43 protein-coding genes, 2 tRNA genes, 2 rRNA genes and 1 riboswitch are annotated in these 47248 nt (G+C 30.5%); of the genes, 4 read left to right on the plus strand and 43 right to left on the minus strand.

What is annotated here, in order from left to right:
* Positions 1–115: 115 nt before the first annotated feature.
* From kamE to C4R78_RS06775, 19 genes are all read right to left on the minus strand, one after another.
* A complete protein-coding gene (kamE, locus tag C4R78_RS06685) occupies positions 116–913 on the minus strand; it encodes a lysine 5,6-aminomutase subunit beta (RefSeq protein ID WP_103896310.1) in 798 nt (265 codons plus the stop codon).
* Positions 913–2469 (minus strand): lysine 5,6-aminomutase subunit alpha, encoded by a 1557-nt coding sequence (gene kamD, locus C4R78_RS06690; protein ID WP_103896311.1) that lies wholly within the window; start codon positions 2467–2469, stop codon positions 913–915. The genes kamE and kamD overlap by 1 nt, the downstream gene beginning before the upstream one ends.
* A complete protein-coding gene (gene kamC, locus C4R78_RS06695; RefSeq protein ID WP_103896312.1) occupies positions 2459–3922 on the minus strand; it encodes a lysine 5,6-aminomutase reactivase ATPase KamC in 1464 nt (487 codons plus the stop codon). The genes kamD and kamC overlap by 11 nt, the downstream gene beginning before the upstream one ends.
* Positions 3922–4950: a lysine 5,6-aminomutase reactivase subunit KamB gene (kamB, locus tag C4R78_RS06700; protein ID WP_103896313.1), complete on the minus strand. Its 1029-nt coding sequence runs from the start codon at positions 4948–4950 to the stop codon at positions 3922–3924. Before kamB ends, kamC begins: the two co-directional genes overlap by 1 nt.
* Positions 4943–6199, minus strand: a complete 1257-nt coding sequence (gene kamA / locus C4R78_RS06705) for a lysine 2,3-aminomutase (RefSeq protein WP_103896314.1) — start codon at positions 6197–6199, stop codon at positions 4943–4945. Before kamA ends, kamB begins: the two co-directional genes overlap by 8 nt.
* A 21-nt stretch (positions 6200–6220) precedes the next feature.
* A complete protein-coding gene (kdd, locus tag C4R78_RS06710; RefSeq protein WP_103896315.1) occupies positions 6221–7261 on the minus strand; it encodes an L-erythro-3,5-diaminohexanoate dehydrogenase in 1041 nt (346 codons plus the stop codon).
* A gap of 10 nt (positions 7262–7271) precedes the next feature.
* Positions 7272–7937 (minus strand): CoA transferase subunit B, encoded by a 666-nt coding sequence (locus C4R78_RS06715; protein WP_103896316.1) that lies wholly within the window; start codon positions 7935–7937, stop codon positions 7272–7274.
* A 1-nt stretch (position 7938) separates the two neighbouring features.
* Positions 7939–8592, minus strand: coding sequence for an acetate CoA-transferase subunit alpha (gene atoD, locus C4R78_RS06720; RefSeq protein ID WP_103896317.1), 654 nt, complete (start codon positions 8590–8592; stop codon positions 7939–7941).
* Between the two features lie 4 nt (positions 8593–8596).
* Positions 8597–9418: a 3-keto-5-aminohexanoate cleavage enzyme gene (kce, locus tag C4R78_RS06725; RefSeq protein ID WP_103896318.1), complete on the minus strand. Its 822-nt coding sequence runs from the start codon at positions 9416–9418 to the stop codon at positions 8597–8599.
* A gap of 10 nt (positions 9419–9428) precedes the next feature.
* On the minus strand, positions 9429–9815 hold the full coding sequence (kal, locus tag C4R78_RS06730) for a 3-aminobutyryl-CoA ammonia lyase (protein ID WP_103896319.1): 387 nt from the start codon (positions 9813–9815) through the stop codon (positions 9429–9431).
* A 57-nt stretch (positions 9816–9872) separates the two neighbouring features.
* Positions 9873–10051: riboswitch (Lysine riboswitch) on the minus strand.
* Positions 10052–10122: 71 nt separating this feature from the next.
* Entirely contained in the window at positions 10123–11307 is a 1185-nt protein-coding gene (locus tag C4R78_RS06735; RefSeq protein ID WP_103896320.1) for a thiolase family protein, read from the minus strand.
* Positions 11308–11432: 125 nt separating this feature from the next.
* A complete protein-coding gene (locus tag C4R78_RS06740; RefSeq protein ID WP_103896321.1) occupies positions 11433–12275 on the minus strand; it encodes a 3-hydroxybutyryl-CoA dehydrogenase in 843 nt (280 codons plus the stop codon).
* A 10-nt stretch (positions 12276–12285) separates the two neighbouring features.
* Positions 12286–13065, minus strand: coding sequence for a short-chain-enoyl-CoA hydratase (locus C4R78_RS06745; RefSeq protein WP_103896322.1), 780 nt, complete (start codon positions 13063–13065; stop codon positions 12286–12288).
* Positions 13066–13185: 120 nt separating this feature from the next.
* Positions 13186–13602 carry a secondary thiamine-phosphate synthase enzyme YjbQ gene (locus C4R78_RS06750; RefSeq protein ID WP_103896323.1) on the minus strand — a complete coding sequence of 139 codons (417 nt, stop codon included), beginning with the start codon at positions 13600–13602 and terminating at the stop codon, positions 13186–13188.
* Positions 13589–14065, minus strand: a complete 477-nt coding sequence (gene folK / locus C4R78_RS06755; protein WP_103896324.1) for a 2-amino-4-hydroxy-6-hydroxymethyldihydropteridine diphosphokinase — start codon at positions 14063–14065, stop codon at positions 13589–13591. Before folK ends, C4R78_RS06750 begins: the two co-directional genes overlap by 14 nt.
* On the minus strand, positions 14062–14898 hold the full coding sequence (gene folP / locus C4R78_RS06760; RefSeq protein WP_103896325.1) for a dihydropteroate synthase: 837 nt from the start codon (positions 14896–14898) through the stop codon (positions 14062–14064). The genes folK and folP overlap by 4 nt, the downstream gene beginning before the upstream one ends.
* Positions 14895–15665, minus strand: a complete 771-nt coding sequence (gene folE2, locus C4R78_RS06765) for a GTP cyclohydrolase FolE2 (protein ID WP_103896326.1) — start codon at positions 15663–15665, stop codon at positions 14895–14897. The genes folP and folE2 overlap by 4 nt, the downstream gene beginning before the upstream one ends.
* A gap of 3 nt (positions 15666–15668) precedes the next feature.
* Positions 15669–16022: a 6-carboxytetrahydropterin synthase QueD gene (gene queD / locus C4R78_RS06770; protein ID WP_103896327.1), complete on the minus strand. Its 354-nt coding sequence runs from the start codon at positions 16020–16022 to the stop codon at positions 15669–15671.
* Positions 16019–16648 (minus strand): NUDIX hydrolase, encoded by a 630-nt coding sequence (locus tag C4R78_RS06775; RefSeq protein ID WP_103896328.1) that lies wholly within the window; start codon positions 16646–16648, stop codon positions 16019–16021. Before C4R78_RS06775 ends, queD begins: the two co-directional genes overlap by 4 nt.
* Before the next feature lie 204 nt (positions 16649–16852).
* Between C4R78_RS06775 and C4R78_RS06780 the strand changes: the two genes are divergently transcribed.
* On the plus strand, positions 16853–17020 hold the full coding sequence (locus C4R78_RS06780; RefSeq protein ID WP_103896329.1) for a zinc-ribbon domain-containing protein: 168 nt from the start codon (positions 16853–16855) through the stop codon (positions 17018–17020).
* 23 nt (positions 17021–17043) lie between these two features.
* Here C4R78_RS06780 and C4R78_RS06785 read toward each other — a convergent pair whose 3' ends face one another.
* Both C4R78_RS06785 and C4R78_RS06790 read right to left on the minus strand, forming a co-directional pair.
* Positions 17044–18054, minus strand: a complete 1011-nt coding sequence (locus tag C4R78_RS06785) for a hypothetical protein (protein WP_103896330.1) — start codon at positions 18052–18054, stop codon at positions 17044–17046.
* A 13-nt stretch (positions 18055–18067) separates the two neighbouring features.
* The gene (locus C4R78_RS06790) at positions 18068–18649 is read right to left on the minus strand and encodes a metallophosphoesterase (RefSeq protein ID WP_103896331.1); all 582 of its coding nucleotides are present in this window, start codon (positions 18647–18649) and stop codon (positions 18068–18070) included.
* Between the two features lie 99 nt (positions 18650–18748).
* On the opposite strand from C4R78_RS06790, the gene C4R78_RS06795 reads away from it, so the two are divergent.
* Both C4R78_RS06795 and C4R78_RS06800 read left to right on the plus strand, forming a co-directional pair.
* Entirely contained in the window at positions 18749–21196 is a 2448-nt protein-coding gene (locus tag C4R78_RS06795) for a sugar phosphate nucleotidyltransferase (RefSeq protein WP_103896332.1), read from the plus strand.
* A 28-nt stretch (positions 21197–21224) separates the two neighbouring features.
* Positions 21225–29690 carry a glycoside hydrolase family 94 protein gene (locus C4R78_RS06800; RefSeq protein WP_103896333.1) on the plus strand — a complete coding sequence of 2822 codons (8466 nt, stop codon included), beginning with the start codon at positions 21225–21227 and terminating at the stop codon, positions 29688–29690.
* Between the two features lie 19 nt (positions 29691–29709).
* Here the strand turns inward: C4R78_RS06800 and C4R78_RS06805 are convergent, their stop codons facing one another.
* From C4R78_RS06805 to C4R78_RS06880, 16 genes are all read right to left on the minus strand, one after another.
* Positions 29710–31770 carry an alpha-amylase family glycosyl hydrolase gene (locus C4R78_RS06805; RefSeq protein ID WP_103896334.1) on the minus strand — a complete coding sequence of 687 codons (2061 nt, stop codon included), beginning with the start codon at positions 31768–31770 and terminating at the stop codon, positions 29710–29712.
* 78 nt (positions 31771–31848) lie between these two features.
* On the minus strand, positions 31849–33417 hold the full coding sequence (locus C4R78_RS06810; RefSeq protein ID WP_103896335.1) for an amidohydrolase: 1569 nt from the start codon (positions 33415–33417) through the stop codon (positions 31849–31851).
* Positions 33418–33498: 81 nt separating this feature from the next.
* On the minus strand, positions 33499–34092 hold the full coding sequence (locus C4R78_RS06815) for a biotin--[acetyl-CoA-carboxylase] ligase (protein WP_103896336.1): 594 nt from the start codon (positions 34090–34092) through the stop codon (positions 33499–33501).
* 13 nt (positions 34093–34105) lie between these two features.
* On the minus strand, positions 34106–35050 hold the full coding sequence (locus tag C4R78_RS06820; RefSeq protein ID WP_103896352.1) for an acetyl-CoA carboxylase carboxyltransferase subunit alpha: 945 nt from the start codon (positions 35048–35050) through the stop codon (positions 34106–34108).
* A 10-nt stretch (positions 35051–35060) separates the two neighbouring features.
* The gene (gene accD / locus C4R78_RS06825) at positions 35061–35915 is read right to left on the minus strand and encodes an acetyl-CoA carboxylase, carboxyltransferase subunit beta (protein WP_173689751.1); all 855 of its coding nucleotides are present in this window, start codon (positions 35913–35915) and stop codon (positions 35061–35063) included.
* 18 nt (positions 35916–35933) lie between these two features.
* Complete coding sequence (locus tag C4R78_RS06830; protein ID WP_103896338.1) at positions 35934–37277, minus strand: acetyl-CoA carboxylase biotin carboxylase subunit; 1344 nt, start codon at positions 37275–37277, stop codon at positions 35934–35936.
* Between the two features lie 4 nt (positions 37278–37281).
* Positions 37282–37713, minus strand: a complete 432-nt coding sequence (gene fabZ / locus C4R78_RS06835) for a 3-hydroxyacyl-ACP dehydratase FabZ (RefSeq protein WP_103896339.1) — start codon at positions 37711–37713, stop codon at positions 37282–37284.
* On the minus strand, positions 37706–38143 hold the full coding sequence (gene accB / locus C4R78_RS06840) for an acetyl-CoA carboxylase biotin carboxyl carrier protein (protein WP_103896340.1): 438 nt from the start codon (positions 38141–38143) through the stop codon (positions 37706–37708). The genes fabZ and accB overlap by 8 nt, the downstream gene beginning before the upstream one ends.
* Positions 38144–38158: 15 nt before the next feature.
* Positions 38159–39391, minus strand: coding sequence for a beta-ketoacyl-ACP synthase II (gene fabF, locus C4R78_RS06845; protein ID WP_103896341.1), 1233 nt, complete (start codon positions 39389–39391; stop codon positions 38159–38161).
* 11 nt (positions 39392–39402) lie between these two features.
* Entirely contained in the window at positions 39403–40143 is a 741-nt protein-coding gene (fabG, locus tag C4R78_RS06850) for a 3-oxoacyl-[acyl-carrier-protein] reductase (protein WP_103896342.1), read from the minus strand.
* Positions 40137–41069 carry an ACP S-malonyltransferase gene (gene fabD, locus C4R78_RS06855; RefSeq protein WP_103896343.1) on the minus strand — a complete coding sequence of 311 codons (933 nt, stop codon included), beginning with the start codon at positions 41067–41069 and terminating at the stop codon, positions 40137–40139. Before fabD ends, fabG begins: the two co-directional genes overlap by 7 nt.
* Before the next feature lie 10 nt (positions 41070–41079).
* Complete coding sequence (fabK, locus tag C4R78_RS06860) at positions 41080–42018, minus strand: enoyl-[acyl-carrier-protein] reductase FabK (RefSeq protein WP_103896344.1); 939 nt, start codon at positions 42016–42018, stop codon at positions 41080–41082.
* Positions 42019–42022: 4 nt separating this feature from the next.
* The gene (gene acpP / locus C4R78_RS06865) at positions 42023–42244 is read right to left on the minus strand and encodes an acyl carrier protein (protein WP_103896345.1); all 222 of its coding nucleotides are present in this window, start codon (positions 42242–42244) and stop codon (positions 42023–42025) included.
* 62 nt (positions 42245–42306) lie between these two features.
* A complete protein-coding gene (locus C4R78_RS06870; RefSeq protein WP_103896346.1) occupies positions 42307–43275 on the minus strand; it encodes a beta-ketoacyl-ACP synthase III in 969 nt (322 codons plus the stop codon).
* Between the two features lie 5 nt (positions 43276–43280).
* Complete coding sequence (locus C4R78_RS06875; RefSeq protein ID WP_103896347.1) at positions 43281–43739, minus strand: MarR family winged helix-turn-helix transcriptional regulator; 459 nt, start codon at positions 43737–43739, stop codon at positions 43281–43283.
* A gap of 9 nt (positions 43740–43748) precedes the next feature.
* Positions 43749–44261 carry a biotin transporter BioY gene (locus C4R78_RS06880; RefSeq protein ID WP_159945852.1) on the minus strand — a complete coding sequence of 171 codons (513 nt, stop codon included), beginning with the start codon at positions 44259–44261 and terminating at the stop codon, positions 43749–43751.
* Between the two features lie 206 nt (positions 44262–44467).
* Between C4R78_RS06880 and C4R78_RS06885 the strand changes: the two genes are divergently transcribed.
* The gene (locus C4R78_RS06885) at positions 44468–44665 is read left to right on the plus strand and encodes an HAD family hydrolase (RefSeq protein ID WP_341456813.1); all 198 of its coding nucleotides are present in this window, start codon (positions 44468–44470) and stop codon (positions 44663–44665) included.
* A gap of 363 nt (positions 44666–45028) precedes the next feature.
* On the opposite strand, the gene C4R78_RS06890 is transcribed toward C4R78_RS06885, so the two are convergent.
* The 6 genes from C4R78_RS06890 to C4R78_RS06915 form a co-directional block, all read right to left on the minus strand.
* Entirely contained in the window at positions 45029–45268 is a 240-nt protein-coding gene (locus C4R78_RS06890; protein WP_103896350.1) for a hypothetical protein, read from the minus strand.
* Between the two features lie 20 nt (positions 45269–45288).
* The gene (brnQ, locus tag C4R78_RS06895; protein WP_103896351.1) at positions 45289–46584 is read right to left on the minus strand and encodes a branched-chain amino acid transport system II carrier protein; all 1296 of its coding nucleotides are present in this window, start codon (positions 46582–46584) and stop codon (positions 45289–45291) included.
* A 151-nt stretch (positions 46585–46735) separates the two neighbouring features.
* Positions 46736–46811: transfer RNA gene (locus C4R78_RS06900), tRNA-Ala, on the minus strand.
* 3 nt (positions 46812–46814) lie between these two features.
* Positions 46815–46891, minus strand: a tRNA-Ile gene (locus tag C4R78_RS06905).
* 5 nt (positions 46892–46896) lie between these two features.
* Positions 46897–47013: ribosomal RNA gene (gene rrf / locus C4R78_RS06910) — 5S ribosomal RNA — on the minus strand.
* A gap of 18 nt (positions 47014–47031) precedes the next feature.
* Positions 47032–47248 (minus strand): 23S ribosomal RNA (locus tag C4R78_RS06915); the annotation flags it as partial.

Consider the following 47248-nt stretch of genomic DNA (forward strand, 5'->3'; position numbering starts at 1 on the left):
CTTCGTATATTATTATATTTCGACATAAAAAAAGAGAATCCTTTTTTTGTGATGGATTCTCTTTTTAAAATTATACTTTGTCAACAATCTGAAATAAGAACAGCTTAAGCTGTTCTTATTTAATACCAGTTAATTTTCTTTTTGCAAATTCTATAGCTATAAATGTTGCTACATCATCTGCAAATTTCCCTGGTCCAAATCCTGCATCATAGCCTAGTTCTTTAGCAAGTTCATGAGTAATTCTTGGCCCTCCACAAATTAAAAGTATTTTATCCCTTAAGCCTTCTGCTTCAAGAAGCTCAACAAGATGAGTTAAATTTTTTATATGAATATCTTTTTGTGTAACAGTTTGAGAAACTAATAAAACATCTGCCTTTAATTCTATGGCTTTTTTTACAAATTCCTCATTTGGAACTTGACTTCCTAGGTTATATGCTTCAAACATTTCATATCTTTCTAAACCATAATGCCCTGCATAACCTTTCATATTCATAATGGCATCAATTCCAACAGTATGGGCATCTGTTCCTGTACTTGCACCTATTACAACGAGCTTCCTACCTATATGTTCTTTAATGTATTGATTTACCTCCTCCATAGACATAGTTTGAACATCTACTGTCTCAACATGTATAGATGTATAATCAACCGTATGAACTACGCTACCATATACAATAAAAAATGTAAATTCCTTATCAAGAGATGTATGATAAACTACTTGAGGATCTAATATACCCATTTTTTTACAAAGTTGTTTTGCAGCTTCTACAGCTTTTTCACCATCAGGAACAGGAAGAGTAAAACTTAATTGAACCTTACCATCATTCATGGTATCTCCATATGGTTTAACTTTTGTAAGATCTAAGGTTTTATCATAATCCTTCTTTTCAATTGAATATAAACCTCCACCCATTAACTTCTACCCCCTAGCATAAGCTCAATAAACGGATTATAATACTTTTCATCCTTTTCAACAACCCCTTCAAGGCCTTTTCCACCATTTGGAGATCTTTTTATATTAGCAAACTTTCCTTGCTCTAAAGTTTTAAACAATCCATCCTTTTCTATTTCCTTTAATAATTCATAAGCTTTATTTAAAACTTCATTTGCTCTTCTTTGTATTATTCCATCCTTTTTAAACTCAATTTCATCCCCTAATGCTTCCATATTATTAAAAATATATCTTGCATTTTCAATAGAAAGAGCTCTATCTTGCATAAATGGAGTATGAATAGCCTCAGTTAGCATTCCAAGAAGATGTATTCTTTGCCCCGTAATTATAGTAACCATATTAAATAAAGCATCTTGGATATGTCCTTTAAATATATTTCCTGTCATAAATTTTGTAGGAGGCATATACTTCAAAGGAGCTTTAGGGAATATTTCCCTTGCCATTTGTGCTTGAGCAAGTTCTAATAAAAATCCATTTTTTAAATCTGGATTCATTTCAAAAGCATGTCCAAGTCCCATTTGTTCTTCAGGAATTCCAGCAAGAAGAGCAAATTGCTCATTTATAAACTGAGAAGCTAAAACTGTATGAGCCTCTTCAACAGCATCTGCAGTTGTAAGATAGTTATCTTCTCCTGTATTTATAATAACTCCCGCAAATCCATTTATAACCCTTGAAAAGAACTGGTCAATTAATGTCCTTTTCATATTGATATCTCTAAATAAAATTCCATAAAGAGCATCATTTAACATAACATCAAGCCTTTCTAAAGCCCCCATAGCTGCAATTTCCGGCATACAAAGTCCAGAGCAATAATTAGTAAGCCTTATATATCTTCCTAACTCTTCGCTTACCTCATCAAGAGCCTGTCTCATAAGTCTAAAGTTTTCTTGAGTTGCAAATGTTCCCCCAAATCCTTCTGTTGTTGCACCATAAGGAACATAATCTAAAAGACTCTGTCCTGTAGATCTAATTACTGCAATAATATCTGCTCCTTGTCTTGCTGCCGCTTTAGCTTGAACTATATCTTCATAAATATTACCTGTTGCAACTATAACATAAAGAAGAGGTCCTTCTTTATCACCATATTTTCTTAAAAGTTCTTCTCTTTTTTCCCTATTTTTTCTTATTTTTTCTACTGTTTGTTTTGCAATTTTCATAACTTCAAGTTTTATATCAAATAAATCATGCATAGGAAGTGTAGTTAAATCTATTTCTCCCTTAGCAACCTTTTCTGCTATTTCTTGGGGAGTAAGTTTAGTATGAAGCATAGCATTTCCAATATATATAGCCGCACCAATTGAAAGTCCATTTCCCTTTTTTATATTATCAACAACAACATTTGGCAGAGGAACTCCAAAATCATCTACTCCATCTATTCCTAAAAGTCTGCAAACCGTCCTTTCTACAGCAACAGTGGTATGTCTGTCTATAAACTTTTGAGTATCAAGGGCAATATTTCTTGCACATTCCCTTGCTTTATTTACAATATCCCAATTTAAGTTTAACTTACTTTTCATACCCCTCACCCTCTTTTAATATATTTTCAGCCATATTTATAACTTCTTGATTAAAACCTAATAATTTTGATATATTTAAAGCATCTTTAGGAACTTCACTTAAACTTTGAACTTTGACCAACCTATAATCCATATATTCCTGTATTACTTCTATAGAATTTTTTAAAGCAAGATCCTTTTTAAGCTTATTAAAATTTACATTTCTCAAACCAATAACTTGATAATGGGACATATCATTGTCTACAACACTATCATAATGGGTGGATACTAAAACAAAGCTTTTAAATTTATTAAGATATTTACAGAGTGCTTTTACTATAGCATAACCCTCTTTAGGATTTGTTCCCCTTGCAACTTCATCAAGGGCAACAAATCCTAAACCAAATTTTACAGCCTCTATAATCTCATTTAATTTTATAATCTCAGCTCCAAATGTGCTAAGCCCCCTTGATACCGATTGAAGGTCATCTGAAACAAAATATATAAAATCTAATATAGGGAAACTTGCATGTTTAGCAAACACAAAAAACCCAAGATGCCCCATAAGCAAGTTTAAAGTAATAGTTTTTAAAGTTATACTTTTGCCTCCCATGTTTGCACCGGTTATTACTGTAGTTCCAAATGGGATTTCAATGGTTATAGGCACAAAATTTTTCCCATTTTTTCTTAACAAGTCTAAAACATAAGGATTTATTTGATTAACAAAACAAATTCTATTATCATCTAAATTAGGTTTTACAGCATCATATTTGATGGCTAATTTAGCCTTTTCAATTAAAAAATCTAATTTTCCTATAGCTTCAAAATTTTCTTCAAATTTTTTGCTGTAAAAACTAATTTTTTCAGATAAAATTGTTTTTATTTTTAATTCCTCTTCCTCTTCTTCAATAACTATTCTTAGCCTTTCTTCCTTTAAAATATCTATAATTTTTTCATCTAATTCATATAATATTTTTCTTTCTATATCTAACTTTTTATTTCTAATCTCCTCTAGCTTTTTAGAATATGCACTATAAATATGAAATGTAGGCATATTTTTTCCTTCAGGATCCAAAAGCTTAAAAACATCTTCTAAGGAGTTTAAATTTATAAAATAAAGACCTGCCTGCAAAATTAAATTTCTTAGAGCATTTGAATTTAAACAGAAATTCTTAATTTCAAATAGCTCTACTTCATCTAAAACACAGCCATTTTTGCACCTTGATATGCTTTTTCGTATATCTTTAAACTTTAAAAGAATCGTCTCTATATCTTCAAATATTTCGTTATTATATCTTAACTTTTCAATAACTTTTTCTAGTTCATCAAATTCTCTTATTAAAAGTTCCTTTTCATGCTTTTTATAAAATTTTAAATTTCTTTTTTTATCCATTCCAAAAATAGTTTTAGGTTGTAATTGATCATAAACATATTCAAATCCTATCTCTTTTAAATCTATATCAAAAAACTTCATTACTTTTCATCTCCTAATACATTTAAAACAGGAATATTTACTCTATGCCTCATCTTTTCTAAAAACACTTTAGAATCAAATTCATACCCATAAGGAGATTTTGGGTTTATAGTAATACAAACAACATTTATAGGCAATAAAACTTTAATTTTTCCACCACTTTTTATAAAAACATTCAATATATCTGTGCTTAAAAACAACTTTGTTCCATCTTCTACCAAAAATATTTTTTCTTTATATTTATCAGTAGACTTTATTATGTCTTCTAAAGTCTTATCCGTTAAAACCCCCTTAATAACAACATAAATTACATCCTCATTTAAATTTTCAACTATATATTTAGAAGATTCCAACGATGTTAAAACGTCTACGGTTTTATAAGAATAATCCTTATATATAAAACCAAGCCTTGCTTTTTTTAATATTTCATGGGCTAACTTTAAAATTATTTCATTACTTTCTTTTTCTGTTGATAAAAGCCTTAAAGTATGTTCTGTTTTATCAATAACTTCATTTAAACTTTTTGACAAAGCTGCACCCGTTGACAAAATTGTTGCCTGTGTAATGCTCGGGGATGCCATAGTTTTTCTACTTAAAGCACCATCTACCAAAACCTTATCTACTCCAAAATTTATTATTTTATTACTTACTTCTTTTATTAAGGAATTAGCAGAAGGACCTGCAAGCTCTACATATCCATCACTTAGAGCTTTACCTATTATAATTTCTCCTAAAGGAGTATAAATACCTGTAGTTTCTAAAATCTCTTTAGTAACATCAGATTTTAAAAACAATTCTTTACAAGTTGCAAATATAGTCCCTTTTTCCACATAAATTTTTGGTTTTTGTGTATTTGTAACTCTATCAGTATCTTCTCCATCTCTTCCTATTGATGTAAGACCAAGGAGGTAACCCCCCCTGGTCTTATTTATTATGTGATTTAAAACAGTTGTCTTTCCTACATTTTTTTCCATTCCTATTATTGATATGGTTTTATAAGGTTTTATAAGACTTAAAATATCACTCATGCTTACGACCTCTTTGTTTTCTTTCAAGTCCTTCAGGTTCTAATGAAAGTTGATTACCTTGTAATAATCCAGCAACGCCAATTATCTTTTCCTGTCTTTCACCCTTACAAATTTCACAATTGCAGCTTGGAATATATTCCTCTGGTTCTGTATAGGTTGTTATAACACCCTCAAAGTTTCTTAAAATTACTTTGTTATGACTCATGGAAACTATATAGTTTGGCATAACAGGTATTTTTCCTCCACCACCTGGAGCATCAACAACAAAAGTTGGAACAGCATAACCTGATGTATGTCCTCTTAAACCTTCTATAATTTCTATTCCCTTTGAAACGGAAGTTCTAAAATGTTGCAATCCTAAAGAAAGGTCGCACTGATAGATATAATATGGCCTTACCCTCATCTTAACAAGTTCATGAACAAGCTTTTTCATAACATGAACACAGTCATTTACTCCCCTTAAAAGTACAGATTGATTTCCAAGTGGTATTCCTGCATCGGCTAAGAGCTCTATAGCTTTCTTTGACTCTTCTGTAACTTCATTTGGATGGTTAAAGTGAGTATTTAACCATATTGGATGATATTTTTTAAGCATATTTACTAATTCTTTTGTAATTCTTTGAGGCATTACAACAGGAGTTCTTGAACCAATCCTTATTATTTCGACATGAGGAATCTCTCTAAGTTTTCTTATGATATATTCAAGCTTGTCATCAGATAATGTTAATGGATCTCCTCCAGATATTAAAACATCTCTTATAACCGGAGTATTTTTAATATATTCAATGGCCTTTTCTATTTTTTCCATAGGCATTGGCATATCGTTTTGACCTGCAAATCTTCTCCTTGTACAATGCCTGCAATACATTGAGCATTGATCTGTAACTAAAAGCAAAACTCTATCTGGATACCTATGCGTTAATCCAGAAACTGGAGAATCTGTATCTTCATGTAATGGATCTAATAAATCTTCCTTTGCCTTAGAAAGTTCATTTATAGTTGGAATGGCTTGTTTTCTTATAGGGTCATTAGGATCATTAGGATCAATAAGTGATAAGTAATAAGGGGTTATAGCCATTCTTAAAGTTTGAAGACACTTTTCAACTCCTTTTTCCTCTTCTTGTGTTAAAGGAATATATTTTTTTAAATCCTCTAAAGTTTCTATTCTATTTTTTAGTTGCCATTTCCAGTCATTCCAAAGTTCATCAGGAACATCTTTAAAAAGTTCATACCTTCTATAAACCTTCATTTCCCCCCACCCCTTAAAACATTACTTTGCATACATGCTTTCAAAAACTTTTCTTAACTTTTCATTTTCTCTTAATTCTTGTAAAGTAATTTCAGCATGTCCTTTAGTATATCCATTTCCTATAATCATGGTAACATCCTTTCCAACTCCTTCTGCTCCTAAAGCTGCCTTTGTAAAACTTGTTGCCATTGAGAAAAAGTAAACAATACCTTCATCCTTTACAGGAAGGATAGACGACATCTCAGTATTTGGAACATTTACACAATTTATTGATATATCTACCTCTTTTCCATCATTTGCTTCTAAAGTTTTATTTAACACTTCAACAGGCTTTTGAGCATCAGCAACTATTACTTTATGGCATAATCCTAAATCTTCTAACTTTTGTTTATCCTTTTCGGTTTTTACAAGTCCTATAACCCTACCAGTTGGACCTACTCTTTTCATAGCTTCATAACAACAAAGCATTCCTGATTTTCCTGCAGCTCCTAATATCAAAACGCTTTGACCTGGCTTTACAAGCTTTGCTGTTTGGGCAGGTGCTCCAGCAACATCAAGAGCAGCTAAAGCTAGAGTTTCATCCATATCATCTGGAAGCTTTGCATAAATACCACTTTCAAACAATATAGCTTTGCCTTTAATTTCAACTCTATCTATATCAGGTTTAATATCTATTATTTCATCGATTCTTAAAGGAGTTAAAGATAACGATACTAAAGTTGCTATTTTATCACCAACTTTTAAATCTGTTTTTCCAACTAATGCATCTCCTATTTTTTCAACTATTCCTATAAGCATTCCACCTGATCCCGTTACAGGATTTTGCATTTTTCCTCTTTCGTTAACTATTTCTAAAATTCTCTTTTTTATTTTTTCTATATCCCCTCCTTGTTCTTCTTTTATTTGAGTAAAACTAGCCGAATCTATGTTTAATGCTATAACATCAATAAGTATTTCATTATCGTAAATTTCCATATCATTTGAAATCTTTAATGCTGGTTGAGGCAACACCCCTTGAGGTTCTATAACTCTATGTGTTCCATATTTACAACCCTTTTTCATAAAATCCCTCCTAAATATCCATTATCTTTACATTTTCAGGTATTATAAGATCAGCTTCAGTTAAAGATTTTATTTCATCTATTGTAGTATCTTTATATATTTCTTTTAAAACCAATCCCTTATCAGTAACTTCTAAAACACAAAGCTCTGTAACAATCATGTTAACTTCTCCCTTTGCAGTTAAAGGAAGTCTACACTTTTTTAAAATTTTAGGTTGTCCTTTACTTGTATGTTGCATTGCAACAATAACTTTTTTAGCACCAACAACAAGATCCATAGCTCCACCCATGCCTGGAACCATCTTTCCTGGTATTATCCAATTTGCTAAATTTCCTTCTTGGTCAACTTCTAATGCTCCAAGAACTGTAACATCTACATGCCCACCTCTTATAAGGGCAAAAGACATCGAACTATCAAAAAAGGCACCATATGGCATTATAGTTACAGGAACTCCCCCAGCATTAGTTATATCCTTATCTTCTTTTCCTTTTTCAGGAGCTGGACCCATTCCAACCATACCATTCTCAGATTGAAAAATTATGTTAACACCTTCTTTTACATAATTTGCCACTAAAGTAGGAAGGCCTATTCCTAAATTTACAAGTTGACCATCCTTTAATTCTTTGGCAACTCTTTTAGCAATTATTTCTTTAGCTAATTCTTGATTTGGAATCAATTTACTCGCCCCCTTTTATAACATAATCAACCAATACACCAGGAGTCATTGCATCCTCTGGTCTTAATTCTCCAATTTTTACAATATTTTCAGCTTCAACTATAACAGTATCAGCTGCAAGGGCAATTATAGGATTAAAGTTTCTTGTAGTTCCCCTATAAAATGTATTTCCAAATTCATCTACTATACTTCCCTTTATAAGGGCAATATCAGCCCTTAATGGAAGTTCTAATAAATATTCTCTGCCATTTATAACTATCTTTTGTTTTCCTTCTTCAACAATTGTTCCAACTCCAGTTGGAGTCAAAACCCCTCCAAGTCCACTGCCACCTGCTCTAATTCTTTCTATTAAAGTTCCCTGAGGACAAAGTTCAACTTCCAATTTACCTTCATTCATAAGTCTTCCTGTTTCTGGATTAGTTCCAATGTGGGATACTATAACTTTTTTAACTTGTCCATTAACAATCAATCTTCCTATACCTTTATCTGGGAAAGATGTATCATTTGCAATTATTGTTAAATCTTTAACATTCAAATTTATTAACAAATCTATTAGTTTTTCAGGTGTTCCACAAGCTAAAAAGCCACCAATCATTAAAGTCATACCATTTTTAAATAAAGGCTTTATTTTTTCAATATCTACAACTTTATTCATACTATCACCTCTTTATACCTAATATTTGCCTTGCTTCATCAGGAGTTGCTATTTCTCTTCCTAATTCCTTTGCAATCCTAACAACTTTTTCAACAAGCTCGCCGTTAGACTTTGCAAGAACACCTTTTGATATGTATACATTATCTTCAAATCCAACTCTAACATGTCCACCCATAATAATTGCCATAGTAGCAAGTGGAATTTCATACCTTCCTATACCTGTTACTGTCCAAGTTGCATCCTTTGGAATACTTTCTACCATAAATAGAAGATCCCTTGGTTCTCCTGAAATTCCTCCATTAACCCCCATAACAAAGTTAAAATGTAAAGGAGCCTTTATATAACCTTTTTTATGAAGTCTCAAGGCCATATCTATCATACCTTTATCAAATACCTCAAGTTCAGGTTTTATTCCAAGTTCGTTCATTTTTTGTGCAAAATAGATTATAGTATTTTCAGTATTGACAAAAATATCATCTCCTCCAAAATTTAAAGTTCCACAATCTAACGTAGCCATTTCTGGCTTTAGGTAAATAGGTTGTAGTCTTTCTTCATTAGTCATCCCTACTGCTCCACCTGTTGATGGTTGTATAATTACATCTGGACATCTTTCTTTTATAGCCTCTATACATACTTTAAATCTTTCTATGTCTTGAGTTGGAGTTCCATCGTCATATCTTACATGAAGATGAATTATACTTGCTCCTGCCTTATATGCTGCTTCTGCTTCTTTTGCAATCTCTTCAACAGTATAAGGAACATTAGGGTTATGCTTTTTAGTTACCTCCGCTCCACATATGGCAGCGGTAATAATAAGTTTTTCCATAAAACCCCTCCTATTTTTTAAATCTTTGCTTGTCCTTTGGAACTACACAAGTTCCGCTTGCTTTACATACTATTATAGGTTCTTCTAAAACCTCGGCTGCTGAATCATTTATATCAGGTCGTGCTTGTATAACTTTTCTTGCAACAAATTTCATCTTCCTTGATGTATTACCAACTTCAACAATTTCCCCTTCTGCCTCAATATAATCTCCTGCATAAACTGGAGCTAGAAATTCTATTGAATCATATGCTCTAAATAACCCTTCATCTCCATCATGCCTTATTAAAAGCTCTGTAGCCACATCCCCAAATAAATTTAGTATTCTTGCTCCATCAACTAAATTACCTCCATAGTGTGCATCATGCAGGCTCATTCTAACCCTAATCAATGCCTTCAAAATAATCCCCCCTTGCATTATATAAGCGCTATTTATGCAATGAGTAATCTAACCCACTGCATAAATAGCGCTCCATGGCATAAACCATGGCAGTGATAGAGCTTACACCCTACCACCAAGGATATGCTGAGGAACCAACATATCCTTTCGGCGGACAAACCCTTCACTTTAAGTATTGGGAGTTCCTTCCCTTAGCACCTTAAAGCTACCCTTTTGTCCGCACCTCTATTTATGCAAACCAATTTTATTAAATTCTGATAATATTATAACATTATTTCAAAAATTTGTTAATATATTTTAGAAAATTTTAAATATTTGCATTTTCTATCAATATAGCAACTCCCATTCCTGAACCCACACATAAAGAAGCTATGCCATAGCGTTTATTTTGTCTTATAAGTTCATGAATTAATGTAACCAAAATTCTTGTTCCACTTGCTCCTATTGGATGCCCTAGCGCTATTGCTCCTCCATTTACGTTTACCTTTTTTTCGTCTATATTTAACTCTTTTAAAACAGCTAAAGATTGAGCTGCAAAAGCTTCATTAAGCTCGAATAAATCTATATCATCAATAGACATATTTAATCTATTCAACATCTTATTTATAGCATCAACAGGTCCAATGCCCATTATACTTGGATCTACACCAGCTAAAGCAAATCCTTTTATATATACAAGAGGCTTTAACCCTAACTCATCACATTTTTCTTGGGAAGCAAGTAAAACTGCTGCAGCTCCATCATTAATTCCCGAAGCATTTCCTGCTGTAACTGTCCCATTTTCCTTAAAAGCAGGCTTTAGCTTTGATAATTTTTCTAAATTCGTATCTTCTTTAATATATTCATCATCTTTAAAAATTATTTCTTCTTTTTTAGTTTTTATAGTTATAGGAACTATTTCATCAATAAATTTACCTTCTTTTCTAGCTTTTGCAGCCTTAATTTGACTTTTATATGCAAATATATCCTGTTCCTCCCTTGAAATTCCATATCTTTCTGCTAAATTTTCCGCAGTAATTCCCATATGATATAAATTAAAAGGACAAGTCAAACCGTCATAAATCATAACATCAATCAATTGACTATTTCCCATTTTTACTCCATTTCTTATACCTTTAATAATAAATGGAGCATTAGACATACTTTCCATTCCACCGGCTATACTTAAATTTTCTTGTCCTGCAAGAATGGACGTATATGCCATAATAACAGAATGAAGGCCAGAACCACATACCGTATTTATTGTTGTTGCAGGAACCTCTATAGGAATGCCTGCATTTAAAGCCGCCTGTCTTGCAGGATTTTGACCATTACCTGATTGAAGAACATTTCCCATATAAACCATATCTATTTGGTCTTTAATTTTAGGATGTTTTTCTAAAATGGCTTCTATTACCTTTGTTCCAAGTTGAACTGCACTAACCCCTGATAAAGTTCCCATAAAAGAGCCTATAGGTGTTCTTAAAGCTGAAACTATAGCTACTTTTTTCATTATATGCACCTCACTATATTTTATTTTTAGAATATTTTTAATATTCTAATTTTATGTTACAACTCTTCTAAAAAACATTCAAGAATAGTTATTTTTTTGGCAAAAAATAGAAGGCCTAAGGCCTTCTATTTATAATCATAAAATCCCTTTCCAGTTTTTCTGCCAAGATATCCTGCCCTTACCATTTTCTTCAATAACACATGAGGTCTATATTTAGGATCTTTTGTTTCTTCATATAGATATTCCATAATAGCAAGAACAATATCATTACCTATAAAATCAGATAACTCAAAAGGACCCATTGGATGATTTGCTCCTAATTTCATAGCTTTATCTATATCTTCTTTTTTAGCTATACCCTCTGCTAATATTCCAATCGCTTCATTTATCATAGGTATTAAGATTCTATTAACTACAAAGCCCGGAGCCTCATTAACCTCCACAGGCTCTTTTCCTATTTTTATAGAAATTTCCTTTATTTTGTTAAATGTTTCATCTGAAGTTGCAATTCCTCTTATTATCTCAATAAGTTTCATTATAGGTGCTGGATTAAAAAAGTGCATCCCTATTACTCTATCTGGCCTATTTGTAGCAGCTGCAATTTCAGTTATTGAAAGGGAAGAAGTATTTGAAGCTAAAATTGTATTTTCATTACATAAAGCATCTAATTTTTTAAAAATCTCTTTTTTAGCTTGCATATTTTCAATTATAGCCTCAATTACCAAATCACAATGCCTTGCATCTTCAATATTTAAGGATTTATGTACCCTAGCTAATATACCATTTTTTTCTTCCTCGGTTATTTTTCCTTTTTCAACAAGCCTTGTTATGTTTTTTACAATGTTGCCATAACCCCTTTCAACAAGTTCTTCCTTTATGTCATTCAAATAAACTTCAATACCATTTTGAGCAAAAACCTGAGCAATTCCTGCCCCCATTGTTCCTGCACCAACAACAAAAACCTTCATATTTATCCTCCTATCTATTTTTAAACTTTTCAACTTTTCTCTTTTCTAAAAACGCAATCATTGCATCTTTTTGATCTTCTGTTGAAAAGCATTGAGAAAACACTTCTGTCTCATACATAACCGCCGTATCAATATCCATCTGATACCCCTTATTTATAGAAGATTTTGCAAGCATCACTGCAATAGGAGCATTAGATGCTATTTTTCTAGCTAGCTTTAATGCTGCCTCCATGAGTTCTTCTTTCTTTACAATTTTATTTACAAGTCCTATTCTTAAAGCTTCATTCGCATCTATTATCTCTCCTGTAAAAATTAATTCTTTTGCCTTTGCTAAACCTACAATTCTAGTTAATCTTTGAGTTCCTCCAAATCCTGGAGTTATACCTAATCCTACTTCGGGTTGTCCAAATTTTGCTCCTTCACAAGCTATTCTAATATCACAGGCTAGTGCAAGTTCACAACCTCCACCTAAAGCATATCCATTTACTGCCGCGATAGTTGGAATTCTTAAATTTTCAATTTTTTTGAAAACTTTATTTCCTAAAATACTAAAATTCCTAGCTTGAATAGGATTCATATCCTTCATCTGTGAAATATCTGCCCCTGCTACAAAAGATTTTTCACCATCTCCTGTAATTATTAAAACATATAAAGATTCATCCCCCTCTAATTCATCTAATACTTTATCCAATTCAACAAGAGTTTTAAAATCTAAAGCATTTAAAGCACAAGGTCTTGAAATTGTCAAAACACCAATATTTCCTTCTTTTTTTAATATTACATTTTCCAAATTATCACCCCCCTAGAAATATTATATCATTTTTCAAAAATTAGTAAAATTTTAAATTTCATAAAAATCATTCTTGCAAAATAAAAATCCTATTGCATATATATGCAATAGGATTTTTATTTACTCCCCTATTATTTTTACCAATACCCTCTTTTTTCTTTTGCCATCAAACTCTCCATAAAAAATCTGTTCCCATGGACCAAGATCTAATTTCCCATCGGTTATAGCTACAACTACCTCTCTTCCCATTATAGTTCTTTTAAGATGTGCATCCGCATTATCCTCAAAGCCATTATGATGATATTGACTATATGGTTTTTCTGGAGCAAGCTTTTCTAGCCAATTTTCAAAATCTTGATGAAGCCCTGGTTCATCATCATTTATAAAAACGCTTGCAGTAATATGCATTGCATTACAAAGAAGCAGTCCCTCTTTTACTCCACTTTCTTTTACACATTTTTCTAGTTCATCAGTTATATTAACAAATCCTCTTCTTGTTTTTAGCTCAAACCAAAGCTCTTTTCTATAACTTTTCATATTCATCACCCCTTAGCTCATCCAGCAAAACCTTAACAGTCTTTTTAAATATAGGATGGACAATGTCTTTATCAATATCACAAATAGGTCTTAAAACAAACTCCCTATTATGCATATCAGGATGAGGAACTTTTAAATCTGGTTCATCAATTATTTCATCGTTATAAAAAATTATATCTAAATCAATATTTCTTGGTCCCCATTTAAACTGCCTTACTCTCCCCATCTGTTTTTCTATATCTAAAAGAACATTTAAAAGCTGCCTACAACTTAAAGCTGTTTCTACCTCTAAAGCTCCATTTAAAAAATCAGGTTGATCTTTATATCCATAAGGTTCTGTTATATATAAATTAGAAACCTTTTTAACTGTTATACCTTTATCCTTTATAAGCTTTATAGCTGTTTTTATATTTTCCTCTTTATTTCCAACATTAGTTCCAAAGGCTATTATAGCTTTATTCATTTTAACACCTCAATCATAGTTATAGCTCTTTTATTTTCCTTAACATCATGAACCCTTACCATATCAACCCCATGCAATGCAGCATAACAGGAAATAGCTATAGTCCCTTCAAGTCTTTCTTCTGGTGGTAAATTACCTAGAGCAATTCCTATAGTTGATTTTCTAGAATGAGCAAGCAATATAGGACAACCTAATCTTTTAAATACATCAATATTTTTTATAAGCTCTATGTTATGCTTATAAAGCTTTCCAAATCCTATACCTGGATCTATTATTATTTTATCCTTTGAAATTCCATTATTTAAAGCAAATTCTATTCTTTTTTGAAGAAACTCATATACTTCACTAACAACATTATGGTAATATGGATTTTCCTGCATATTCTTAGGAGTCCCTTTAATATGCATAAGTATAATAGGAACTTTATACTCCTTAACTATATTAATCATATTCTCATCAAAGGTCATTGCACTAATATCATTTATTATATCTGCTCCAGCTTCAATAGCAAGTTTTGCAGTTTTTGCTCTGTATGTATCAACTGATATCAAAATATCTTTATTTAGATTTCTTATAGCCTCTATTACAGGAATAACTCTTTTAATTTCTTCTTCTTCAGATACAGGATCTGACCCTGGTCTTGTAGATTCCCCACCAACATCTAAAATATCTACACCTTCTTCAATCATTTTTTTAGCCTTATCTAAAGCCTTTTCAATACCTTCTACTCTTGATTCTGTATAAAAAGAATCAGGAGTTGCATTTATTATTCCCATTATTTTTGTCCCATCAAAGTAATACTTTCTTCCATCTTTTAAAGTTATATAATTCATATTATCTCCCCTTTTTCTGTGCATGCAAAGGCATTATGATTGTGTATACTCTCAATGCTTTCAACATAAACCCTATACCAAAGTATATCTTTGTTGCTATCAAGCCTTAAAGCAACTTCCCTTACAACATCTTCAACAAATCTTGGATTTAAATATGCTCTTTCAGTTACATATTTTTCATCTTTTCGCTTTAGAAGAGAAAACACTGGACAGCTTGCACTCTCTTCTGCAATTGCAACAATATCTTCTATCCAAATTAATTTTTTAGTATAAATTTTAATATTAACAACAGCCCTTTGATTATGCGCACCAAATTCACTTATTTCTTTAGAACATGGACATAAAGTAACAACAGGAACGGAAACTTCCATAAAAAATCTATATGTATCGCTTTTTTCAGCATCAAAAGAGCACTTAACATCATTTGGAGATACAATTCCAGTAACAGGAGAAGGTTTTTTTATAAAATAATCAAAGTCAATTTTTATATGGGCAGTTTTAGCAGATAATTTTTCTTTAAGCCTATCTAATGCCCTTTCAATCTCTTTTGGAGTAATTTCTTTTAATTCATGAACAAGCTCAACAAATCTACTCATATGAGTGCCTCTTATATCTGCTGGCAAATCAACTGATAAGGTCATATCAGCAATGGTATGCTGAATTCCTCCTTCCTTTTCCTTTACAATAATTGGCCACTTTAATTTACTTATACCCACTTTTTTTAATGGAACATTTCTAAAATCCTTTTCACTTTGAACGTCCTTCATGTTCTACCCCCTATACACTACTCCACTAGTTTTTGTTTCCCAAACTTCTACTTCATATAATCTACAATTGTCCCTTTTTAAAACATCCTTTAATTCATTATAAACATAAATTGCTATATTTTCAGCTGTTGGCTGACTTATTATTTCATTCAAATAAGCATGATCAAACTTATCTATTATTTTTTCCTTTACTATCCTTTTTAACTCAACAAAATCAAATATCATTCCTTCTTCATCCGGCTCCCCCTCTAATTTAACAACAAGCCTATATGTATGTCCATGTAACTTTTCACATTTTCCATGGTAGTGAATAAGATTATGGGCAGCATCAAATTCAAATTCTTTAATGAGTATCATTCATTTTCACTCCTCAAATCTTTTATTTTTTGAATAAAGTTATATATTATTTTAGCAGTAAGCCCCCATATAACATAATCATTATACTTATAAAAATAAACATTCAACATGCCTTCCTGCCAATTGTAATCTTTAGACGAAATCTTTAAATCATAAGGAAACTCACCTAAAGGTTCTGTTTTAACCTTTATCTTCATTATCTTAGGTTCATTTTCTATAAAAAACTTTACAGGAACAAAAAATATTTTTTCAACCTCATATCTAGAATATCTAACTTTATTTTTATCTAGTATTTTTACAACAAAAGGATATATTATCTTACCATATTGAGTTACCAATATATCGCTTTGGCCTAAAACTTCAATATTTGAAGCATCTAATAAAAGCTCCTCACAAGTCTCTCTTATAGCAGCTTCTTCTATTTTTTCTCCTTTTTCAACTTTTCCTCCTGGTAAAGACACCTCTCCTGCCTGACTTAAATTTTTACTCCTTACCTGAAAAATTATTTGCCAATCATTATCCTTAACTAAAGGTATAGTAACAGCATAACTTTTTAAATCTATTCCTTCCCCTATAATTCCAACTCTTTTAAGTTTTAGTTTTAATCTCTCTAAATTTATCTTCATAGATACTATCACCAATTTATATTATACAATTATTTTTTTATTTTTTACAAGATTAGTATTGATTAACATTAAAATTAGTGTTATAATAACTAAAGTAAAGATTTAACATATAAAGTTAACATACCCCCTAAAATTTAAAGTTTTAGAGGATATGTTGCTTTAAATGTTAAATCTAAAACCTTTAAATTTTAGGAGGTATGTTTAATGTCAGACAAAACATTAATTTGCAAAGATTGCGGAAAGGAATTTATCTTCACTGAAGGAGAACAACTTTTCTACAAGGAAAAAGGATTCGAAAATGAACCAAAAAGATGTCCAGAATGTAGAAGAGTAAAAAAACAACAAAGAAGACAAGAAAACTTCAGAAGATAATAAGGAGAGCTAAGCTCTCCTTTTTATATTCTAGTTTTTCTTATATCCTCTTCAAGTCTTAATATTTTACCTTTCATTTCATCATCTAAATTATTAAGTATCTCTTCCCTAAATTTTAAACCTAACTGCTTTCTGTCAAGACCTTTACAATCTTTATTTAAAATATCTGACCAGCTTATTTTTTTATTTCTAAAAATTAAATCCAAATCAACTAATCTTTCACCATTTTCAAAATATTCAAGGCCTAACAGGATTTTTTTTATCTCTTTCGGATTTTTTAACGTAAAAAGTCTAACTTGATAAACTAAAATCGACATCATAAATCTAGGATAATCCTTTGTCCATGTTTCACCTAATATAATTCCTAAATCAAAATTATCTAAAACAACCGATAATCTTTCATAATGTTTTCTATATTCACTATATCTATCATATATTCTTATATAAACTTCATTCCACTCTACCCCAATAAGTCCTTCATTTAAGAATCTTAAAACCTGTGTTCTAAGCCTTTTAAGCAAATTAAAGCATGTCATATTTACTAATATAGTTTTAGAATTAATATCGTGAATATTTATTTTTTTATCTAAAGATTTATCTGTAAAACATATTATTGTATCTTGATATGTCCCTTCATCTAAACTTTCATGTAATGTTAATAATTTCCCATTATATTCATTTTTTATAGTTTCTATAATCTTATCACCATCACCTAAAGTTCTTATCAAAATAATTCCTGGAGCTATATGACAATCATTAACAAATTCATACCCTTTTAAATTAAACATTCTTGCAAAAAACTCATCAAATGGAATAGGTATTAAAATGCTTGAAATTATATCTTTATATCTAGCTATATTTTTATTAGGCTCTGTAATAAGGACAATAGTACTACTTTCTATTGCAAAATCTAAAGCAGAATCTATATCTAGTTTTAAGCCCTGCATATAAGATAGTAAAAACAATTCAAAGTCTTTAGGATTCTTGCAACCAAAAACAACCATTTTAGGCCCACTTCTTATAATAGATAACAACCCCATACCCCTTTCATTTTCCTATTTTGCTTATTTTAAATCTATAACTATCCGTTCCTATAGGATAATATAGTTTTATCACATTATTCTTATAAAAAATATTTATATAATAAATTCCATTCAAATATGTTAAATCAAAAATCCTTTTATCATGCCCATACAAATAAAAATCACAATTCTTAGGCAAATTTTCAAATTTATGAGCAAGTCCAAGTTTCAAACCTTCATATAAAAATATATCTCCCTCCCTTATAACTTTTACGTTACTTTTTAAATCTAAAACTGATATATTATCATGATTTCCCGGAACAATGACTATTAAATCTGCAAACTTTGAAAGAGCATTTAAAAAATTATCTGCTTCTTTTTTATAAATATTTACAAGATAAGGATTCAATTCTAATTTTACATCATCAGCAATATCTCCTGTATGAATAACAATGCTTGGTTTTATCTTTTTTACCATTTTTATTATAGAACTATAAATATAAGACGGAGTATCACTTATGTGAATTAAAGCTTTGCTGTTATTTAAAATCTTTGGAACATATATTTTCCCAAAAATATGATACAAATTTTCCCATAAAACTTCCATAAAAACATCCCCTATTTAAGTAGTATAAACTTTTTATTTTTGTAAAAAAATATTATATAGGCAATATTAGACAAAATTTCAAAAAAGGAGTGCAATACCATGAAAGCAGTAATAATGGCAGGTGGAGAAGGAACTAGATTAAGACCATTAACTTGCGGAATTCCAAAACCAATGGTTCCAATACTTAACAAACCTGTAATAGAATACACAATTAAACTTTTAAAAAAATATAATTTTGACAAGATTGCTATAACTACTTGCTACCTTTCAAATTTCATTATTGATTATTTAGGAGATGGAAGCAAATTTGGAATATCTATTGATTATTACATAGAAGAAACTCCCCTTGGAACAGGAGGAAGTGTGTTAAATACTGGAGATTTCATAGATCAAACTATTCTAGTAATAAGTGGAGATGTTTTAACTGATATAGATCTTTCAAAAGCTATAGAATTTCATAAAAATAAAAATTCCAAAGCAACTTTAATTTTAAAACGAGCAACAAACCCCTTAGAATATGGAATTGTCATAACAAATTCAGAAGGTAAAATAGAAAGATTTTTAGAAAAGCCAAGCTGGGGCGAAGTCTTTAGCGACACAATAAATACAGGAATATATATACTTGAAAAAGATGTTTTCAACTACTATAAAAAAGGAGATTCCTTTGATTTTAGCAAAGACCTTTTCCCAAGATTACTAAAAGACAATGTTCCAATGTATGGGTATATAACAGATGAATATTGGAATGACATTGGAGATATAAACTCATACAAACAAACTCATTTTGACATATTAAACGGTAAAGTAAAAGTAGATTTGGATTTACCTATGGTAAAAGAAGGAATATACATAGGGGAAGGAACTGTAATAAAAGATGATGTTATAATAAATCCTCCTGTTTACATAGGCAAAAACTGTATTATAAACTCAAAAGCCAAACTTGATTCATTTACAATAATTGGAGATAACTGTAAAATTGAAGAAAATGCCTCAATAAAAAAATCTATAATTTGGAATAACACATCAATTGGTCAATCTACTCAAGCTAGATCAACTATAATATGCAATAAGGTTATAATTAAAAATAATGTAAATTTATTCGAAGACTCAGTAGTAGGAACAGAATCTACAATAGAATCCTTCTGCACAATAAATCCATCAATTAAAATTTGGCCCTTCAAAAAAATAAAAGAATCCTCCATTGTAAACAACAATCTAGTTTGGGGAACAAAAGTGAGCAAAACACTATTTGGAAACAGAAATATATCAGGAGACATTAATATAGATATAACTCCTGAATATGCAAGTGTTTTAGGTTCAGCATACGCAAATATCGTAAATAAAAGTAAACCTGTAGTGGTATCCTGTGATGATAGCAATACTTCAAAAGCAATTAAAAATTCTATATTATCAGGATTGCTATCCTCAGGAATAAGAATAATAGATATTGAAGATGTAACATTACCAATAGCAAGAAATGCAGTTATGTTTTATAATGCCTCAGGAGGAATCCATACTTATTCTGACATAAATTCAAAAAACAAAGTTTATATAGAATTTATAAACGAAAAAGGTGGAAACATAGATCGATCTACTGAAAAAAAGCTTGAACATTTATATCATCGTCAAGATTTTGAAAGATGTAATTCTGATTCCATAAAAGATGTCATTAAAATTTATAATTATTCTTCCTATTATATTAACACAATATTATCTCTTTTAAAAAATATTCCTAAAATCAAAAATAACTCACCAAAAATACTATTATCCTCTGAAAGTGAACTTTCACTATCGATAGTACATAAAATTTTAACTGAAATAGGTTGTAAAGTATTTATAGATTATAGTTTAAGGAAAGGATTAGATAAAGAAAGCCTAGATATTCTCTCTAAAAAAGTAGCAAATGAAGGATTTTTCCTTGGAATTTTAATTAACTTTAACGGTGAAAGTCTAAAACTTATAGATAACAAAGGCAATATTATTGATAATGAAAAATACATTTTGCTAACAGAGCTTATACTTGCAAAAACAGGAAAATGCAAAAAATTTATAGTTCCATATACAGCAACTAAACAAATTGAAGAAATAGCAAAGAATTATTCTTTAGAGGTTATAAGAACAAAATCTAATATATCAAATCTTTTAAATGAAATATTAAAAGATAACGACCTTATTTATCAATACTTATTAAATTTTGATGCCTCTGCCGCATCTGCATTGATTATAGACTTCGTGATAGATAATAACATTACACTTTATGAATTAGTTAATGAAATACCAAGATTTTATACAAAACATAGGGAAATTGTTTGTGATATCTCAGAAAGAGGAAAAATTATAAGACAGCTTATAGAGCAAAACAAAGATAAAAACATAGAACTATTTGAAGGTTTAAAAATTAATACAGAAAAGGGATGGGTAATTATTATCCCTGACAACGAAAAACCCACTTTTAACATATATAGCGAAGGATATTCTGAAGAATTTGCAGAGGAAATAAGTTTTGATATTTACAATAAAATATTAAACCTAATAAACAACTCTTAAAGAAAGGAGTTGATGGTGGGTGCTTTATATGTATGTAGCTTTATTCTTTGTTTTACTTGTAGTCTTTTTTATCTTAAACAAAACATCAAATAAAATAAATAAACATATTGAGATAAAAGATGCACTGCTTAATCATGATGAACTAATTCAACATGCTAAAGAAATAGCAAAAAATCACTCCGTAGAAAAAAATAAAAAAGGAATTGATATATTATCTCACCGTCTGATAGATAATTATAAGTTTATAACAAATTTATATTTAAAAACTAATGATTTAGCTAAAACAAAAAAGAATTTGCCTTCTGGTAGCGACTGGCTTCTTGATAATTTTTACATAATAGAAGATAATTATAAAAATATTATAAGAAATGTAAACAATAAAACTTTTAAAGAACTTGAAATATTAAACAAAGGATATTATAAAAATTTTCCACGAATATTTATATTAGCAGTAGAACTTATATCTCATACCGATGGTAGAATTGAAAAAGATTTACTTATTGATTTTATAAATGCTTATCAAAAAATCCATCATCTTTCTATGAGCGAAATTTGGGCTTTACCCTTATGTCTTAGTATTGCCCTCTTTGAAAAAATAAGAAACTTATGTGAAAAATTAAACACAACTCAAAACGAGTGGAACAAAGCTGAAGAAATAATTAAACTTGATGATTATGGCAAAATAACCAAAGCATTATCCGATAAATTAGAAAACAAAACATTTACTCCAAGTTTTATTGAACATCTTGTTGAAATATTAAAGAAAAACGAAATATATAACGAACCTGTTTTAGACTTTATAAAATCTAAACTTTTATATGAAAATATAAGCATTGAAAACATAATAAATATTGAACATCAAGAACAAGCACAGATTGCCATTTCTTTTGGAAATAGCATAAATAGTTTAAGACTTATAAACGCTTTAGATTGGAACGAAATATTCGAAGAAATCTCTGTTGTAGATAAAATCCTTTCAAAAGATAAATTTTATAAGTTACAGGACAAAGAAACTAGAGATTACTATAGGCATAAGATCAAAAAAATAGCTTCTAAATACAATGTTTCTGAAAGCAAAGTAGCAAAACATTTAATATTGCTTGCAAGCCAAGCAAATACGGACAAAAAAAGTCATGTTGGATATTACCTTTTGGATGAAGGTTTAAATCTTTTAATAAACAAACTTACAAATAAAAACAATAGAACAAGAAACTTACTTCCTACACTATATTTCTTAACTTTATTTACCCTTTTACTTGCTTTAAACTTTGCTTTATCCTATTACTGTTTTATTAAAACCAAAAATTATACTTTATCAATATTATCCTTTTTGGTGCTTTTAATTCCTTTGAGCGAAGTTTCAATATCTTTTACTAACTGGATATTTACTCACTTTTTAGAACCATCTTTCCTTCCAAAACTTGATTTTAAAGATGGAATTCCAGACGAATACAAGACAATAATAATAATACCTACGGTTTTACCAAATGTAAACAGGGTAAAATCTATATTTAATCAACTTGAAGTAAATTATTGTGCAAACAAAAATAAAAACATATATTTTGCAATTTTAGGAGATTTTATTGATTCTAAACAAGAATTTATGGGAAATGAAGAGGAAATAATAAAAACTGGATTAGAACTTACAAAAGAACTAAACAAAAAATATTCAAAAAATGAAGATATTTTCTATTATCTGCACAGAAAAAGAATTTATAATCCAGCCCAAGAAAAATGGATGGGTTGGGAAAGAAAAAGAGGGGCAATATATGAATTTGTAGAACTTATACGTGGAAATCTAGATACAAACTTCATAATTCTTTCATCAGATATTACCCCACTTAAAAATGCTAAATATATAATTACTATAGATGCTGATACAATAATGCCAATAGGATCAGCAGAAAAACTAATCGGCACTATATGTCATCCTTTAAACAAAGCAGAATACGACGCCAATAAAGGAATAGTAACCAAAGGATACGCCCTTATACAACCAAGAATAGGAATAAACATTGAAAGTGCCAATAAAACTATCTTTTCAAGAATCTTTGCGGGCAATGGAGGAGTGGATCCTTATTCTAAAGCTATTTCAGATATTTATCAAGATATTTTTAAAGAAGCTATATTTACAGGAAAAGGTATATTCGACATTGATATTTTCAAGGATAGCTTAAAAAATATACCTGAAAATACACTACTAAGCCATGATTTAATAGAAGGAAGTTATTTAAGGGTAGGACTTGCAACAGATATAGAACTTATAGATAACTATCCTGAAAAATATAGTTCATATATAATGAGACAACATAGATGGACTAGAGGAGATTGGCAAACAATTCCTTGGCTTAAATCAAAAATTAAAACATCAAATGGTGATTTAATAAATAATCCACTAAATTATATTTCTAAATGGAAAATAATAGATAATCTTCGTCGCAGCTTGGTATTTATATCTAATTTTATCTTGATAACTTATGCTTCTATTTTTATTAAAGATAAATTATTAATATCTACTGCATTAATTTGTATGTTTTTCCCAGTTTTCTTAGGATTTTTAGACTATTTAAACTTAAAATATTTTATATCACCAAAGGAAAAATTAAACGGAAACTTAATATACGGGCTTAAAGCTTCATTTTATCAATGTTTATTAAATTTCATATTTCTTCCATACAATACATATATTATGGCTCATGCTATATTAAAAACTCTTTATAGAATATATATATCAAAGAAAAACACCCTTGAGTGGGTTACTGCAGCAGATGTGGAAAGTTCATTAAACAACGACCTAAAAAGTTTTATAATAAGAATGTATCCCGGATTAATAATTTCATCGGTATATCTTTTATTAGGTCTTTTTAAACAAACTTTAATTCTACCATTAATTTTTTCTTTAATTTGGTTTACCTCACCTTTTGTAGCTTATTATATTAGCAAACCAACTATACGTAAATATGAATTTATTAAAGAAGACATTGATATACTAAGAAGAATCGCAAGAAAAACATGGTTATTTTATGAAGAATTTACTGATAAAAGTAATAATTATCTTCCTATTGACAATTACCAACAAAGTCCTGTAAAAAAAGTTGCCCACAGGACATCTCCAACAAATATTGGTTTTTATCTTTTAAGCTGTCTTTGCGCTAAAAATTTAGGATATATAAGCTTATCTAAAATGCTTACTAAAATCAATGAAACTTTATCAACCATAGAAAAATTAAAAAAATGGAAGGGACATCTTTATAACTGGTACGACACAAAAACATTAGAAGTATTACATCCATATTATATTTCAACAGTTGATAACGGTAATTTTATAGGATATCTAATAACTTTAAAAGAAGGAATAAAGTCTTTATTAAATGAACCTATTTTCTCTAAAAATGATATTGAGGGCTTAAAGGATACTTTAAAACTAGATAATAATCTAAAAGAATATGTTGAGCAATTAGAACAATTAACAAAAAATGAATCCTTTGATATTAAAAAATGGATATCTATTTTAAATGAATTAGAAAAATTAGAACCCTCAAATCTTTTCAGACAAAAAGTTGTTGATGCCGCTAAAGACTTTAAACAGGAAATTGAAAAATTTATTCCTTTATACCTTTTAAATGATGATGAATTTATCACTAAAATACATAATTTTTCAATAAAGAATCTTAATAAATTTTATGAAGATATGTTAAAAGATAAGCCTGAGATTAGCGTATATTTACATAATGTAAAAAATCTACTCAATTTTGCCCATAAAATTATATCTCGTATAGAAACAATAATAGATAATACTAATTTCTCACTACTATATGACGAAAAAAGAGATCTGTTCTCCATAGGATTTAATGTAGAAGAAAATAAACTTACTAATTCATATTATGATCTTTTAGCATCTGAAAGTAGACTTGCAAGTTATATAGCTGTAGCAAAACGTGAAGTTCCTGTAAGTCATTGGTTTAGACTCGGAAGAAGCCTTGTAAAAATAAATGGATATAGAAGCTTAGTTTCTTGGACAGGAACGATGTTTGAATATTTCATGCCTCCAATTGTTATGAAAACTTTTGAAAATACTTTACTTAGTGAGACTTACTATACTGCAATAAAGGCTCAAATAAAATATGGTAACGACAGAAAAGTTCCTTGGGGAACTTCAGAATCTGGTTTTTATACCTTTGACCTTCTTCTTAATTATCAATATAAAGCCTTTGGAGTTCCAGATTTAGGCTTAAAAAGAGGGCTTATAAACGATCTTGTTATTTCACCTTACTCAACAGTTTTAGCACTACCTTTTAGTCCTAAAGAATCCATAGAAAATTTAAAAAGAATAATCAATGAAATAGGAGAAGGAATATATGGTCTTTACGAAGCTATAGACTATACACCAGAAAGACTTCCTAAAAATAAAAATGCAGCAGTGGTTGAAAGTTTCATGGCCCATCATCAAGGAATGATATTAGCCTCAATAAATAATTTTATAAACCAAAATATATTGGTAAGATATTTTCATTCAGATCCTACAATCAAATGTGGAGAATTTTTATTACAAGAAAAAATACCTTTAAGGGTAATAATCACAAAAGAACATAAGGAAATTGTAAAACCATTTAAGCGTGAAGTATATAAAGAACAAACAATAGTTCGTGAAGTTGGAGCCTTTGAATCTGATATACCTATTTGTCATATTTTATCTAATGGAAATTATTCTATAATGCTTACAAATGGAGGTTCAAGTTTTAGCAAATACAATGATATATACATAAACAGATGGAGAGATGACGCTATTCAAAGGCGTTATGGAACATTTATATTCCTTCGCAATCTCAACGATAATAAAGTTTTATCAACTACTTATGAACCAATTTGCAAAAAAGTTAAATATTATAAAGCTAAATTTTCACAAGATAAAGCTGAATATTTATTAAAAGAAGATAATTTAGAAATTCATACAGAAATTTGTGTTTCACCTGAAGATAACTGCGAAATTAGAAAAGTCAATATAACTAACTTTTCTAACGATAATATAACCTTAGAAGCAACAAGTTATAGTGAAATAGTTTTAAACAACATAATGGCTGATATAGCTCACCCTGCATTTAGCAACTTATTTGTAAGAACAGAATTTGATGACAAATATAACTGCATTATAGCATCTAGAAGACCTCGTGAAGAAGGAAGACCACCCCATTTTGCCTTCCATTCACTATTAGTTATTGGAAATAAACTAGGAAACATTGAATATGAAACAGACAGACTTAAATTTTTAGGAAGAGGGAAAAACATCTCAGAACCACAAGCACTTTATCAACCTCTTACAAAATCAATTGGCGCTGTTTTAGATCCTATATTTAGCCTAAGATGTAGATTAGAAATAAAATCAGGTGAAACAGCTACACTAGTATTCTTTACTGGATATGGTAAGACTAAAGAAGAAGTATTAGAACTTAGCAAAAAATATAGCGACTATTCAAACGTTAAGAGAGCCTTTGAACTTGCAAATATAAGGAGCAAAATGGAACTTAGATATTTAAATCTTAAAGCCTCCGAGGTTATAGATTTTGATAATATGTTATCTCACATTTTGTATTTAAGCCCTCTTAAAGCAAAATATAAGGATATAATTAAACAAAATAAAAAGGGACAGCAAGAATTATGGAAATTTGGTATATCAGGAGATATTCCTATAGTTTTAGTTACAATAAATAAATGTGAAGATATTGAAGCAATAAAAACCATGATAAAAGCTCATGAATATTGGAGAAATAAAGGGCTTAAAGTAGACCTTGTAATACTTAACCAAGATGAAAGTTCATATCTACAACCTTTAAGGAATCTTATACAAGATACAATAATGCGAAGCATTACAAGCGATGTTTTAAATAAATCTGGAGGAATTTACGTTTTAAATGAAAAGGAAATGAATGAAGAAGATGTTATTTTACTATTTACTGTAGCAAGATTAATAATACATGCTCAAAAAGGTTCAATATCTAAACAAATAAAGCTTCAAACAAGTTATATTGAAAACCAAAAAATAGATATAGAAATTCCTCAAGAAGAACTTATTTTTAAAGATATACCTGTGCCTGAACTTGATTATTTCAATGGATATGGTGGTTTTGATATAGAAAATAAAGAATATGTTATCAAGCTAAAAGAAAATTCCTCTACTCCTTTACCTTGGTCAAATATTGTAGCAAATAAAAATTTAGGTTTTCTAATAACAGAAAGCGGTGGAGGTTATACTTGGTTTAAAAATAGCCGTGAAAATAAACTAACTCCATGGAGTAACGATCCTGTTTCAGATCCACCAAGCGAAGTAATATACATCCGTGATGAGCATACTAAAGAATTCTGGAGCATAACTTCAAATCCTATAAGAAAAAATATACCCTATATAATTCATCATGGAATTGGATACTCAAAATTTATACAAGAAAGCCATAATTTAAAACAAGAGCTTTTATGTTTCGTTCCTAAAGACGATAGCGTAAAAATAAACTTAATTAAAATAACAAATACTGCTTACGTTAAAAGAAAAATTTCTATTTACTACTATATAAAACCTATGCTTGGAGTAAGTGAAAACAGCACTCAACAATACATAGTAACTGATTTAATTACACATACAGGAACTATACTCTTTAAAAACACATATAACATGGATTTTCCTGACTGCATAGCTTTCATAGACTCTTCCGAAGAAAAAGATAGCTTTACATGCAACCGAATGGAATTTATAGGACCATATAGAAATCTTAAAAATCCTTACGGCCTTTTAAAAGAAAAACTATCTAATAGCTTTGGAGCAGGACTTGATCCATGTGTAGCAATTAAACTTACAGTATCCCTTGAGCCAAATGAAGAAAAGGAAATTTCAATTATTTTAGGAGCTGCTAATAGCAAAGAAGAAGTTGAAAAATTAGCTATTAAATACAAAAACTTAAATAATTGCAAAAAATCATTTGAAGAAGTTAAAAGCTATTGGAAATCAATACTTGATGTTATTCAAGTAGATACCCCTGAAAAATCTATTAATATAATGTTAAACGCTTGGCTTATATATCAAACACTATCGTGTAGATTATTTGCTAGAAGTGCTTTTTATCAAAGTGGCGGTGCATATGGCTTTAGAGACCAGCTTCAAGACGTTTTATCAATGCTTAACATAGCACCTGAAATAGCAAAAGAACAAATAATACTTCACTCTAAACATCAATTTTTAGAAGGAGATGTTCTGCACTGGTGGCATATGTGTAAAGACATCAAAGGTATTAGAACAAAATTTTCCGATGATCTTTTATGGTTACCTTTTGTAGTTGCCGAATATATAACCAAAACTGGTGATTATTCAATTTTAGATATTGAGACTCACTTTGTTGAAGGTGAAAAATTAAAAGAAAATGAAGATGAAAAATACTTTACACCAATTAAATCACAAGAAAAAGCTTCTATATATGAACACTGCATAAAAGCTATTGAACATTCTTTAAAATTTGGAGAACACGGAATACCTCTTATGGGTTCTGGAGATTGGAATGATGGAATGAATACAGTTGGCAATAAAGGAAAAGGTGAAAGCGTATGGCTTGGCTGGTTCTTATTTAGTATACTACAAAAGTTTATTCCTATCTGCAAATTTAAACTTGATTATGAACTTGCTGGAAAATATCAAGAAATTTCAAAGAAAATAATAAAAGCAATAGAAGAAAATGCTTGGGATGGAGAATGGTATAAAAGAGCTTATTTTGATGATGGAACTCCCCTTGGCTCTTCTATAAATCCTGAATGTAAGATAGATTCCCTAGCTCAAACCTGGGGGATAATAAGCAATGGAGCAAATTACAACAGGGCCTTAATTGCAATGAAATCTGTAGAAAATTATTTAATAAACAAAGAAGCCGGGATTATAATGCTCTTTACACCGCCCTTTGATAAAAGCAATTTAAATCCAGGATATATTAAAGGATATGTTCCCGGCGTTAGAGAAAATGGAGGTCAGTATACTCATGCTGCTACCTGGGTAATTTATGCATATGCTCTACTTGGAGATGGTGATAAAGCCGTTGAACTTTACAACATGATAAATCCAATAAATCATTCAAGAACACAATTTGAAGTATCAAAATATAAAGTAGAACCTTACGTTATGGCAGCAGATGTTTATACCGTTGAACCTCACGTAGGAAGAGGTGGCTGGACATGGTATACTGGCTCATCAAGTTGGATGTATAAAGTAGGTTTAGAAGAAATCCTTGGATTTAAAAAGAATGGCGATAAGCTAATCATCGACCCATGTATCCCAAAATCATGGACCCAATATAGTATAACTTATAAATATAAATCCTCAACTTATAAAATAATAGTTAAAAATCCAAATTCTAAAAACAAAGGAGTATCTAAAATAATAATAGACAATAATGTATCAGAAAATAATATAATCAATTTAAATGATGATGGTAAAATTCACCAAGTTGAAGTTATAATGTAAGTGGGAGCTTTCCTCCCACTTACTTAAAAATAATAATTTTTACATCTCCAGGGTTTAAATAAATATCTACATCTTTACCTACAAAAATTTCTTTGCTCTTTATTAATTCAAACAATATATCACATTCTTGTATTTTTTGCTTTATTTTTCTTTCTAACTTATGTTTTTTAAAACTTAAACTTACACATTTTTTAAAATCTCCATTAGCAGCTATAAGTAATAATTTTTCCTTAAAGTCATCTAACTTATATGCAAAAACAAAGGTTGACGGTTCCTTTAGATCAAAATTAATAAAGTTGTTAGATTTTAAAAACTTTAAATACTTTTCTCTAATCTTACTCACTCTTTCTAAAATGCTTATCATATCTTCTTTGCCTTCATTATTCCAATGAAGCGCATATCTATCAAAAAAAGCGAGCTTACCATATAAAGGATCATCTTTAGAAAGCATGTATCTTCCATTTGGCTGAGGATCTAATCCTAAATTCATAGGCTGAACCTCAAATAATTCCATTCCAGAAGTTACAAAAGGAACAGCATTAGGAATAAAATTATTTATAACTACCGTAAATTTAGAAAATGCTTTTCCTCCTTCCCTGGAAGCAGCTCTTGGAGTATCTGGAGTTTCCGCTGTTGCAATCACTGGAAGTTTTAATTTTTTAGATTGCAAAATCATCTTTTTAAAATATCCTTCTTTAATCCTTGGTTGAGCCCACCAATACTCACCTATTATCATATTATATCCTGCCCTCTTAGCTTTTTTATCTGATTTATTATTAAGTTCTTCTGATATAAAACAAAAATTTTTATCAAATTCACGCGGTCTTTTAATAATCATTCTTTCAAGCTCCGATGGAAGTGCATGTCCCATATCTATTCTTGCACCATCTATTCCAAAATTTCTTTGATAATATGGAATTACATCAGCTATTTTATTCCACAATTCAATATTTTTAATTTTACCTTTGAATATGTTTCCTCTAATAATATCAAATAAAATATATGGAGGCTGATCCCTATCTACAAATTTAGAAGACTGCTTAGGATTATCAAGGTACAGCCTTAAATAAGTAACATCATTCCAAGGTGGTTGAGGATCATTTATTGAATCAGAAAAAGCTGGAGCAGTAGTAATTTCAAACTCCTTCTCTATAAGTTCAAAGAAATCTATATTTTTATCTTGACTACATCTTTGTTTTATACTTTCCCATTTTTGAGGATCTATTTTATCTGGAGATGGAACAAATAATTTTAAATGTTCTTTAACTTCATAAGAATTATAAATTTTTTCTATATTACTATTTTCTGCTTTTGTAAAAGGTTCAAATCCTTCTATTTTAGGAGGATGATATTTATCTAAATCCTTTATCTTAATCCAGTAAAACCAATCAGGATGTTCTAAAATCAAATCAGAATCTCTAGCTGAAGTCCTAGGTATTATATCAATAATAACCCTAATTCCAAGAACATGACAAGCTTCAACAAAAGCTCTAAATTCTTCATCTACCGTTGTTTCTAACATGGTATCCTTTAATACAGGATCTATCTCAAAAAAATTTTTTACAGCATAAGGGGAACCCATCTCTCCCTTTGCATATCTTGTGCTGTTCTTTGTAATAGGAAGCATATAAATTACATTAAAACCCATTTTTTTAATAAGCGGTAGTAAAACTATAGTTTTTAAGAAAGTTCCTGTATCTTTAAAGCCAAACTTATTATTAAGTTCTAAATTGCCATCAGAATCATGATCCCATGCAGAAGAAGTTCTAATTTGCATTCCATAAATGCTGCTATCTTTTATCCAGTCTCCCCCATTATTTTTTTCTTTTATCACTTTAGATAGGGGTAATGCATAGTCAATATTTTCCTTCATATTAGATATTATAACTTTTTCTATACACTGAAGATAAAAATTATATGGATTTACTGTAATGGTTCCGTCTTGATTTACTTTTTTCTCTTCTCCTATATATCCAAATGTATCCCAAATAGAAGGTACTTTATATTCAATATTTTTTCCAAATTCAACTTTACTTTTCAATATGCTCGCAACTTTAATCAATGCACTTTTTCTTTCCATAGCCTTCCCCCTCTGTGCAATCGTTTGAACACATACTTATTATACAACAAAATTATTCAAAAAGATAGGCCAAATAGCCTATCTTTTATAAACTACCTCTCCATTAACAACCGTCATAAAAACTTCAATATCTTTTATATCTGAAGGTTTAACCTTAAAAATGTTCTCCTCAAGAACTACAAAATCAGCATATTTTCCTTTTTCTAAACTTCCATATATATTTTCCATATAATTTGCATAGGAAGGATTTTTAGTATAACATTCTATAGCTTGTTTTATCGTAACATTTTCTTCTTTATTTAAATTAATATCATCTACAGCACAATATATTCCAAGAAGTGGTTCAAAACCTCTAAAATAAGTTCCGTCCTTCTTTGTCATAACTGCTGCTCCAAAGGGAGTATCACTATTAAAAATAACTTTAATACCTTTTTCAATAAAAGTTTTAAACCTATACGTATCCTTTATTCTTCTTAATCCTACCCTTGACAATGTTAAGTCCTTTTCTAAATTGAAAATAGGCTGAAAGGACGCTATAAGATTCAACTTTTTAAATCTATCTATATCCTCTTCCCTTATTATTTGTATGTGTTCAACCCTATTTCTAACTTTATCGTTAGGATATAAAGAATATACTTTTTCATAAATATCTAAAAACTTTTTTAGTGCCAAATCCCCAATTGCATGAACAGCCAAAGGAACGTTATTTTTTAGAGAATTTTCAACAATACTATAAATTTCTTCATCCTTTAAAGTTTGAATGCCTTTATTTTCAGGCTCATCTTCATAACCATCTATCAACATAGCTGTTTTAGAACCAAAACTTCCATCCATAAAATACTTACAAGGACCTTTTTTAATCCTTTCACCATCCTCAAGATTTATAAACTCATCAAGCTCCCTACTTTTTCCTAATGCCCCTGCAACTATTCGAATTTTTAAATTTCCTTCATTTTGAAGCTTTTTATATAAATTAAAATACCTAGGATACTGAGTCATAATATCATTAACCATAGTGATTCCACTTTTAAACAATTCATTTTCTAAACAAATTAAAGCCATTTCAAGATATTCATCCCCTACTTTATCCATTATAAGTCCTAGAATATCAAATACCCACTCTTCATAAAAAAGTCCTGTAAGTCCTTTTTCATCTTTTATAGCATTTTGTGAAGTTACTGCTTTACTATGCAAATTTAACTCCTTTAATGCAGCCGTATTTAAAACTAATGAATGTCCATCCTGCCTTACTAAACAAACAGGTTTATCTTGTACTATCTTATCTATATCAAATCTATTTGGCATTTTTCCACCAAAAATTTCTTCATTCCATCCTGAACCAATAACCCACGCATTTTTGCTATATTTTTTTAGTAAAATTTCAAATTCTTCTTTAGTTTTAACATTTTTTAAATTTAAATCCACAACACTTCTTGCTGCTTCTATAAGATGAATATGACTTTCAATAAAACCTGGTAAAACTGTTTTCCCTTCAAGATCAAAAATTTCTCCTTTAAAGTTTTCCTTTAAATCTTTATATTTTCCTAATTTTAATATTTTTCCGTTTTGAACTAACATAGAATCAAATACACTATCATTCTCATCCATTGTATATATAGAGGCATTTGTAAATAATAATTGTTTCATAATTCCCCCCCTTTGTTATATTTATATTTCTATTTTACCATATTTTTCAATCAACTAGACAAAAAATAAAAAAAACTGCATTTAATTTAAAAATGCAGTGTCTAATTCATTTAACAAAAGTGCTAGAAATTCTTCTCTTTTCAAATAAATCCCTGTTTCTAGCTTTACTGAAGTTGCTATATTTTTTAATGTATCATCAAATTCTTCTTGATTTAAATTTATTCCTATGCCTAAAACAACACACTGTAATTTCCCTAAGTAATAAAAAGTTTCTGTTAATACTCCTGCTATTTTCTTGCCATTTAAATAAACATCATTTGGAAATTTTATATCTGCAAATACATTAAATTTCTTCAAAGTTTCCACTATTATTCTTGAAATTAAAATACTAACAACCTCTACATTTTTAATCCAATCAGGATGTAAAATAATTGATAAAGCAATAGAATTTCCCCTATAAGTAACCCATCTTCTTCCATGAGTCCCTCTTCCTTCTGTTTGCTCTTCTGCTAATATACAAAGTCCCCACTCACCTAACTTAGCATATTTTTTTGCAACATCATTTGTAGAAGTTACACGCTCAAAATATATTAGCTTTTTTCCTAATAAATTCGTATTTAATAACGAAAAATATCTTTCAAAATCAAAGTTCACATTTCCAAATACATGAAACATAATAAATTCACCATCACTCAATAAATTTTCCCATTTTTCTAAACTTGTTATATCTATTCTGTAATAAAATATCAATATCTAATTTACTCAGATTATCTATTTCATCTATAAGATTTTGCTTTATACTTTTAGAAACTCTATCTACATCTTTATGAGCTCCTCCAAGAGGCTCTTCTATTATTTTATCTATTACTCCAAAGTTCAAAAGATCTTGAGCAGTTAACTTCATTAATTCTGCAGCTTCTTTAGCCTTTGAAGCATCTTTCCACAAAATACTAGCAAATCCCTCTGGAGACAAAATAGAATATATGGAATGTTCAAGCATCCATACTCTATCAGAAACAGCAAGAGCTAAAGCTCCTCCACTTCCCCCTTCAGCAATCACAATTGAAATTATAGGCACTTTTAAAGTAGACATTTCAAACAAATTCTTAGCAATAGCTTCTCCTTGTCCTCTTTCTTCAGAGCCTATACCACAGAATGCTCCTGGAGTATCTACAAAACATATAATCGGCCTTTTAAATTTTTCTGCCTGCTTCATAAGTCTTAAAGCTTTCCTATAACCTTCAGGATGAGGCATTCCAAAGTTTCTTTTTATATTTTCCTGAGTATTCTTCCCTTTTTGTTGACCAATTACAGTTACAGGCTTACCCTTTAAAAGGGCTATCCCACCTATAATCGCAGGATCATCTCCATAAAGTCTATCTCCATGAAGTTCTATAAAATTATCAAATATTCTTTCAATATAATCAAGAGAAGTAGGTCTTTCAATTTTTCTTGCAAGCTGAACTTTATCCCATGCTCTTATATTTTCAAAGGCCTCTTTTTGAAGTTCTTTTAATTTTTTTTCTAAAATTTCAATCTCATTACTTAAATCTATATTTTGAAGCCTTGAAAATTCCCTTAACTCTTTTATTTTATTTTCAAGCTCACAGACTGCCTTTTCAATTTCAAATATACTCAAGTCATCACCCCCTGTGCATTAAAAGTATATTATAGAGGGTTTTCTTTAAGTTCTCCCTTTCAACAATTAAATCAATAAAACCATGTTCTAATAAAAATTCCGCTCTTTGAAAACCTTGTGGAAGTTTTTGTTTTATAGTTTGTTCTATAACCCTTGGGCCTGCAAAACCAATCAATGCCTTAGGTTCTGCTAAAATAATATCCCCTAACATTGCAAAACTTGCTGTAACTCCTCCTGTTGTAGGATCTGTTAATACTGATATATATAAAAGCCCAGAATCTGAATGTCTTTTTACAGCTGCACTCGTCTTTGCCATCTGCATCAAAGAAAGAATTCCTTCCTGCATTCTTGCGCCACCTGAGGCAGTAAATACTACTACAGGAAGTCTTTTCTCTGTAGCCTTTTCAAAAGCTCTTGTAATCTTTTCTCCAACAACACATCCCATACTTCCCATTAAAAAGTAACTATCCATAACCGCTATTACACAACTTTCACCATTTATTTTCCCTTCTCCCGTAATCACAGCTTCATTTATCCCAGTATCTTTAACTAAATTTTGTATCTTAATATCATAATCTGGATAATCAAGAGGATTTATTGTTTTTAAATTGCTATCATATTCCACAAATGTTCCTTTATCTATAATAAGTTCTATTCTTTGTTTTGCTGTCATTCTAAAATACTTATTACAATTTGGACATCTCATTAAATTCTTCTCTATATCTTCTTTTAAAATTATTTTCCCACATTCATCACATTTTTCAAAAATTCCATCCGGGATAAAAGGTTTAAAATAATTTTCGTTCTTTTTTTCAATTTGAGAAAGGGTTACATACTGCCTCTTTTTAAATAAATTTATCATTTAATCACCACCTTATTATCGGTGTAAAAATCTTGTTAAAAATCCTGTATCATAAGTTCCTTCAATAAACTCTTTTTGGTTTAAAAGTTCATAATGTAAATCAATATTTGTTTTAATTCCTTCTATTACAAATTCTTCAAGAGCCCTTTTCATTCTCTCAATGGCTTCTTTTCTATCCTTTGCATAAACTATAAGTTTTGCTATCATTGAATCATAGGAAGATGGAATAGTATAACCCTGATATATACAACTATCTATTCTAACTCCTAATCCTCCAGGAAAATGAAGAAAATCTATTTTTCCAGGAGATGGTCTAAAACCATTTTCAACATCCTCTGCATTTATCCTACACTCTATTGCATGCCCAATTATTTTTATATCTTCTTGAGAATATTCTAATTTTTCCCCTGCGGCAATCCTTATTTGTTCTTTTATCAGATCTATTCCTGTAATCATTTCCGTAACAGGATGTTCAACTTGTATCCTAGTATTCATCTCTATAAAATAAAAACTTCCATTCTTATCAACTAAAAATTCAACCGTCCCTGCATTTTTATAATTTACTGCCTTTGCAACATCTATTGCTACTTTACCCATCTTTTTTCTTAAATTTTCATCTAAAATAACAGAAGGAGCTTCTTCAATTATTTTTTGATTTTTTCTCTGCATGGAACAGTCTCTTTCTCCAAGATGTAAAACATTACCATAAGAATCTGCTAATATCTGAAACTCAATATGTTTTGGATTTTCAATAAACTTTTCTATATACATCGAGTCATCTCCAAAAGCATTTTTAGCTTCATTTTTAGCCATATCAAAAACTTTAAAAAGCTCATCTATATCCCTTACAATTCTAATTCCTCTTCCACCACCACCTGCAGCTGCTTTTATCATTATAGGAAATCCTATTTTATTAGCAATATCAACAGCTTCCTCTAGACTGTCAACCTTACCATCTGATCCTGGAACTACAGGAATATTATTTTTTATCATAACTTCCCTTGCCTTGGCTTTATCTCCCATAAGCTCAATCGCTTCAGCAGACGGACCTATAAAAGTTATATTACACTCCTCACAAAGCTTTGCAAACTTACTGTTTTCTGATAAAAAACCAAAACCGGGGTGAATTGCCTCTGAACCAGTTAAAATTGCAGCACTTATAATATTTTGCATATTTAAATAACTATCTTTAGCTCTTGCAGGACCTATACATACAGCTTCATCAGCCATTTGAACATGCAATGCTTCTTTATCTATATCCGAAAAAACAGCAACTGTTTTTATTCCCATCTCACGGCATGCCCTTATAATCCTAACTGCAATTTCACCCCTATTGGCTATAAGAATCTTCTTAAACATACCATCACTCCTCAAGTCCTATTACAAATGAAAGTTCTGCCTCACATACCTTTTTATCCTCTACATAAGCTATAGCCTTACCAACTCCAACAGGCCCTTTTCTTTTTATTATTTCAACCTCTAATTTCAAGACATCTCCAGGTAAAACTTTTCTTCTAAAACGTGCTTTATCTATACCTGCAAAATAAGCAATCTTTCCTTTATACTCTTCTAAAGACAAAATAGCAAAAGCTCCAACTTGAGCTAAAGCTTCTATTATTAAAACACCCGGCATAACAGGTTTTTGTGGAAAATGTCCCTTAAAAAAAGGTTCATTAATAGTTACACACTTTATTCCAACAGCCCTTTCCCCTGGAATAACTTCCTCTATCCTATCAATTAAAAGAAAAGGGTATCTATGAGGAATAACTTTCATTATTTCTTCTATATTAAACATTTCTATCACCTACTTTAATCTTAAAAAGTTCTTGTCCATATTCAACCATAGTTTCATTTTCTACTAAAATTTCAACTATTTCACCATCCACATCGCTTTGTATTTCATTCATTATCTTCATAGCTTCAATTATACAAAGGGTATCTCCTTTTTTAACCTTAGTTCCTACTTCAACAAAAGGCTTTAAATTAGGTCCTGGAGCTCTATAAAAAGTTCCAACTAATGGTGCTTTTATAACATGTAAATTTTCAATTTTATCTTTAACTTGTAATTGTGTTTCAACTCTAGCTTCTTCGACTTTTATTTCTTTTTTGATATCTAATCCCTCTTTTTTCATTCTTATAGTTATATCATTTGAAATTATTTCAAGAAAAGTTAAACTAGAATTGTCCACAGCCTTTATAATTTCTTGAATTCCTTTTATGTCCAAATATATCACCCCAAACTATATCTTTTTAAAAATGATACATGCATTATGGCCTCCAAAACCAAAACTATTAGATAAAGCATATCTTATCTCTTTATATCTTCCAACATTAGGAACATAATCAAGGTCACATTCAGGATCAGGATTTTCATATCCAATAGTTGGAGGAATAAATCCTTCCTCTATTGCTTTAACACAAATTACAGCTTCAACTGCTCCTGCAGCTCCTAAAAGATGACCAGTCATGGATTTTGTTGAACTTACTGGAATATTTTTAGCATACTCTTTAAATACTTTTTTTATTGCCAAAGTTTCAAGTTTGTCATTAAGTGGCGTGCTTGTTCCATGAGCATTTATATATGAAATTTCTTCTTTTTGTATTCCTGCATCTAAAATTGCCATTTCAATTGCTCTAATGGCTCCTTCGGCGTTTTCATCAGGTGCTGTCATGTGAAAAGCATCACAAGTAAAGCCATATCCTACAATTTCAGCATATATCTTGGCACCTCTTTTTAATGCATGTTCATATTCTTCTAAGATTAAAATTCCTGCTCCTTCTCCCATAACAAATCCACTTCTATTTAAATCAAAAGGTATACTTGCTCTCTTAGGATCATTGGAACTTGTAAGAGCTGTTAAATTTGTAAATCCTGCAAGAGCAAGGGGAGTTATAGGAGCCTCTGCACCTCCTGCTATAGCTACGTCTAAATATCCCATTTGAATATACCTAAATGCCTCACCTATTGCATTTGTTCCTGAAGCACATGCTGTAACAACCGACGAACAAATCCCCTTAGCTTTAAATTTTATAGCAACATTTCCAGCAGCAAGATTTATTATAGCCATTGGAATAAACAAAGGTCCAACCCTATTAGGGCCTTTCTCAATAAGATTTTTATGTTCCTTTTCTATAGTTAAAAGCCCACCAATTCCAGAACCTATAACTACTCCAAACTTATTTTTATCTATAGTATCTAAATCCAGCTTAGAGTCTTTTATAGCTTCAATTGAAGAAGCCAATGCAAATTGACAAAACCTATCCATCCTTTTTGCTTCCTTTTTATCTACATAATCACTAGGATCAAAGTCCTTAACTTCAGCTGCAACTTTGACTTTAAAATTTTCAGTATCAAAACTTTTTATATAATCAATTCCACACTTTCCTTCTTTAATACCTTTAAAGAAGGTATTAACATCATTTCCTAAAGGCGTTATAGCACCAAGCCCTGTAATAACTACTCTTCTTTTCATAAAATTCCTCCTTACATTACCATGCCACCATCTACATTTATAACCTGTCCTGTAATATAGGATGCCATATCAGAAGCTAAAAATAACGCAACATTAGCAACATCCTCACATAATCCAAACCTTTTTAATGGTATTAGGTCTAGCATTTTTTCTTTTATTTTTTCAGGCAATTTATCAGTCATATCGGTAACTATAAACCCTGGAGCTATAGCATTTACTGTTATGTTTTTAGAAGCTACTTCCTTTGCAACTGATTTTGTAAGCCCAATAAGCCCTGCTTTTGATGCAGCATAGTTAGCCTGACCTACATTTCCTATAATACCTATAATCGATGATATATTAATTATCCTACCACTTTTTTGTTTTATCATAATAGGTAAACTCGCTTTTATAAGATTAAACGCTCCTTTAAGATTAACATCTAAAACCTCATCAAATTCCTCTAATTTCATCCTTAAAACAAGATTATCCCTTGTTATACCTGCATTGTTAACCAATATGTCTAACCTTCCAAATTTTTCAATACATGATTTAACCATTCTTTCTGCATCTTCAAAATTTCTTACATTACCTTCTACTAGAAGAACATCTACTCCAAAACTTTTTATAGTATTTTCAAGTTCTTTCAAATTTTCAGAATAACTTCTATAATTTATAACAACATCTGCTCCTTCTTTAGCAAATTTTAAAGCAATCTCTCTTCCTATACCTTTTGCTGAACCTGTAATTAAAGCCACCTTTCCTTTTAACATTTAATCTCCTCCAATTCTTTTATTGTTTTTTGCAAAGATGCCATATCTTCTATATTTAAAGCCTTTACGTTCTTCTCTATCTTTCTTAAAAATCCTGATAAAACTTTACCAGGTCCTAGTTCTATAAAAGTATCAACACCTAAACTAATTAACTTTTTTATACTATCCTCCCAAAAAACAGCACTCTTCATTTGGTATTTTAAAGATTCCCTTATATTTTCACTTAGAAAATCTCCTGTTTCATTTGCAATTATAGGAATTTCAGGTTTTTTAAATTCAAACTTTAAAAGCTCATTATAAAATTTTTCTGCAGCATCCTTTAAAAGCTCAGTATGGAATGCACCACTAACTGAAAGCTTTACAAATCTTCCTTTTTTTTGTTCAGTCAAAACTCTTGCTTGCTCTAAAGCATTATTATGCCCTGCTATTACAACTTGTTTTGGACAATTAAAATTTGCTATAGCTAAAAATTCTTTATCCTTTGCTTTTTCAACTATTAGCTTGACATCCTTCTCATCAAGCCCAATTATTGCAGCCATACCATAATTTCCATCTTTAAAAGCTTCTTGCATAAACTTTCCTCTTAAGTTAACAACCTTTATGGCATCTTCAAAACTTAAAACATTAGCTGCAACCAAGGCAGAATATTCGCCAAGGCTAAACCCCGCTAAATAATCAGCTTTTATTCCTAACTTTTTTGCTGTCAAAAAAGCTGCAATACTAACTGTTAGAACACAAACCTGCGTATTTTCAGTTTTATCTAATTCTTCCTTAGGTCCCATGAAACAAAGATTTGCAATATCTTTATTAGAAACTTTACTTGCAACCTCAAACAATTCTCTAACTTCTTTAAAATTGTCATATAATTCCTTTCCCATACCCACATACTGGGAGCCTTGACCAGAGAATAAAAAAGCTATTTTCATTTTTATCACCTCAAACTTTTTTCAAAAACCTTTCTATAGTTTCTTTTGCCCCTTTTATCAAATCCTCAATTATTTCTTGGCAAGTTTGTTCTTTATTTATAAGTCCTGCTATTTGTCCTGCCATTACAGAACCCATTTCTACATCTCCTTCTACAGCCTTTTTTAAACTTCCTTTACCTATTTCCTCAAACTTTTCAATATCAACCCTTTCCTTTTCCATTTGAAGCATAATTCTTGCAAGTTTATTATAAAGTATCCTTACAGGATGCCCCGTATATCTTCCTGTTACAACTGTATCTATATCCTTTGCTTTTAAAATCATATCCTTGTAGTTTTGATGAATTTTACATTCCTTTGCAACTAAAAACCTAGTTCCTAGTTGAACTCCTTCTGCTCCTAACATAAAAGCTGCAGCAACACCACGTCCATCTCCAATTCCTCCTGCAGCAATAACCGGAATACTTACTGCATCAACAACTTGCGGAACAAGGGCCATAGTTGTAAGCTCTCCAACATGTCCTCCAGATTCTCCACCTTCTGCTATAACCGCATCAGCTCCATATTTTTCGACTCTTCTTGCAAGGGCAACAGAAGGAACAACAGGAATAACTTTTATTCCATTTTTCTTCCAAAGCTCTATATACTTTGATGGATTCCCAGCCCCTGTTGTTACAACACTAACTTTTTCTTCCGCAACCACTTTAGCAACCTCATCTGCATAAGGACTAAGAAGCATTATATTTACTCCAAAAGGCTTGTTTGTTAAAGTTTTTGCCTTTCTTATTTCTTCCCTTACATATTCTTTAGGTGCATTTCCTGCAGCTATAATTCCAAGACCACCAGCATTTGAGACTGCTGATGCCAAAGTAGCATCAGCAATCCAAGCCATTCCACCTTGAAATATAGGATATTTTATTCCTAGCATTTGAGTTATTCTTGTATCAAACATAAAATCACCTACCTAAACCTTCTATGTAATCAACTACATCTTTAACCGTTTTAAAACCTTCTCCTTCAGCAATTTCAATTCCAAAAGCTTCTTCAACATTCATAACAAGCTCAACCAAGTCAAGGGAATCAAGTCCTAAGTCCTCAAAACTCGTATCAAGTTTTATGTCTTCCTTATCAATACCCATGTTTTCCGAAATAATTTCTCTTAATTTTTCAAATACCATAAAACCTCTCCTTTCTTTGAAAACCAAATATTTTGATATTAAAAGTTTTTGATAAACAAAAATTACATCTCAATTAACGCAGCTCCCCACGTTAAACCTCCACCAAAACCTACAAGAACTACCTTATTTCCTTTTTTAACCACTCCTCTTTTTAGTGCTTCATCTAAAGCTATAGGGATACTTGCTGCTGAGGTATTTCCATAATTTTGTATATTAATATAAAATTTATCTAACGGTAATTTAAGCTTTTTCGCTGCAAACTCAATTATTCTTATATTAGCCTGATGAGGAATAATCAAATCTATATCCTCTAATGTTAAATTAGAATTTTTTAAAACTTTTTCAATGCTACTTACTATAACCTCTGTTGCAAATTTAAATACTTCTTTTCCATCCATATATACATAAGGTTTAGGCTGAAAAGATGAAACAAAAGGGTTATTAACTGAAACAGCAGGTATTTTTAAAAGTTTTCCTTTTGAACCATCAGAAGCTATGAAATAATTTAAAATCCCTTTTTCTTGGCTTGCTTTTAAAAATGCTGCCCCTGCACCATCTCCAAACAAAACACAAGTATTTCTATCCTGCCAATCAACAACCTTAGTTAAAACCTCAGCCCCTACTATTAAAGCATTACTAAAAAGACCTCCTTTTATCATAGAAGCAGCCACGGAAAGAGCATATAAAAAACCACTACAGGCAGCATTTATGTCAAAACAAGCAGCATTAACTAAATTCAATCTTTCTTGTAAAATACATGCAACAGAGGGAGTAAAATTATCCGGAGTTACTGTTGCTACAATTACAGCTTCTACACTTTTGGGATCAATATTGGCATCATAAATAGCTCTTTTAGCAGCTTCATAAGCTAAATCTGAAGTATTTTCCCCATTTGAAATATGCCTTTTCTTTATACCTGTTCTTGTAGTTATCCATTCATCACTTGTTTGAACTATTGAACTTAAAAACTCATTATCAAGTATCTTCTTAGGAACATAACTTCCTGTTGAAACTATTTTTACCTCTTTCATTTATCTCACTCTTTTCTAATTAAATTATATTTTTTTCTAAAAAACTCTTTTAACTTTTCTAACGAATTAATAAGAATTTTTTCTTCCTCTTCAGAAAGCCCTTCTATAATACTTCGTATCATTTCATGATGAAATCTTTCATGAATTTTAAAAACAAGCTCACCTTTTTTAGTAAGTCTTACTAAAACCACCCTTCTATCAACCTCTGATCTAAATCTTTCTACATAGCCTTTTTTTACTAATTTATCCACCATTATAGTTAAAGTTCCCATTGTAACCTTTAAATCTTGCGCAACTTCTCCCATAGTTCTTTCGTTACCTTTTCCTATTGCCTCTATTGCATGAACTTCTGTAATAGAAACATCAGATAAATCGCTATTTTTTAAAGCATTTTGTTCGATTAAAAGAATGTCATTAAATATATCTACAAGAAGCTGATTTAAAACCATGTAGGTTTTATTCATTATACCACCTCAAAATCTTATTCTTTTGTCTAACTCTAAAGATATAAAATATGCCGCTACTGCTTTTATTATATCAGGAATTATAAATGGAACCATACCTATTTTAATGGATTTTATAAAATCCATACCAGTTACATACTTTAAATAACAAACACCAAAGGCATATACTATAAAAACACTTAAAAGTAAAACAAGGAATCTAATAACCTCACTTTTTATTTTTGTTAAATATCCCAAAATAAATGCAACTATAGGAAAAGAAACTAAATATCCTCCTGTAGGTCCTATTAAAACACTAATTCCTCCTTTTCCTCCAGCAAAAACAGGAAGACCTATGCTTCCCAACAATAAATAACCTAAAACAGCTAAACTTCCATCATACGGCCCTAATAATATGCCTATTAAAAATATACCAAAGGTTTGTAAAGTTATAGGAACTGTCCCTATTGGAATAGAAAACAAGGATAAAATACATAAAATAGATACAAATAAACTAATTTTAACTAATCTCTTTGTTGTCAATAAAGTCCCTCCCATTGTTTTGATATTCAAATATTTTTATTTTCAAAATATATTTTATTATAAAATTTACTTAAAGTCAATAAAAAATAGGGATCAATAGTTGATATTTTCAAAGCTATCCTAGCTTTTAAATCATAAATACCTAAAACATCAAAATGTTTTATTCTATAAAACGGATCTAAAGCACTATTTGTAACGGAATTAAAATAGCTTTAGGCTCTGTAAGCAAAAATGCCATGATTATTTTAGAAAATACTAGATTAAAAGAATATTTCGATGTTATTATAGATGGAAACAAAGTAACAAAAGCTAAACCTGATCCTGAAGTATTTTTAAAAGCGGCAAAGGAATTAAATTTAAAACCTGAAGAATGCTTAGTTTTTAAAATGGATTTAAAAATATAGACATATCTATATTGAAGGCCCTTTAATTAAGGGCCTAGTATATTTTATTAAAAAAATAAAAAAATAAATATTAGAAACTTTAATTGGAGGTGAACTTATGAATTTAAGACCTACTATAGGTTGGGGATTATGGCTTTTGATTCATATAATTGCTATTCCAATTTTATTTTATATAGGAAATAGCTTAGCTAAAAAAGAGGTTAAATAAGGAGGTTTAAAAATGTATACACCAAGAATCGGATGGACTTATTGGATAATATTACATTTGATTGCTATCCCACTAACTATATATATAGGATCTTTATTTAAACCTAGGGAAAAAACAAAAGCCTAAAAAAAGACCACCATTTTGGTGGTCATACTTTATGTATTTACTAAAGCTATAATTCCTCCTACTAATATAAGCATAAGTATAGATATAGCTACTGCTGTTTCAAATTTTTCTTCTTTTAAAGCTTTGTATATAAATTTTGTACATATAAATAAATCTAATCCTACAAACAGAAAGTAATAACCCCAAATTCCAACTGCTCTAATAACCATTCTAGCAATAAACTTAAACACAGTAAATTCCGGAATTATCCTTGGGAAAAAATCCATCATAAATTAAAACATCTCCTAAATTAGTTATTGCCATTAACCCTATTCTCTTTTCTACTAAATATCAATGCTATTAAACCTCCTAATATAGCTGGAACTATCCACGCAAACCCAGAACTTGCAAATGGCAATTTAGCTATAAAATTTTGAGCTACTTTTATATTTATTCCAATTGCAGCAAGACCATCAATTATACTTATTATCAAAGTTAAATATACTGCTCCTGCATAAACATTTTTATTCTTTATATATTCATCAAATATATTTAATACTATTAAAACTATAACAACCGGATAAACAGTAACTAATAAAGGAACTGCTATTTTTACTATTTTTTCAACCCCAAAATTTGATACAATAGCACTAAATACAGTAATTATTATTACAACTGCCTTATAACTTATTCTATCATTACTAATCTTTGAGAAAAATTCTCCTGCAGTTGCTGTAAGTCCAACAGATGTTGTAAGACATGCAAAAGCAACAGCAAGTCCAAGGGCAACTTTACCAAAATTCCCTAAAATCCTTTCTGTTATACCTATAATAAGCTCAGTCTTTGATATTTCAGGACTATATATAGTCGTTGCTGTAGCACCAAGATACATAAGGCCTCCATATACTAAAAGAAGTCCTGTTGCAGCAATCATTCCTGCTATAACCGTTAGCTTTATCTGATCTCTTTTTTCAGTATACCCCTTTGCAACAACACTTGATATAACTATACCCGCAAATACTGTTGATGCTAACGCATCCATAGTTTGATATCCTTCTGAAAATGCCCTTGAGAAAGGATTTTGTAAACCTGTTGAAGCAAGTTGTCCAATAGGAGATACTATACCCTTTACAATAATTATAGCTAACATAGCAAGTAAAACAGGAGTTAATATTTTACCTATTTTATCAATAACAGAAGAAGGATTTATTACAAAATATAAATTTATAGCAAAGAAAATAGTTGTAGCAACAACAGAGCTAACATTTGGGAAAAGAGGCTTTACTCCCATTTCAAAGGTAGTTGCACCTGTTCTAGGTATCGCAAGAAGTGGTCCTATTGCTAACATAATAATTATTCCTAGACCTTTACTAAATGAACTACTAACCTTACCTGCAAATTTTTCAAAATCTCCATCGTTTTTTGACATAACTATAATTCCAGTTAAAGGCAAACCAATGCCTGTAAGTAAAAATCCTAAGAGGGCTAGATACCACTTATCTCCTGATAAAAGTCCTATGTATGGAGGGAAAATTAAATTTCCTGCTCCAAAGAACATAGCAAATAATGCCAGTCCAATTACTAAAACGTCATTGAATTTTTTCATATCCTTACCTCCTATGTAATATTTTTAAATTTTATGAATATTATAACTTGTCCTAAAATTATTATAATATTAAACATATAGAGATGCAATAAAAAATAAATACCATTAATAAAAAATGCTTGCCACGTAGGTGACAAGCATTTTTTATTAATGGTGGAGATGAGGAGATTCGAACTCCTGACCCCCTGCTTGCAAGGCAGGTGCTCTCCCAACTGAGCTACACCCCCACATGGTGGGCCTTCAGGGACTCGAACCCCGGACCGACCGGTTATGAGCCGGTTGCTCTAGCCAACTGAGCTAAAGGCCCTTCTTACCCGGCAGTCACCTACTCTCCCAGGCCGTCTCCAGCCTAGTACCATCGGCGAAGGTAGGCTTAACCTTCGTGTTCGGAATGGGAACGGGTGTTTCCCTACCTCCATCACCACCGGATATACACAACTGCACAAGTAGATCAAGTCCTCGACCTATTAGTACCAGTCAGCTAAACGCCTTACGACGCTTACACCTCTGGCCTATCTACCTGGTAGTCTTCCAGGGGTCTTACCGCTCTCGCGTGGGAAATCTCATCTCGGGGTGGGCTTCGCGCTTAGATGCCTTCAGCGCTTATCCCGTCCGAACATGGCTACCCAGCTGTGCCCTTGGCAAGACAACTGGTGCACCAGAG

The organism is Caloramator fervidus, from assembly GCF_900108045.1.
GTDB classification, from domain to species: domain Bacteria; phylum Bacillota; class Clostridia; order Clostridiales; family Caloramatoraceae; genus Caloramator; species Caloramator fervidus.

What these genes read in the sequence shown, in the direction of transcription:
- kamE (WP_103896310.1), bottom strand. Translation starts at nt 913, where the DNA reads ATGGGTGGAGGTTTATATTCAATTGAAAAGAAGGATTATGATAAAACC.
- kamD (WP_103896311.1), bottom strand. Translation starts at nt 2,469, where the DNA reads ATGAAAAGTAAGTTAAACTTAAATTGGGATATTGTAAATAAAGCAAGG.
- kamC (WP_103896312.1), bottom strand. Translation starts at nt 3,922, where the DNA reads ATGAAGTTTTTTGATATAGATTTAAAAGAGATAGGATTTGAATATGTT.
- kamB (WP_103896313.1), bottom strand. Translation starts at nt 4,950, where the DNA reads ATGAGTGATATTTTAAGTCTTATAAAACCTTATAAAACCATATCAATA.
- kamA (WP_103896314.1), bottom strand. Translation starts at nt 6,199, where the DNA reads ATGAAGGTTTATAGAAGGTATGAACTTTTTAAAGATGTTCCTGATGAA.
- kdd (WP_103896315.1), bottom strand. Translation starts at nt 7,261, where the DNA reads ATGAAAAAGGGTTGTAAATATGGAACACATAGAGTTATAGAACCTCAA.
- atoD (WP_103896317.1), bottom strand. Translation starts at nt 8,592, where the DNA reads ATGAATAAAGTTGTAGATATTGAAAAAATAAAGCCTTTATTTAAAAAT.
- kce (WP_103896318.1), bottom strand. Translation starts at nt 9,418, where the DNA reads ATGGAAAAACTTATTATTACCGCTGCCATATGTGGAGCGGAGGTAACT.
- C4R78_RS06735 (WP_103896320.1), bottom strand. Translation starts at nt 11,307, where the DNA reads ATGAAAAAAGTAGCTATAGTTTCAGCTTTAAGAACACCTATAGGCTCT.
- C4R78_RS06740 (WP_103896321.1), bottom strand. Translation starts at nt 12,275, where the DNA reads ATGAAGGTTTTTGTTGTTGGTGCAGGAACAATGGGGGCAGGAATTGCT.
- C4R78_RS06750 (WP_103896323.1), bottom strand. Translation starts at nt 13,602, where the DNA reads ATGAAAAGTTATAGAAAAGAGCTTTGGTTTGAGCTAAAAACAAGAAGA.
- folK (WP_103896324.1), bottom strand. Translation starts at nt 14,065, where the DNA reads ATGAATAAAGCTATAATAGCCTTTGGAACTAATGTTGGAAATAAAGAG.
- folP (WP_103896325.1), bottom strand. Translation starts at nt 14,898, where the DNA reads ATGAATTATATAACTTTAAAAGATGGAAGAAAGTATTACTTTGATGGG.
- folE2 (WP_103896326.1), bottom strand. Translation starts at nt 15,665, where the DNA reads ATGAAGGACGTTCAAAGTGAAAAGGATTTTAGAAATGTTCCATTAAAA.
- queD (WP_103896327.1), bottom strand. Translation starts at nt 16,022, where the DNA reads ATGATACTCATTAAAGAATTTGAATTTGATGCTGCCCATAATCTTATT.
- C4R78_RS06775 (WP_103896328.1), bottom strand. Translation starts at nt 16,648, where the DNA reads ATGAAGATAAATTTAGAGAGATTAAAACTAAAACTTAAAAGAGTTGGA.
- C4R78_RS06780 (WP_103896329.1), top strand. Translation starts at nt 16,853, where the DNA reads ATGTCAGACAAAACATTAATTTGCAAAGATTGCGGAAAGGAATTTATC.
- C4R78_RS06790 (WP_103896331.1), bottom strand. Translation starts at nt 18,649, where the DNA reads ATGGAAGTTTTATGGGAAAATTTGTATCATATTTTTGGGAAAATATAT.
- C4R78_RS06795 (WP_103896332.1), top strand. Translation starts at nt 18,749, where the DNA reads ATGAAAGCAGTAATAATGGCAGGTGGAGAAGGAACTAGATTAAGACCA.
- C4R78_RS06800 (WP_103896333.1), top strand. Translation starts at nt 21,225, where the DNA reads ATGTATGTAGCTTTATTCTTTGTTTTACTTGTAGTCTTTTTTATCTTA.
- C4R78_RS06805 (WP_103896334.1), bottom strand. Translation starts at nt 31,770, where the DNA reads ATGGAAAGAAAAAGTGCATTGATTAAAGTTGCGAGCATATTGAAAAGT.
- C4R78_RS06810 (WP_103896335.1), bottom strand. Translation starts at nt 33,417, where the DNA reads ATGAAACAATTATTATTTACAAATGCCTCTATATATACAATGGATGAG.
- C4R78_RS06815 (WP_103896336.1), bottom strand. Translation starts at nt 34,092, where the DNA reads ATGTTTCATGTATTTGGAAATGTGAACTTTGATTTTGAAAGATATTTT.
- C4R78_RS06830 (WP_103896338.1), bottom strand. Translation starts at nt 37,277, where the DNA reads ATGTTTAAGAAGATTCTTATAGCCAATAGGGGTGAAATTGCAGTTAGG.
- fabZ (WP_103896339.1), bottom strand. Translation starts at nt 37,713, where the DNA reads ATGTTTAATATAGAAGAAATAATGAAAGTTATTCCTCATAGATACCCT.
- fabF (WP_103896341.1), bottom strand. Translation starts at nt 39,391, where the DNA reads ATGAAAAGAAGAGTAGTTATTACAGGGCTTGGTGCTATAACGCCTTTA.
- fabG (WP_103896342.1), bottom strand. Translation starts at nt 40,143, where the DNA reads ATGTTAAAAGGAAAGGTGGCTTTAATTACAGGTTCAGCAAAAGGTATA.
- fabD (WP_103896343.1), bottom strand. Translation starts at nt 41,069, where the DNA reads ATGAAAATAGCTTTTTTATTCTCTGGTCAAGGCTCCCAGTATGTGGGT.
- fabK (WP_103896344.1), bottom strand. Translation starts at nt 42,018, where the DNA reads ATGTTTGATACAAGAATAACTCAAATGCTAGGAATAAAATATCCTATA.
- acpP (WP_103896345.1), bottom strand. Translation starts at nt 42,244, where the DNA reads ATGGTATTTGAAAAATTAAGAGAAATTATTTCGGAAAACATGGGTATT.
- C4R78_RS06870 (WP_103896346.1), bottom strand. Translation starts at nt 43,275, where the DNA reads ATGAAAGAGGTAAAAATAGTTTCAACAGGAAGTTATGTTCCTAAGAAG.
- C4R78_RS06875 (WP_103896347.1), bottom strand. Translation starts at nt 43,739, where the DNA reads ATGAATAAAACCTACATGGTTTTAAATCAGCTTCTTGTAGATATATTT.
- C4R78_RS06890 (WP_103896350.1), bottom strand. Translation starts at nt 45,268, where the DNA reads ATGATGGATTTTTTCCCAAGGATAATTCCGGAATTTACTGTGTTTAAG.
- brnQ (WP_103896351.1), bottom strand. Translation starts at nt 46,584, where the DNA reads ATGAAAAAATTCAATGACGTTTTAGTAATTGGACTGGCATTATTTGCT.